A 57,671-nucleotide genomic window follows, 5' to 3' on the forward strand; every position below is an offset into this window, starting at 1 on the left:
CTTCCTCTCTTCGTTTAAAATATCAGTACTTTAGGCCGTAAGCTATAGTGACTGCTCAACGGTAATGATGACATCATCAGTGCCATCAGAAATGATAGTCACGTGACTTTTATTTTGGATGACGTCGATTTGATTGTCATCAAGCGGATATGGCATCACTACCTTCAAACACTCAATATTTTCTTGACGCGCTAGGCGAATAAGCCGAATTAAATTCAGCTCATCACTTTGACGTGTCGAAAGCGCTTTAAGAGCCTCATCCCATAACCGAGAATCCACGTCTGACGAATCTTTGGTGCTGGCTTTCCATGCTTCGCCAAACACCGGCGCTACCGAGCTCAATGCTTCTAGAAACGTCCATTTTTTATTACACGATGCTCCAAGAAAGCTCGTATAGTCAAATTCTACTTCGGTTATGACCTTATCAACCATAGCCACTCCAACTTACTGGATGTTATCTAGTTACTACTATTGTTCATCACTCTATATATAGCAATAGGATATATTAAAATCATCTTTTATTACTCAAATGACGTATAAAACGTGATATAAAAAGCGAATTAATAACAATTCAAGAACAAAATTTCACCACTTTGTATTCTCTTAATTAACGGATTTCTCATACCGTTTTCAGACCCGCTTATTGATAAATATGTTAGCTTATCGCAGGTCAATCACTCGACTCGCTTTCTTGTAACGGACCTTCCACCCCGACCAAGATGGTAATTCTTTCCGTAGCGGATCACCCTTGCGGCTGCCTGAATCAAAGCTGATCTGCACGAGTTTACTTCGCCCAGAATACGCAACGGTAAGCCTCAAACCACTCAGTTGAATCTTGAGCGGGTATTTTTGCGCGAAATCATCATATTCCCAATCTGGAATGCCATCAAAAACAAAGTCTTCCACATCTAATAGCTCAAGGTCATTTAACGATGTGACCCCTAATGCCATCAATTGCTCAGCTAACCATTCTTCTAACGTCTGTATTTCAGTGGGCTTTTTGCATTCAGACAACCCTAGATCGAGATAAAGTTTCCAATGCTGCATTTGAGCGGATATACGAGTAGCTAAACCAAATAACACTTGCTCCTTAACGATGGTCTGAACGATCACATCTAAAGTGGTATCCTCCTCCAAATCAAGCTCACGCGTCGCAATGGTCCGCCCCGCATAACGCAGCTCTTCTATACCTCTCAAGCCCTGTTTAGTATTGACCGTTTCTTTAGCTAACCACTGCCCAACACCAGCAGCTTCTACCATCGATAATCTAATAGGCATTACCACTGTCGCTAAACTCATTGTCTCTTTGAGACCTCTTCCCGGTAGGCTATGTATTGAGAGTACTAATGCAGCCTCAGAGGCTGGCTTCATTCGAGTCTGTCGGCCAAGTAACACCTCCATCTTGCCGTTTCCTAGCGCCTCTTTTCTGCGTTTACGTCGAACAAACAACAAATCTTTATTGGCGTTTATCATCTCAAGACACCATTGGGATCGGTCATATCGAGACGCCACCTCAAGAGAAGGTAATTCGAACACCTCTCTCATTTGTTGTGATAGACCTCGAGCTTCTTTCAGCCCTTCCTCATTAACAATCAGCCCTTTAAAGATCTTCCCTCTTACGAGTCCCACCAGTAAATTACCATCACACCCGTCAGGCTCCTGCTTATCCAATGAATCCAACCCTTCTTCATTGTTAGCAAGCTGGTATAGATTACCGGTTGCGCACAGTGCCGCCGTCAAATCAATCATGACTTCTTTGAGTGCTTTGGTCGGCATTTTAGTAATAAGGTCGGCATAAATTGTATCAACGGGTAATGGATAAAGCTGACGCCCATGTAAAGTGACACCGGAGTCATCAAGTGCGCCGAGTTCACGCAATTGCTGCTGAGCTTGCTCGAGAGCCTTGTTTGGAATCGCGTCGATAAAGCTTAAATTTTGTATCGAATATCCGCATGTCGCTGCCGCCAATGTCGGTTCAACAATCGACTCACGCTGTAACTCTGGCGGTGTCACTCTATCAAGCGCAGCATGCTCTCCATAAAGCCGAATACACTGCCCATTCATCACTCGACCAGCTCGACCACTTCGTTGCGTCGCACTGGCCTTTGAAATATGCCCAAGCATCAGTGTAGTGTGACCATTTCTTTGCACATTACGACGCTCCAAACCAGAATCTATGACCAATTCAATGTTTGGAATCGTTAAAGAAGTTTCAGCAATATTGGTCGCTAACACAATTTTTCGCTTGTTCTGCGCCGTCATCGCCAGCACCCTTTCACTGTCGGTTACCGCAGCATAAAGTGGGGCGAGAACTACATCATACTGATCAGAGAATGTGCGCAATGTAGACACTGCTTGCTGAATTTCTTTTCTCCCTGGAAGAAAAACCAGCACGTCGCCGGTTAATTCATCCCAGCAAGATGCGATTGCTTGTCTGATACGAACGTCTAGTTCGCGGCTATCGGGTAACTGTCTGCTGTCTGACCTTATGTGTTGGATCTGCACATCATAATTACGCCCCTTCGCGACAAGACGTTTTGCGCCAAAATAGTCAGCAAGTTTTTCACCCTCAATCGTCGCGGAAGTAATCACGGTTTTATGGCTCTGAGTTTGCTTCAATAGAGCCACCAGCAGGTCTGTGTCCCAGCGGCGTTCATGAAACTCATCGATAATAACAATATCAAAGGCCGATAGTTGGTTATCGGCAAACCACCGCAACGCCACGCCTGGAGTAACAAATATAACTTGAGATGATTCTTGGTATCGACTTTCTAACTTAATCGCATAGCCAATACGTTGCCCGACTTTTTCTAGTAAAGACTCCGCCATGAACCCAGCCAGCGAAGTGCAAGCAATCCTGCGTGGTTCCACCACCAACACTCGCCCCTGCTCCATCGCCCAAATTGGCAAACGTGTCGATTTTCCAGACCCAGTTTCAGCTTCCACCACTAAGTGATGTTGAGTAAGGCGTTGTTTAAATTCAGCTTCAATATAATCGATGGGCAAAGAGGTCATATGAATACTATTTTGTTAGAGGATTATTATGTAATTAAGTACCTATTATTCATTTAGGTGAATAGTAAGCACTTAACGCAAAACTTGATTATAACTGGGGTTAATGCCGGATTCGAGGTGCATTATTTACCGTTGATGAAGTCCACACAAATCGTTAACAAAACGTCATCGCGATATGCCCTAAACTATGGTAAATTACGCGCCTAAAACGTGCTCAACTTTATCTCCACTGTTCCCAAACAGGTAACTCATGAACAACAATAAACGACCGCTCTATATCCCATATGCAGGGCCAGCCCTACTCAGTACTCCTCTTCTTAACAAAGGCAGCGCTTTTAATAATGAAGAACGCATGTCTTTCAATTTAGAAGGACTGCTACCGGAAACCACTGAGACCATTCAAGAGCAAGTTGACCGAGCGTATAAGCAATACACCAGCTTTGAAAGCGATATGGATAAGCACATTTATCTGCGTAACATCCAAGATACCAACGAGACACTGTTTTATCGCTTAGTTCAGAACCACATCTCGGAAATGATGCCAATCATCTATACACCGACTGTGGGGGCTGCATGTGAAAACTTTTCCAATATTTACCGCCGTGGCCGTGGGTTGTTCATCTCTTACCCGAACCGTGATCGTATCGACGACTTGCTAAACAACGCTCGTAACCACAATGTCAAAGTCATTGTAGTCACCGATGGCGAACGTATTTTAGGGTTGGGAGATCAAGGCATTGGCGGTATGGGGATTCCTATTGGGAAACTGGCGCTATATACCGCGTGTGGGGGTATCAGCCCGGCTTATACACTTCCTATCGTATTAGATGTAGGGACGAATAACCCTCAACGACTCGCGGACCCTATGTATATGGGCTGGCGACATCCGCGAATCACGGGCGACGATTACCGTGCTTTTGTTGAAGATTTTATCCAAGCCGTGCAACGCCGTTGGCCTGATGCCCTAGTTCAGTTCGAAGATTTTGCACAAAAAAATGCGATGCCATTGCTTGAGCGCTATAAAGATCGCATCTGTTGCTTCAACGACGATATTCAAGGTACGGCAGCCGTGACGGTTGGCTCATTACTTGCTGCTTGTCAAGCGGCTGGCAGCAAGTTGTCTGAGCAGCGTATTACGTTCCTAGGAGCCGGATCTGCGGGTTGCGGCATTGCTGAAGCCATCGTCGCTCAAATGGTATCTGAAGGAATTAGCGATGCACACGCACGCTCACAAGTCTTCATGGTAGACCGTTGGGGCTTACTACAAGACGGCATGCAAAACCTTCTTGATTTCCAACAACGTTTGGTTCAAAAACACGCCCAAACAGCGGATTGGGAAAGTGACAACACTGGCTTCTCATTACAGGACGTGATCAAAAACGGTAAGCCAACGATACTCATTGGTGTGTCTGGCGCCCCTGGTCTATTCAGTAAAGAGATCATTCAAGAGATGCACAAGCACTGCGAACGCCCAATTGTGTTCCCTCTGTCAAACCCAACCAGCCGCGTTGAAGCAACGCCAAATGACATTCTTCGCTGGACGAATGGGCAAGCATTGGTTGCAACAGGCAGTCCATTTGATCCAGTTGTTGTCGAAGGCAAAACCTACCCAATCGCACAGTGTAACAACAGCTACATTTTCCCTGGTATTGGGTTAGGTGTACTTGCTGCGCAAGCATCACGCGTCACTGATGAGATGCTCATGGAATCAAGCCGTACGCTTGCAGAATGTTCACCTCTCGCTCAAAAAGGATTTGGACAGCTATTACCACCCCTTGAAGAAATTCATTTGGTATCGAAGCGTATTGCTTTTGCTGTTGCTAAAAAGGCGATTGAGCAAGGCGTAGCAAAAGAAACCTCAGATGACACGCTACGAGACGCCATTGAAGACAACTTCTGGCAACCGGTCTACCGTAAATACAAACGCTCAGCGTTTTAATCGGAATCCGAATCACACTTAAGTGATATTTCATCGATAGGCCCTTGTTTAAAAGGGCCTTTTTTGTATTTAATAGCCCGTTATTCCTTTTGAGAAATCACTATGTTCGATATCTTCGCCCCCGGCGGCCAAAGCCTTCATCCTTACCTTCAACAAATATCCACGGCACTTGTTGCCTGTTTACTTGTCGTATTAGGAGGTGATATCAATCGCCTATTGAGGAATTTACTTCGCAATACTAATTTCATAATTCGCACAGTCTGCTTTATAATCGTCAATGCTTTTGGGTACGGGCTTGTCATCATTAAGGTAACCCCCCTGTTAGAGCAGCTTTTAGCCGGCCTAGCACCAGGGCTTATGTTTAGCATCGTTGTTATTAGTTTTGTGAGTATCGGGATTTGGGCTCAAAGGAATCGTCAGATTTAGTGACCTTTAGAAACAACAAAGGAACATTACTCTCTTCACCATTACTCTCTTTTTTAAAGAGAGCGCTTCGTATTGGCTGTTATACCGTCATATTGTTCATTATATTCGTTGCTTCCATCGATCGCTGGGTAAGCTGGCAAGCCCAAGACCGCATTTTCACCTCAATTGATGAGATTGATAACGTCCAAGTTGGCGTTGTTTTAGGCACAAGTAAGTACTTAGGGCGGACACTCAACGAGTATTATGCGCACCGAATTGACGCGGCAATTGATCTATATAATGAAGGGAAAGTCTCGCATTTTTTATTAAGCGGCGACAACGCCCATCGCTCGTATAACGAACCTTGGACAATGAAACGTGACCTTCTTCGGGCCGAGATCCCAGAGCAAGCGATCCACTTAGACTACGCCGGCTTTAGGACTCTTGACTCCATTGTTAGAGCTAAGAAGATTTTTGATACCGATGATTTTTTGATTATCACGCAAAAATTCCATTGCGAACGCGCATTGTTTATTGCTCGCTCTTACAATATCAATGCCACGTGCCTGGCCGTGTCTGGCCCGACATCGAAATCCGGTTATTCCATTCGTTTACGAGAAGTCTTCGCAAGAACAAAGGCCTTTTTAGACTTATATATTATGGACACACAGCCAAAGTTTTTAGGTCCTAAAGAGCCGATTATCTCCGAGGAAGCCCTGCTATCCGTTGAGCCTTTAACTTCTAGTGAGTCTATAAGTTCTATGGAGTCTATAAGTTCTATGGAGTCTATAGCCAACGAGCCTATAATTTCTATTGAGCCTTCTGAACCGGTCTCGCCCACCGTCCCTCTCATGCCCACTTCGCAAGTCGTGTCTGAAAAATCTATTGATTCAAAAGAACAAGCAGAAAAAAATCACGCCTTTGATGATCGCTAATCTCGACACACGACTCGATTACGACCTTTCACTTTGGCTTGATACAGCGCATCGTCCGCCGCCACAATAGCCGCTGATATATCGCCATTTTTCACGTCAGCAACACCGATGCTGCACGTTATAGGGTCACCATGGATCCATAAATGCTTCGTCACGGAACTGCGCATTTTTTCAGCACGGCTCACCGCTTCTTTTATGGTCGTGTCTGGGCAAAATATCACAAACTCCTCTCCCCCCCATCTGACGAGTTTATCCTGTGGCTGGATCAGGCTCGATAGTACTAAAGAGAACTCTCGTAAAATGTCATCACCAGTGGCATGCCCATACTGATCATTCACCGATTTAAAGAAATCAATATCAGCGAACAGCACGCAAAAAACGTCATTACTGTCTTTTAACTGCTGACTTTGACTCACTAACCATTCCCGTACAGCGTGACGATTACGAATTCCGGTAAGTGGATCTTTATGCGCGAGCTGTGAAAACTTAATGTTTTCATTACGCAATTTTTCATTAAGTCTGGCTAGGTAGGCTTCTCTTGCGAGTGCTTTATCCGCTTGGCGTTTATTATTTCGAAATTCAATCAGTACGATAATAGTGGTGCATACCATCCAAAATGCTAATAATGACAAAAATAAGGTTTCGCCCTCTATGTAGCGCCCTTTCAGTCGAATCGACTTCACTGTTATTTGGTGCTTGCCGAGCTCAGCATCAGAGCCAGTAGCGACCTCAAATTTGTTGACGTTCGTTAGCTCTAGAGCACTATATTCGATCGGAATGTGATTATCGGTCAGCCACCATGACATAACTTGAAAATTATCGAGAGGGATCTCTAGCGTCTCGTTCTCACCGCTGAGTGTGACCGTAATTCCGTTATATTTATGCGTGTACTCATCAGAGATGCTCGAATACGCAGGATTAAAGTTACGTAGATAAATTCGAACGGTTGGGGCCTCACTCGGTTTAGGAGCAGCATAAGCAATCTCAAACTCCAACGTATGATAGCTCGACAAGTCCCAACCTTTCGTTGAGTCCGAACTGAAGTGCACGGATAACCCGCAATAAGGCCATTCATAGCTTCCCTGGATCAACTCACACGTCAGCACCGCGGATTGGGAGTTGATGTCGATGGAGGAGGTACTGCTGCCTCCATCTTGCTTATCGTTGGTCGCCACGTAATCGAAAGTGTATGGGGACAAAATAAGCTGCTTTTCCGCGCCCCACAACCGATAAGACTCAATAATAATTAGCGTGAACACCACCATGGTAAGAAGAAACTTATACGACCACTTCATGACTATCCGGATCTACTTTAATATTGATATTACTTCCATAACACTAGCATTAGTCTGAGAAATTTATCAATAGGTATTCATATAACTTTATGAACTCCATCGCGTACTCAGCCATCTTTCTAAGATTAGCTGGTCCTTGCTTCACTAACTATTAAAGATCACAACAAACAGATTTGCTACACTAACGAAAACAACAATATATAGAGTAATGTCATGTCACTTCTTGCATCTGGTACGCTGTCTAAAATGCGTGCCTCTCTCGACTCAACCGTTCACTACCGCCTTCCTGTTGGCGAGGAAGAAATTGAGTTATCTTCCTTCATCGGTCGCACTCTCACTCTCACTCACACTGGTAATATTTTTTGCAGTGCATGTGGTAAGAAAACCAAAAAAAGCTACGCTCAAGGCCATTGTTTTGTTTGTATGCGTAAATTGGCAAGCTGCGACATGTGCATCATGAAGCCTGAAACCTGTCACTACGACGCCGGTACGTGTCGCGAGCCAGAATGGGGCGAAGCGAACTGCATGGTGGATCACTTTGTCTACCTGTCGAACACATCCAGTTTGAAAGTAGGCATCACTCGCCACACACAAATTCCGACGCGCTGGATTGATCAAGGGGCGACACAAGGCTTGCCTATTTTAAAAGTGTCGACTCGCCATATTTCAGGGCTAATTGAAGTTGAACTTGCAAAGCACATTGCCGATAAAACCAATTGGCGCACATTGCTAAAAGAAGATGGCTCACCACTTCCATTACAAGAAAAAGCCCAGCAGCTTTTACCGCTCGTTGCCGATAAAATTGAAGAAGTTCGAGCAAAATACGGGGCTGATTCGGTTGAAATTCTCAGCGAAAATATCACATCATTAAGCTACCCAGTACAAGAGCACCCGGTTAAGATCAAATCTCATAATTTTGATAAAGAACCGGTCGTGACTGGGATTTTGAATGGCATTAAGGGCCAGTATTTAATTTTTGATACCGGCGTGATTAACATTAGAAAATTTAGCTCATATGAAGTTGAAGTTTCTGAGTAAAGCCCTTCACTGCGTTAGTATACGGCCGTATGACAAAAGCCGCACTCTCACCGTTCATGATCGGTGAGAGTGTTGAGTCATGGTAATCGCAGCTTTCTTATCTTCAATCCCCGCGGTGTAGCAACTCAATAGCATCAAAAAACATATCGACATCAGCAAGCGTGTTGTAATGCATAAAACCCACACGCAACACACCGCCGCTTTCTTCTATGCCGAGCTGCCTCACCAAGCCTAATGCGTAGAAATGACCGTTCCACACGCAGATGTTTTGCTCACCTAGCGCCTTCGCCATATAGTCGGGAGAATAGACATCCGATCGAAGTGCGAAAGTCGGCGTCCTTTGCGTATGATCCGCATTCGAGCACCCAAATAAACTCAAATAATCGAGTCTACATAATCGCTCTAAAAAATAACGACTGAGTTGCTCTTCATGTTCCGCAATCAGACTGGAAGCCGACACCAAGCGCTCCCGTAGTTCGTGCCCCTGTCCCCAGTGAGCCAAATACTCAATCGCTGCGATTAGACCCGCTAACGCCTCAAAACTTTGAGTCCCCGTTTCAAACCGTCCCGGTCCTAAATCAGTCGCAGGTTCAACTTTATAAGGGACGAGTGACTGAATACGTGCAGGAGAAACATACGCGATACCAAGGTGTGGACCAAAGAACTTGTAGGCAGAACAAACTAGATAATCACACCCTATACGTTGCACGTCGATCAAAGCATGAGGTGCAAAATGAACGGCATCGACGTAAACCTGAGCCTCCACTTTCTTCGCTGCCGCCACGATACGAGCAAGATCCGTCACAGACCCAGTGGTATTGGAAGCGTAAGTCACGGCAACCAGTTTAGTATTTGCAGTGAGTAATGATTCAAAGTGCTCATAATCAAGCGTGCAGTCTCGCTCATCAACTCTCACTTGCTTAACTATGGCACCTTTATCATCAGCAGCTTGTTGCCAAGATGACACATTAGAGTAGTGATCGAGCGCCGTCACAATAACCTCATCACCTGGCAACCAATCTCGCGAAATAGTCCGGCTGAACTGAAACGTCAAAGACGTCATGTTTGCGCCAAACACTATGTTGTCACTACCTTCAGCATTTAGAAATTGCGCCGCCATCGCTCGCGCTTTCGTCATCAAATCAACCGTGTATACACTCGAAAAATAGTGCCCTCCTAAATTAGAGTTATAGCGCCCTAAATATTGGGTTATGGCCTCTAAAACGCTGCTAGGCACTTGAGATCCACCAGGACCATCTAAAAAGACAACCGGCTTATCGTTAAAGGTTTGTCCTAGAGCAGGAAAGCATTGCCGGGCAGAGTTAGGAGTGAAGTGCATTGTTACCCTCCTTAGCGGTTAGTACAAATACATCCATATGGCCTTCACTTTTGTTGTCAACACAGCGAATAGGTTGTGCGTTATGCCACAAACGATGGTCATCTAAAATTGCGACTTCACCATCTTCAAGCACTTTTCTAAAGAACGGAGCTTCGTGATTATCGTTGTACAACATCACTTCGCCACCTACGATGTTTTTGCGCTCAACCCCAACGATGGCGATATGATCAAATCCATCTTGATGTATCCCTTCTGGTGCCACTTGAGTTTCATCGTAGACGGCGGCTATACGCATTTGATGAATCTCTATTTCTTGCCCATCTGGTAATTGATTGGTTGCCATAAATAAAGACACGAGCTCGTTCATTCCTGCACTTTGTAGTGTTGCCGATGCGATTGGCTCAAAATTTCGGATTACATTCCCTTGAAAGTGATTAAAGTGTTCGGTCTGAACAAAATCATGCTTGTCTTCTTCAACCACTTTTCCCGCTACAGCTCGAATCACAGAGTATCGACGAAGGCGATATTGGCCGTCTGCATGGGCCGTGTTCGGGAGTTTAGAAAAAGAGGGAGACAGCTGCCGAATGGCTTCAGCACTAAGTTGGGTAAGATGTAAGGTATTTTCATTTGAATGTAACATAGTCTTTGCCTTAGTTATTTGCATCCAAAACCACAGGAGCAACATTTTTATTACATTAATCAAACATCAATAACACCAAGCGTTCAACTTTTTATAGCATTAACATCTAACAAGGGCATAAATACAGCACAAGACTTCAATTAACACCAAAGAAAGCAGTCAAACATGCCAAATTTCGTTCAAGCGTCGTTAAAAAAGCAGCACAGGTGACTAGCGCAATAAAATAAGTGCAATAATTTCAAATAGATACCAGAAGAACATGATGAGATAGAGCACTATTTTTTCATTCGACGTAGTTATTCGTTGTTGATGGAAATCAGGATCGATTAGGCCCGATACAGCATCGATAACGTAATTCGACGTTTCCACCACGGCAACTTTTTACACATATACAATGCTTTTTGTAAATATCCGCATAAGTTAGTGGTTAGGTGTTGATTCTTCTCCTCAAACCCCAATATATTAGGCATAGATATAACGAGTAGCTCAACATCGCTGCCTAAAAACAAAATGAAGTGAGATTAAAATGGCTGATACGAAACACTGTAAATTGCTGATACTTGGCTCAGGTCCTGCTGGTTATACCGCAGCGGTATATGCTGCACGAGCAAACCTAGATCCCGTGCTGGTCACAGGAATGCAGCAAGGTGGGCAGCTTACAACCACTACTGATGTTGAGAATTGGCCAGGTGACGCAGACGATCTTAGTGGCCCATTGCTTATGGATAGAATGAAGCAACACGCTGAAAAATTCGACACAGAAATCATCTTTGACCATATTAATCACGTTGATTTCAGTGAACGTCCATTTAAGCTCAGTGGTGATAGTCAACAATATACTGCCGACGCTGTGATCATCTCGACGGGCGCTTCAGCAAAATACTTAGGATTAGAATCCGAAGAAGCATTCAAAGGTCGTGGCGTGTCAGCTTGTGCTACTTGCGATGGCTTTTTCTATCGCAACCAAAAGGTAGCCGTCGTAGGTGGCGGAAATACAGCCGTTGAAGAAGCGCTTTATTTGGCGAATATTGCATCAGAGGTGCACTTAGTTCACCGACGTGAGACATTTCGTGCAGAAAAAATCCTTATAAAACGCCTTATGGATAAAGTCGCGAGCGGCAACATCGTTCTTCACACTGACCGAACACTTGATGAAGTGGTGGGCGATGAGATGGGCGTCACCGGCATCAATGTAAAAGATACACAGACTGGTGAGGTCGAACATATTGAAGTGATGGGCGCATTCATCGCGATCGGCCATCAGCCAAACACTGACCTTTTTAAAGATCAGTTAGAAATGAATAACGGCTATATAGTGGTTCAATCCGGTCTAGAGGGGAACGCAACACAAACCTCTATCCCTGGCGTTTACGCCGCAGGCGATGTCATGGACCATAATTATCGCCAAGCGATTACGTCAGCAGGCACAGGTTGTATGGCCGCACTAGACGCCGAACGCTTTTTAGATTCTGCCGAGTCCTAGGCCAATTGTAAAACCTTAGAACCCAGTGGTGTATACACTGGGTTCTTTTTTGTATACTCCCCGCTTCTTCTAAGAATAATACTCATTAAGTTAAGCCGTCTTCATGGATAAAAAGAAACAGCAGAGCCTAAATAAGTGGCTCAAAACACAAAGTCGCTTGGCCAAACGCTGGCTGCTCATTGCGATAGGTCTCGGTGTATTGTCTAGCTTGTTCTTGCTCGCACAAGCTGCACTAATCGCGACTATACTCCACCAACTTATAATCGAACATACTGATAAATATGAGCTTGTGCCGTACTTTATTGGGCTCATTGTTGCCGTAGCAGGACGAGCAAGCTGTGCCTGGGGACGGGAGATTGCTGGGTTCAAATGTGGTGAAAAAATACGCTGTTACATTCGAGAACTGGTCCTGAACAAGCTTCACGAACTTGGGCCAAGTTACATCAAAGGAAAACCTGCAGGTTCATGGGCAACCCTGGTCTTGGAACAAGTCGAAGACATGCACGATTTCTTTGCTAAATATCTCCCTCAGATGTCACTTGCTGTTTTAGTGCCTTTTATCATTCTTCTTGTTGTCTTCCCTGTTAACTGGGCAGCGGGTTTGATTTTCTTAATCACGGCTCCGCTTGTCCCCCTTTTCATGGCACTCGTGGGCATGAAAGCGGCTGATGCGAACAGAAAGAACTTCAAAGCATTACAGCGACTATCCGGGCATTTTTATGATCGTCTCCAGTCAATGACCACTATTCGCCTTTTCAATCGCACCAATGCGGAAAAGGTCGTACTTGAGGGGGCTTCAGAGGTATTTCGAAAGCGCACGATGGACGTACTTCGTCTTGCTTTCCTTTCTTCTGCTGTCCTTGAGTTCTTTACTTCCATCTCTATTGCTATGACGGCCGTTTATTTTGGTTTCAGCTTCATTGGTGAACTCAATTTCGGCCACTATGGCGTGGGGGTAACCCTATTTGCTGGTCTATTCATTCTCATTCTGGCCCCAGAATTTTATCAGCCACTAAGAGACCTCGGTACGTTTTACCATGCTAAAGCACAAGCCGTCGGCGCGGCTGAAAGTATCGTTGAATTCCTAGAGACCGAAGTCCCTGACCTGCCACAAGGTAAATCTCCTTTAAAACCAAGCGAACATATAGAGCTTGAGGCCACCGATTTAGAGGTCTTTAGCCCAGAAGGACGATGTCTCGTCGGTCCGATTACCTTCCAAATCAAACACGGTGAATCGGTTGCACTGGTGGGACCAAGTGGCGCGGGCAAAACCAGCTTAGTGAACACTATTTTGGGCTTCATGCCATACTCTGGTTCGTTAAAAATCAACGGACAAGAACTCCGAGACATCGTATGCGATGAATGGCGTGAGCGAGTGAGTTGGGTTGGGCAAAACCCATTACTATTGCATGGCAGTATTCGTGACAATATCACGCTCGGCAAGCAAAATGTCTCTGACCAAACCATCTCCTCGGCGCTGTTTTCGTCATTCTCTGCCGAGTTTGTCGACGAGCATGGACTCGATTATCAAGTCACGGATCGCTCTGCGAGCCTTTCGGTTGGTCAGGCGCAACGCTTAGCGCTTGCCCGTGCAATGATACAAGATGGTCAATTTTGGTTGCTCGACGAACCCACTGCCAGCCTAGATGCTAAAAGTGAAAGACTCGTCAACGAAGGTATTGTACAAACGACGCAAGGGAAAACCACCCTAACGGTCACTCACCAATTGTCTCAACTAAAAAATATGGACACAATTTGGGTCATGAACAATGGCAAGCTTGAACAGGTAGGAAGCTTTGCCTCATTGACCGAATCTGATGGGATGTTTAGCACGATGTTGGCATCACATAACGCGATGGTTGATAGTAATAAGGGGAACTTAGATGCGTGATTTACTCCCTTACCTTAAATTATATAAGAAGCATTGGTTTGGCTTATCGCTTGGTATGGTCCTCGCGTTTGCAACGTTGTTTGCCTCGATTGGCCTACTCACACTGTCTGGTTGGTTTATTTCTGCCTCTGCGGTAGCAGGGCTCACCATCGCTAGGGAAACCTTCAATTATATGCTCCCCGGAGCAGGTGTTCGCGGCGCTGCAATGGGTAGGACTGCGGGACGTTGGGGGGAGCGCGTTGTCAGCCACAATGCAACGTTCAAACTACTGACCGACTTGCGTGTCTTCTTCTTTACTAAACTTGCACCTCTCATCCCGAGTAAGGCCATTAATATCCGTGATGCGGATATGCTAAATCGTTTAGTCGCTGACGTTGATGCGATGGACCACGTTTACTTAAGGCTTGTGAGCCCTATTGTAGTGGGTTTCTTTGGGATCGTCGGTTTAACTGCTCTACTGTATTGGTTCGATGCTTCTTTAGCTCTGACACTGGGCGGTATCTTACTTGCGCTGTTAATTGTTTGGCCAGTGTTGTTCTACTACCTTGGTAAAAACAACGGTCACGAACTGACCATGAACAAAGCGGACCTTAGGGTACGAACGTTAGATTGGTTGCAAGGCTACAGTGAGCTAACACTGTTTGGCGCAGAGTCACGTTATCGTCATGCCATTTTGGATGCACAGCACAAGCTGCTCAGCAATCAATATGTTCACGCGAAGGTGTCTGGCCTTGCACAAGGATTATTAATCCTCGCGAACGGCTGGTTATTAATTCTCATCTTGTGGCTATCCGCCGATGGCGTAGCGGGAAACCAACCCGATCCTCTGATCGCTTTGATGGTCTTCGCCACCATGGCCAGTTTTGAATTATTAATGCCTATTGCCGGAGCTTTCCAATTTCTTGGCCAAACATTGACGTCTGCAAGGCGTTTAAACGAAGTGATTTTGGCGGAGCCTGAGGTTCAATTTAGCACAGAACCTGTTACGCACAGCGGGGCGTACTCAATCGAATTCAGTGACGTTGAGTTCGGTTATCCTGATGCTCACCACAACGCGTTAGATGGTGTATCCATTTCTGTTGGCGCAGGTGAAAAGCTTGCTATCGTGGGGCAAACTGGCTCAGGTAAATCCACGTTGTTACAGCTCATTTCTCGCTATTGGGATGTACAATCGGGGTCGCTTACCATCGCCGGACAAGATATTAAGGCATGGAGTGAACCGCAGCTTAGAGAATCAATGAGTATTGTCAGTCAACGAGTTGATATCCTAAATGGTACCTTACGAGATAATCTTCTGATGGCTCAGCCTGATGCCGGAGACAATGTTCTTGCCAATGCCTTACTGCAAGTTAACTTAGCATCATTACTCGAAGACGCTGGCTTAGACACTTGGCTTGGCGAAGGCGGGCGCCAACTTTCTGGTGGTGAAAAAAGACGAATAGGCATTGCCCGCGCCGTATTACACGACGCACCGATTCTTCTTTTAGACGAACCCACTGAAGGCCTAGATAAACAAACAGAACAACAAATCATGTCTCTGTTTGAAGAGCATTTTAAAAGCAAAACCGTGATTTTCATAACACATAGATTGGTTAATCTGAGCTCATTCAATGCAATATGCCTATTGGAACAAGGGCAAATCATTGAACACGGTAGTCATGCTCAATTGATGGCAAACCAAGCTCGCTACTTTGAGCTAAACCAAACTCTTTAAATCGTTTTTGCGTCGTGGTGGCTTGCAACGATGAAGAGTTCGCCACTATACATTTCGATGTGAACCAATAAAAAAACGCCTTAACGGCGTTTTTTTATTGGTTCAGTGTTTACCGCTTAAGCTTGTTTAGCTTAGGCATATTGAGCTTCGAATTCTTTCATTAAATCTACAAGCGCTTGTACACCTTCGATCGGCATTGCGTTATAGATAGAGGCTCTCATTCCACCAACCGCACGATGTCCCTTTAATGCACGTAAGCCGCGTTCTTCGGCAAGCGCTAAGAAAGTGTCATCCAATTCTGGCTTAGCCAACTGGAATGGAACATTCATTAGTGAACGATTGTTTGAATGTACATCGTTTTTATAGAATGCTGACTCATCAATGTAGTCATAAAGCAGCGCAGCTTTTAGCTTATTGCGAGTCTCGATTTCAGCAACACCGCCCTGCTCTTTCAGCCACTTAAAGACAAGCCCAGACAGATACCACGCAAATGTTGGTGGGGTGTTATACATGGAATCTTTTTCCGCTAACACCTTGTAGTTGAGGAACGACGGCAGAACGCTACTTGCTAAATCCAGTAAATCATTACGAACGATCACAATACAAATTCCCGCAGGCCCAATATTCTTTTGTGCCCCTGCGTAAATCACACCATATTTGGATACATCAATTTCTCTAGACAGAATGGTCGACGACATATCTGCAACAATTGGTAAGTCTGTCTGTGGGAGATCGTTAATCTCAATACCATCGATCGTTTCATTTGGACAAAAATGAACAAATGCAGAATCAGAGGCAATTTCCCAATCGCAGGCGGGTACCACCGATACCTTCCCATCAATCGTTGTTTTCGCTTGATAGACATTCGGTGAGCAATATTTACGAGCTTCTTCAATCGCACTTTCAGCCCAATAACCAGCATCGATGTAAGTCGCCGTTTTTTTATCCCCTAGCAAATTCAGAGGAACCGCAGAAAATTGCGCCCTTGCTCCGCCATGGCAAAATAAGACTTTATAATTGTCAGGAATATTCATCAGATCTCGAAGATCTTGTTCGGCTTCATCTGCTACCTTGATAAAAGGTTTGCCGCGATGACTCACTTCCATGACCGATGTACCCAGATTGTTCCAGTCAACAAACTCAGCTTGTGCTTTTTCCATGACGGCTTTTGGCAATGCTGCTGGGCCTGCACTGAAATTGAATACGCTATGGTGAATCGGCTCCATGAACTTACTACTCCTAACTATTTATCGGTTTAAGATTCAGTAATATCATGTTTTTATAAAGATAAGAAGCAAGAAAAGAGGTCCTAAGACCTCTTTTCTTGCTTCGATAAACAACGTACATCGCGAGCAGCGCTATTGCCCTGCTGGCTGCGTCATCATTAGGGGTAGGAATAATGCTAGCAGTGGGATTTTTTGTCCATTTTCAAAGACCAATTGCCCATTGTCGACATTAGCATTGAGCTGATAGCCTGACTCTTGCTGTTTAACCATATCCATAACAACTAACTCATCAATACCTTGCGACAGCATTGGGTGTGAGCCGATCATACTATTTGACATATAGGCATCAATGTTACCGGTCAGCGACGGTAATATAATGCTTGGATCTTTCGATACATTTTCCGTCCCTTCAGGAATTTCCAATAACCATTTCGACTTAAACTCACCATCTTGTAATGTAAAATGCATGTCATTCATCGAAATTTTAAAACCACGAGCAAATAAAGTTTCTACCAGTGGTGCCAGCGTGTTGATATCAGCGTGTTCCAAAGACGGATTCGCTTGATAAATACCAACAAGGCCCTCAAAAGCTTGACGATCTAACGACTCAAGTGCGAAGTCCACATTGAGGTCGCTGAGTTTGCCGCCTTCCGGATAATCCAATTGCTTCAAATCAAATAGATGCTGTGTGTCTATTTTGTCTTGCTCCGTGTCTAGAGCAGATTTAAAGGTGTAAGATGCGGAATTGATATCGAATAAACTGTTGTGATGCTCATCTAGAATTTGGAAACTTTTTAATGAGGCTTTCTGCTCACCGAGCCAGAAATCTTGTTCCTTTTTACCATCACCGCTTACCGAAAGGTCGGTCAAAATCAATTGTTCGCCATTTTCAAAATCGAGCTGGATTGAAGGAACGCTCGCCTCGAGAGAAACCTGTCCCAATACTGTCGCCGTGCCACGAGCAAAAGCCGGTGAAATTGAAAAGCTGACTTTTTGATTATCATTACCTTGATAATTCCAGCTATCGAGCGATAGTTCATAGTCCGTGTTGCCATTTAACTGGGTGTCTGTCGTGAGTAAAAGCGGAAAGTCTGGAAAGTTAGTGATAACGGATTCAGCACTCAAACTGAACAAACCATGTGTCACCTCACTCGCCACAGTAAACTCAGTAGGTAACCCGTCCATCTCCAACTGCTCTTTAAGCACTGCGTCTTTAACTTCGTAGCGTGTTTCAACATGAGATGACAAGTAACCACGATCATAGCTTATAAGCTCTGAAGCAACACTATCGCTATTCAGATGTTCAATACCATCTTCGATAACTTTTTGACCAATATGCCCCACAGCAAGGGGCCAACATAAGACCAGTGCAACGGCGCCGCCGATGGCGCCCATTTTTCTCAATTCATTCATAGCGATATTAAACATTCGATTGGTGTGTATTGTATTCAGTCTAACCTAACTTAGTAGGATCTCCAATCTCATACCTACTTCTCATAACCCTATGCTTTTTATTGTTATATTGAACTTGAAACTCAGGGACAAGGTTTAGAAAATAATGCCGATTAAAAATCGATATGCTGTCTTATGTTTAGATAACGACTTGATTAACCTCGACCAGCTCGACACTGAGTTGACGCGGTATCAATCACATTTTGACATCCACCTCGCAACGTCAATCTTAGAGGCTGATGACCTATTAAAACATATAGGTTCGCAAGGTCAGCAACTTGCTCTTGTTGTTGCTCGGCATTCAGCGTTATTCGATGGTGGGGCCTTTCTTATCCAGCTGGAACAATCGCACCACACCCAAACAGCCCGAAAGGTACTGGTCACTAAAACCGACTCTGAAGACATTCAAGCTATTGTCAATGCCGTCAATGAAGGACAGTTAGATCACTGTATCAGTCTGCCTATCGACGACGTCATTCTACACAAAACCCTTAAAAAAGAGCTTACTACGTTCATTGTCAATCATGAGAAAAATGACCTGCTACGTTTCAGTGCCCTTCTCGATCAGCAAAAAATAATGAGAGCACACATTGAACAAAAAATGCATTCTTATCGGGCAAGCTTTATTCATGATTTTCATGACCTTTCAGATGACGCGCTCGCCGCACAAGTAATACAAGCTTTGCTGGCATTTTTTACAAAAAACGACGAAACCAAAGCGGTTAGGCACTATTCTCCTGAACATTTACTCACAGCTGAAGGGCAAGCCAATCAATTTCTATGGTTCATCGTTGAAGGTCAGGTCGCCCTCTATAAGAAAGATGAGCAGGGTCAACAGCGCGAGGTAGTACGCCACAGTAAAGGGGGCATTGTGGGAGGTATGTCATTCGTTACAGGTGAATGCTCATTCTCAACGGCAATGACACTCACAAGAACGCAGGTCATCAAACTGGACCGCCAAGTCTTTACGCAAGTCATGCACTCCAACACCGATCTATTGCCCTTATTTACCAACCTTCTGCTTCGTCATTTTAATCGACGACTCCAGCGCAGCATCAATACAAAACTTCAACTACAAAAGACGCTTGAATCACTAGAATCAGCACACTTACAACTCATCGACCAAGAAAAAATGGCGATGCTTGGACAACTTGTCGCCGGCGTTGCGCATGAACTAAATAACCCCGTATCAGCGATACTACGCGGCGCTGACACGGTAACAGAAAGTATTGGACGAATCCTTCGACAAGACGGTCACACAAATAACCGCGCTTCCGGCATTGACGTGTTTGAAGAAGCTCGCTTGTCCAAGCCACTATCAACATCGGAACTGCGTACGAGAACGAAAACCTTACAAGGCACGATTACTGACCGCCGCTTAGCCAAACGTATCGTCCAACTTAATCTCCACAATGATCATGATTTATTGGCATTAGCCCGCACCTCACCAGAACAACTCACACAAAAAATAATCCAACTTGAACAATACCAATTGTCGGGTTCAACTCTCCGCTCCATTCAGGTTTGTGCCCAGCGAATTGCTGACATGGTGAAAAGCCTAAAAGGGTATGCGCGGCCTGACAACGAGTCTTATGAGCTTGTCGATTTACATGAAGGGATTGAAGACACTCTTGTGATATTTGAAAACCGTCTTAAGCATCACGATGTCATTAAAGAGTATGGATCCATCCCTAAGATTCATTGCATGCCCATTGCGTTGCAACAGGTCTGGACGAATTTAGTATCGAATGCATTAGATGCAATGCCCAATAATGGTCAACTTCAAATTCATACCAACACCGAGTACCGCCAAGGCCTTCATTACGCGGTGTACCAGTTTATTGATAATGGCGCAGGTATCCCACTCGAACAACAAAGCGCCATTTTTGAACTGAATTACACAACGAAAAAAGAAGGCAACTTTGGGTTGGGAATTGGACTTTCAGTCTGCCAACAGATCTTGGCGCAACACAAAGGTTGGATTGAGGTCGAGTCTGAGATCGGACTCTACACAAATATGTCCGTTTATATTCCGTTAGAAGCGACCTACGCCTAAAAGGAGAACAACAATGAAAGAGTATTTGATTGTCTGTGTTGATGACGAGCGAGAAGTTCTCGACAGCGTACTACAAGACCTATCCGAATTTGAGGAACACTTCATAATAGAGGGGGCTGAATCGGTTTCAGAGGCTAAGGAAATCATCGACGAGCAACGAAACGAACAGATTCCACTCGCCCTCATTTTATGTGATCACATTATGCCTGGGGAGACGGGTGTCAGCTTTCTCATCGAACTCAGTCAAGATAAACCCACGCGAAATAGCCGAAAAATCTTACTCACAGGCCAAGCCGGTCATGAAGACACGATAGAAGCGGTCAATCACTCCTGTCTTGATTTTTTTATCAGCAAGCCTTGGCGTGGTGACGAGCTTAGAGAAGTCATAAAACAGCAACTGACGACCTATATGATAGAAAACGAACCTGAACTCGCCCCTTGGGCACGTATCCTAGATACCGAGCGAATATTTAATGCTTTATCAGACAATCGTCTCAATTATGGCGACTGATCGATGATAGCGTTAGTGATGAATTCCTCGATTTATTTGTGAGGTTGAACCTTGAGCTCACCATTCATGATCACAATGGAATACGTTTTCCCTCATTAGTCAGTACAACATTGGTCGAAATTTGTATGGCTATGTCATTTTTTGGGAATTTACACACGTTGCGACACATTTTTATTGGTGATTGGTGGACACTTTCGATTATTATGTCCGCATATCATTCGCTGTCAAAAAGTAATACGCAGCGCGCACTTAGGTGCAAGGAACTAAAATCAAACAAAAAGGTTTACATAGATTATGCGCAAGACTCTTTTAGCTGCATTAATGGTGGTAACATCGCAGCACGCTTTTGCAGAACAAGGGCAAAACCAAGCGACGATGAGTAACTTTAGCTACGATTATGCAGAAGCTCGAATTGGTGCTGGCCCAATGACTTTTGGTGCAGGCATGAGCAAATCAATTCATCCAAATGCTCACATTGTGGGTAGCATCGACTCTAAATTCGAGGGCGACTATGACTTTACTGGTGGTGTTGGTTTTCACGCCCCTGTAAACAACTGGGCGGACTTCACGGGTGAAATGCTTGCGCATATCCACGATGATGGCGATAACCACAAAACGGATACGGGCATGGAAGTCAATCTAGGTGTTCGCCAATGGTTAGGTCCACAACTTGAAATTGGTGGTAAAGCGGGTTACCTCAACGTTGGCGATAAAGATCAATGGATGGGAAGTATTTATGGCCGCTTTCACTCTACTGAGCTATTTTCTCTTGGCTTAGAAGGTCGCATCAATCATATCTATGGCGACCAATTATTGTTCACTGCTCGTTTCGCATTTTAGATATGGACTAGATGAATATATAAAGGTCGCGTTTAAACGCGACCTTTTTCGTTTTATAAGCTTCGGTTATGATTCAATCTTCGTACAGTTGTCGAGGAGCTGCTGTTTCATCGGGTCTTGGATCAACTTCCAATGCACACCATCAACGGCGCCAGCAAATTTCCATAATAATTTCACATCAACATCATTACCATAAGTACGCTTGACGCGATTGAAGACTTTTGGTGCACCTAACTCCAAAAATGTTTTTACGTCATCGATCCCAGACTTTTTCACCATTCGTTCCAAGGTCAATTGCATATTAGGTAGATCGCGCAATCGTCTATTTTCGATAGCCTTTTTTGTGCTTCGTTGGTTTACCGAGTTATCAATAGATGTTTTGACGACGTCGTGTAAACAGGCTGCATTAGACACAAATATCTCTGTAATGTCGTAATAGTTAACCGTCGCTATTGATTGCTTTTTCACGTGCTTAAATTTGTCACATCCCAGTTCATTTAGCACATTATCAAGATCAGAGCCTCCACGAATAAAAACGCGGTCATTGCTCACTAGTGCATACATGGCTCCTTGTTGAAATAAGCCAGTACCACCAAACATAGAGCGTTTTTGAGATTCACCAAACTTGGTTGTATAGTTGTAAAAATTTTGTTCAATCATTTCCATTGATCCTTTAATCCATTACCCCGATTAATGTGATCACCAGAAAAGCAGCATTGCATAAAGCAAAAAAATTGTTGTTAATATCTAGGTAAGGCGTGTTACGCGCTCACCTCTTTTCTTTTTATATAATTTGCATTAATCATAGTTCAGTATGCAAATTAAGTCTGGTGCAGCATCACAGTTATAAAACGACAGCGACCTATAAATGCGAGTCACTTCACGTTGATCGCATCCATAGTCTTAGTGCCATGATTATCAATACTTGAACGCTGTTTTAAACGTCAAACAATTGACTTGTCATACATTTACACACGAAGAATATTGTCAATTGCAAGCAAGGAAAGGTAAACTGGAGGTTGATATTTTGCTGTCGAAGTCCTATGAATCACTTATCGTTTTACTGGCTCCCTGATAACCAACAACTGCTGATTGAAAGCTTAGAAACAGAATTTGCTGAACTTGTCGAACAGTCCATCAATACGGGTAAAATCTCGTTACCTCCGATTTCCGAAGTTGTGTTAAGAATACAAAAACTTTGCACGCTTGAGTCAACAGGCATTTCTGACATCGCCGAATGCCTACTCGACGATCCAGGCCTAGCGGCTATTGTGTTGCGAGTATCAAACTCTGTCGTCTTTAATAGAAGAAACATCACTTGTAATGACTTGCATACTGCGGTTTCACGCTTAGGCATACTTCGAGTAAGAGACATTGTTACTGCGCAATCGATTGAAATGCTAAAACACTCCGTCAACCTTACGGACAACTGTAAAAGCGTATTGATACAAAGCGCGGCAGTCTCTCGAGAGCTGGCTGCAACGATGGTTCTTGTCACTCGAGCCTTTCAGGAACAATCTAAAGAAACCTATGGTTACTTGGAACAAGAAAAAGCGTTGTTGGTCGGATTCCTTGCTGATATTGGGCTTTTTTGCTTAGTGAATGAATATCACTTGTACTTAGAAAAAGGCAACTACTTAGATCCTGATCTTGCCATGCAAATCTTTCATTCGCGTTGCCCGGTGGTGAGTGAGCAGGTACTGAAAACTTGGTCCTTTGATCAAGATTTCATCGAAGTTGCATCCAACAAAGTCAAAGCTACCGACCGCCCTGAGGTGTCCTACCTCGATATTGCTAGGATTGCGAATCACATCCTTTTGTATCGTAAGCAAGACAACGAAGCCCTCGAGGAGCATGAGGTAGAGATTAACCTTGATGGTGCCGAGGTCCTGTATCAGTTGACTAATATGGTTGAATCTGAATTTGCCACTCAAACAGCAGACGTGATGCGAAGCTCTGGCATGTAGAAACACTTCCGCTACCTGCTTGTTTTTAAAGCGCAAACACTACACAATATGCGTCATATTATGTACGTAGGGTTTGTGAGTTTATGTTTTCCGGCATGCTGTTTATCTTTGCGCCGCTCGTCATCGGCTATCTTTTTTCTATTTCTCGCGACGAGCTGCTCAACAAAATCAATCAAGCGACGTCATGGCTTATCTACGTGATCTTGTTTTTGATGGGCTTAAGCTTGGCTGCGCTAGAAGATTTTGGCAGTAACCTGAAAACGATTGTTACGATGACGGTCACCTTTTTTGGCATCATTAGCATCTGTAACTTATTATGTTTACCCATCATCGACCGCGTTTTACCATTAAAGACCGAAACAAAAACATCGACACTGCCGCTTTCTAAAATGGCTCTTGAGTCATTAAAACTCATCTTCGTGGTGGGAAGTGGGCTCGCGATTGGCCTGCTGTTACCGCTGGGCCTCGACTGGGTTGAAGCCGCAAGTGAGTGGATCCTATTTGCATTGTTATTCTTCATTGGTATTCAACTAAGGAACAGCGGCTTAACACTTAAACAGATCCTCGTGAACAAACAAGGCATGGCGATTGCGGTTGTTATCGTACTCAGCTCTTTGTTTGGCGGGTTCATCGCCGCATTAGTATTGGGTATTCCAACCTACCAAGGCCTTGCAATGGCATCGGGGTTTGGTTGGTACTCATTGGCTGGCATTTTAATGGGTGATGCGTTCGGCCCTGTTTTTGGTGGTGCATCCTTCATGATTGAGCTTTTGCGAGAACTTGTCGCACTGGTATTCATCCCTCTTCTAATTCAAAAAAAACCAAGCACAGCCATTGGTTATGCTGGCGCAACGGCAATGGACTTTACCCTCCCTATTATTCAGAATACCGGTGGCGTAAAGTGTGTGCCTGTGGCGATTGTCAGTGGTTTTATTCTTAGCTTACTGGTGCCTGTTTTAATGCTGTTCTTTGTATCTCTTGGAAGTTAGATCTCAGGTTTTTTAGCGCAAAGCCGTTATACTGCCCGCTTTCGCATAATTATAATTAAATAAATTCAGCCCATTAAAGGAATAAATAATGAAAAAATGGCTTGTTGCTATGATGTTCGCATCGACCTCGTTCTCTTCGCTTGCTGCAGATACCCAATGCCTATCGAATAAGTACGATGCCTATATTGACGCCTCGATTCATTGGTACCAAGACCTGATAGGTTTAACGACTGAACAATACCCTGAATTACAAGACGTGAGTGAATGGTTCCTCGAGGGACGCAAGAATCACTTCGAGCTCAATCGAGCGGCGGTTCATTACTACCTAGATAATGATACGAATAAAGTGTCCACTGAACGCCCAGTAGAAAGCTGGCTTCAGCTAGAACAAAAAGACGTCAAAGCGCTCGCTCAACGAAACGACGAATTGGGTAAAATAGCCGCAACCAGTTTTGCCGATCGCCAAGCGACACCACATGAGCAAAATTATGAACTACGCAGTGCTTTTGCTGAGCTGCTCAGTCATCCAAAGAAAATTGAGAAAGCACTCAATTCATACAACGAATCCATTGAAAAAGTTGAAACGATGAAGTGTCTATAGCCTTTATTGTTTTACAAAAAAGCTGACGCCTGCGTCAGCTTTTGTCTTTAAATTAACCAAAACCCACTCATATTATTTGTAGCACACTGAAACTTTAGTTCTCACTCCAATTTTTGGAAGACATTTATATTAATTTGGTTTAGATTGTGCCGCTTGCAACAATAGAATATTAGTAGATTACGATATGGTATCTGAGCAAAAAATCGCAAACGTCAGCTTTGAGAGCCTTCTTCGCATATTCACTATCCCTGAAGGACCAGATTCTACTCTGACACAAATCGAAGAGAGCTTATCGCGCAACCTAAATGAGTTTTTGCGTGAGCACATCGTTGCGGAAGAAAAACCACTGCATGAAATTGAAAAAGATTTCTCAAGTGCAGTCATCCCTGAGCAACCGGAGTTTGTATCCGAGCACACGAAACACCTGCTAGATACGCTAGTGTCTCACTCTGTGCATACCTCATCGCCGAGCTTCATTGGCCACATGACATCTGCATTGCCGTACTTTTTGATGCCGCTATCGAAGATTATGATCGCGCTCAATCAAAACCTCGTTAAGATAGAAACCTCTAAAGCATTTACGCCGCTAGAGCGTCAAGTCATTGGCATGCTTCATAAGCTCATTTATTCTCAAGATGAATCTTTCTATCAACGTTGGATGCACAGTGCCAATCATTCCCTTGGGGCTTTTTGCTCAGGTGGCACCATCGCTAACATTACTGCGCTGTGGGTAGCAAGAAATAACGCATTAAAGGCCGATGGCCCATTTAAGGGTGTTGAAAAAGAAGGACTCTTCAAAGCCATGAAACATTATGGTTATGAAGGCCTCGCTATCCTCGTCTCCGAGCGTGGGCACTACTCTCTCAAAAAAGCAGCCGATTTACTTGGCATCGGTCAAGAAGGCTTAGTCGCCGTTAAAACCGACAATAACAACCGCATTTGCCCACAAGATTTACAACGTAAATTTGCAGAACTTGGACGCCAACGTATTAAACCATTTGCCGTTATTGGCGTGGCAGGAACGACAGAAACAGGCAATATCGATCCGTTACATGAAATAGCGAAAATATGCGCCCAAGAGACCTGTCATTTTCATGTAGACGCAGCTTGGGGTGGCGCGACCTTAATGTCTGATAAATATCGTCATTTACTTGATGGTATTGAGTTAGCCGACTCCGTAACTATTGATGCACACAAACAACTCTATATCCCTATGGGTGCTGGGATGGTGCTTTTCAAAAATCCTGAGGCGATGAAGAGTATTGAACATCATGCGCAATATATTTTGCGTAAGGGTTCGAAAGATCTTGGCAGCCACACGTTGGAAGGATCACGTTCCGGGATGGCGATGCTCGTTTACGCGGCAATGCACATTATTAGTCGACCAGGCTACGAATTACTCATTAACCAAAGTATCGAAAAAGCCGCGTATTTTGCAGATCTCATCGGCCAGCAAAACGATTTTGAATTAGTGTCAAAGCCCGAGTTATGTCTACTCACCTATCGTTATGTACCGGCATCAATAAAACAAGCACTCAACAATGCAGATGCACCGACACAAACTCAGATTCATGAGCTTTTAAACGAATTAACGAAACTCATTCAAAAGAAACAGCGTGAAACCGGTCGTTCTTTTGTTTCACGGACTCAGTTAAATCCGATTCAATGGAATAAGCTGAATACGATTGTTTTTCGAGTCGTGTTGGCAAACCCATTAACCACAAAGGATGTACTGAGTGCCATCTTACGAGAGCAACGAGAGATCGCTCAAGAAGACGGTATCCATATAATCCAAGAAATAGAACAGATAGTGAGTACTATCGATGTGACAAGTCAGCCTTAGACAAGCGACACCACCATATATTGATGGTGTCATTGAAGGAAAGACAACTTACATGGCCCAAATTATGAAATTTTATTTCTTTTTTGTGGGACTCATACGGCATGAACGGGCTAGAAAACCCTCTTTCCTGTTCGCTTTTTGTCCATTTGTTTTTTTCTTCCAAAATTTTGTTTGATGCCTGTCATATTCTAAAGACTTCATGTGAGCTTTTATTACAGCTGACTGTCTTGTTCGTTTATACTGAAACAATGGAGTTAGCGTATATCGAATGTCATTATAAAACACGATATGAGTATATTTTACGACTTATCAACACTTAGATAAATGTATGACATCAGTACACTGTATGCTAACAAGAGATTCTCTTTACCCTGTGAACACTATGAATACTCTAGAGAAAATCCAAAAAAACTTAGAAAACTTTAGTAAATCTGAAAGAAAGGTTGCTGAAGTAATAATGGCCTCCCCCCAGACAGCCATTCATTCTAGTATCGCGACACTTGCCAAAATGGCCGACGTTAGTGAACCTACCGTTAACCGTTTCTGTCGTCGACTCGATACAAAAGGCTTCCCTGATTTTAAACTGCATTTAGCGCAGAGCCTTGCTAATGGGACCCCTTACGTTAACAGAAATGTTGAAGAAGATGATGGTCCAGACGCTTACACCCATAAGATTTTCGAATCAACAATGGCGTGTTTAGACGTTGCAAAGAATAGCTTAGATGCGATGCAAATAAACCGGGCCGTTGACTTGTTAACTCAAGCCAAACGTATTTCATTCTTTGGTCTAGGAGCGTCGTCGTCTGTCGCACGAGACGCACAGAATAAATTCATTCGCTTCAACATCCCAATTTCTTGCTATGAAGACGTTGTCATGCAGCGAATGAGCTGCATCAACTGTTCAGACAATGATGTGATCGTGCTGATCTCTCATACAGGCCGAACAAAGAGTCAGGTTGAGATCGCTCACCTTGCCCGTGAAAATGGTGCAACGGTCATTGCTGTTACAGCAAAAGATTCGCCACTGGATAAAGCAAGCTCACTTTCAATTACCGTCGACGTACCAGAAGACACGGATGTTTATATGCCAATGGCAAGCCGCGTTGTACAAATGACCATCATTGATGTGTTAGCAACAGGCTTTACGTTAAGGCGCGGTAGCCGTTTTAGAGATAATCTGAAGCGAGTGAAAGAAGTGTTAAAAGATTCACGTTACGACAAATTGTCCAACATCTAACGTCATCTACAACGTTGCGATTTCAGTGAACCAGCAGTAATAAAAAGAGAGGAATATCCTCTCTTTTTTGATCGTGCAATATTCTTGTGTCTAGTCAGTTTCTATTGTGTTATTACGATATTCGACTTGCGTCGTCTCGTCTGGTGCTACGGAATGTGAGCTGCAATGACACTGACATACTTGATCAAGAATGTGAATAAGCCTGTCTTGGGTCAGTGGAAGCGGGTTGCCTTTTATCGCCACTGACTTTAGCGCATCGGCGGCAACAACATCAAACGGTGTATTGCAAACGCCAAACTTCGACAACTGTGGCAGCGCTAAGCGCTCCAATATCGTCGTTACCCATGAGATCCCTTCTTCTATAGTCGCTTCTGAATTTGACGTTAGAATTTGCGCAATATTACGGTAACGATTGAGCACATCATTTCGACCTGCTCGCTTGGCAGCCTTTACGTTTTCATTCATCACATGAGGAGCAAGTCTTGCGGTAATGACACTGTGAGGCGCATTGATTTTTCCCCCGAGTGCCGACGCTAATCCGTGAGCAGCGCCTAATTTCGCGTTAGTAATAGCCATACCACCAAGCATCGCAGCAAACGATAAGTCGGCACGAGCTTTAGGGTTGTCTTGTTTACAGCCAGATATAATGGAACGACTTAATCGCCTCAAGCCTTCTTCGCACACCATATCAGTTAATGGATTGGGCTCACCGCATACATACGCTTCCATTAAGTGAGTAAATGCATCCATAGCCCCGCGGCCTGACGTATAAGGATCCGTACCATAGGTAAGGGTGGGATCAACAATAGCAACATCTGGCAGCATCTCCGGGCTTCTTAAGCTCACTTTCACTTTGTCTTGCCCAGATTTTAGTACTGCGTTCTTTGTCACTTCAGCGCCTGTACTGGCGGTAGTGGGTATAGCGATCATAGGGATGGGTTTGGTTTTCAATGGCACATTTCGCCCCACCACCTCAACATAGTCGTAAACGTCTCCTTGGTTAGGCACGATAGCGGCCAATGCTTTTCCCATGTCCAGCACACTGCCACCGCCGATAGCAATCACCATATCAGGCTTAAACCTTCGCCCCATAATCGCGGTTTCTTCGACCATAGTGATATTAGGCTCACCACTGATAGCCACATGTTGGTAACGCATGTTTTGGCTATGAAGATAACGGATAACAGCTTCTGCACGTTGCCGATCTTGTCCTGTTACAAGTAATACGCTATAGCCAAACTGATTAATAATAGAGAGTGACGATTGCAATGCACCTTCGCCAAATATAATACGACTCGAAGTCATAAACTGAAACATACCCACTTCCTTTCGGTATATCGTCAAGCTCACGTGTCACACCATCATCCGCTGCTCTTCTTTATGAGAAGTTTCACTTAGACGTTAGAAGAAATTGTGCCCCGATCTGTAAGCCCTACCGATAATAAAAACACATAAAAATCATAAGCCACTGATAGCATGCAGCGACCAGAACGTTGAGGAATTGATGTAAGCCAAGCTAGCGGCCCTTTACCTGTATTTGTCGTCACATTTTTGCTGTCTGTCACATGAAAATACAGCAGATACTCGACCACCCTGCGCAACATCTGTACTGATAGGTTTTCCCTATCACAACGAGTGGTATTTCTGGCTTTATTTCCTTTTCATCTTAAGGCATAGTTGTTGCCATCGAATATAAGAGCTGAGTTAATCCAAACTCACACTGCTCAGTAAGAATTTAATCTTCAAGGAGAAAGTCAATGTTTGTAGTAATTTTTGGTCGCCCAGGTTGCCCATTCTGTGTCCGCGCTAAAGAGCATGCAGAAACGCTAAAAGCAAAACGTGACGATTTCAACTTCCGCTATGTTGACATTCACGCGGAAGGCATCTCTAAAGCAGACTTAGAAAAGACTGTTGGTAAGCCTGTTGAAACCGTTCCTCAGATCTTCATCGACCAAGATCATATCGGTGGATGTACAGAATTTGAAGCATACGCTAAAGAGAACTTGGGTCTTTTTGACGAGTAACTCATTGTCTAATATATAGTATAGTTGAAAGTTCAACATCGAAAGCCAACTCATTGAAGTTGGCTTTTTTATTGGGATCTACATCAATATTGGTACAAACTCATACGAAAATATTATTGACCTATCGCTTATGCTCATGAAAAGCAAAGAATATGTAATCTAATGGTAAAACTTAAAAAAAATCACTTATCTTTTTGATTATTTCCGCTACAATCGCCACACTTTATTACCTATCCAACTTCGTTGCTTCGAGTCGCTACAGTGAACATTGACGTAGTACAATTGCTAGACCAAAACCCTATCCTCCTTATCTTTGTCGCTTTGGCGATTGGCCTTGCGTTCGGGAAAATCCGCTTTGGAAGCCTACAACTCGGTAATTCTATTGGAGTCTTAATCACCTCGCTGATAATGGGGCACTTAGGATTCTCATTTAATGCCGAGGCACTTACTATTGGCTTCATGCTCTTTATCTATTGTGTAGGTATTGAGGCCGGGCCAAACTTTTTCGGTATTTTCTTCAGAGATGGCAAGCATTACCTCATTTTGAGTCTAGTGGTTCTCGTCACTGCTTTAATGATCACCTATTTTGCTAGCCACTATTTAGGGCTTGATTATGGTTTATCAGCTGGTGTCATGGCCGGTGCGCTTACCGCAACGCCCGTTCTTGTGGGGGCACAAGATGCGTTAAACTCCGGCTTGGCCACCATTCCGAGAGGCATGGACTTCGGGTTGGTGCTAGAAAACCTTTCCGTTGGTTATGCGATGGCCTATCTAATTGGCTTGGTCAGTATGATTATGCTGGCGAAGTTATTGCCTAAATTACAAAAACAAAATCTGCACGACTCGGCGCAACAAATCGCACAAGAGCGAGGGTTAGGTGGTTCAGGGCAACGCAAAGTCTACTTACCTATTATCCGCGCATATCGTGTTGGCCAAGAACTGATTGACTGGACTGACGGTAAAAACCTTCGTGAACTAGGCATTTATCGACAAACAGGCTGTTATATTGAACGTATTCGCCGCAACGGTATTTTGGCTCACCCTGATGGCGACGCAATATTGCAAGAAGGCGATGAAATAGCACTAGTCGGTTTCCCAGACAGCCATGCACGTCTCGATCCTAGTTTTAGGAATGGCAAAGAAGTTTTTGACCGCAATCTACTCGACCTACGTATCGTCGAGGAAGAAATTGTTGTTAAAAGTGACAACATTGCGGGGAAAAGCCTATCTAACCTGAACCTTTCTGAATTTGGCTGCTTTCTAAACCGAGTGGTAAGGGCTCAGATAGAGATGCCGATGGATGCTAATATTGTTCTCGCTAAGGGTGATATCCTGCAAGTGAGTGGCGAGAAAAGCCGAGTGCTGGGGCTGGCTGAAAAAGTTGGTTTTATTTCAATACACAGCCAAATGGCGGATCTTCTCGCCTTCTGCAGCTTTTTTATTTTAGGCATTATGTTCGGTTTGATTACGATGACCTTCGGCCAAGTTTCATTCGGCTTAGGCAATGCGGTTGGACTATTGCTATCCGGTATCACTCTTGGTTTTTTAAGAGCAAACCACCCAACGTTCGGCTATGTCCCTCAAGGGGCGTTGAACATGGTGAAAGATCTAGGACTGATGTTTTTCATGGTTGGGATTGGGCTCAGCGCCGGTGGAAAAATGTTTGAGCACCTGACACAAGTGGGTCCTCAAGTCATCCTCATCGCTTTTTTAGTCAGCGTTGTGCCGGTTGTACTGGCTTATCTCGTCGGGGCCTATATTCTCAAGATGAATCGCGCCTTGTTGATTGGCGCGATTGTGGGTGCGCGAACATGTGCACCGGCTATGGATGTCGTCAATGAGCATGCTCGCTCTACGATCCCTGCGCTCGGATATGCCGGGACTTACGCCATCGCCAATATTCTTATGACGCTTGCAGGCACGGTACTGATTATCTTGTCTTAGCAAACACCAGCACTTAAAAATTGCTACTAATATGAAAAAGGATGTCTTCTCGACATCCTTTTTTTCCATCAATCTACCTTCATATCCTAATCTTGGATTACATAAAGGTCTTTGGAATATACCCTTCCCTCGACATTGTTAACCGGAAAACCGCCTATCGTTGGGCGAACTAATCTCGCCTGCATATAATAATAAATAGGGGCAATTGGCATGTCTTTCACTAACGTTGCTTCGGCTTGGTCATAGAATTGATTACGTGTTTTTTGATCGGTAGCCATCAGCGCCTTTGCGATCTGTTGATCATATTGGTCACTTTCATAAAATGCTCGGTTACCTGCGCTATCAGATGTCATCAACGACAAAAATGTTGAAGCCTCATTGTAATCCCCGCACCAAGAGGTTCGAAGAATATCAAAATCGCCCTCACGCCTAGCAACCAGATACGATTTCCACTCTTGGTTTTCAAGTTCAACTTCTGCATTCAAATTTTTGTTAAGCATTGATGAAATAGCGACCGCAATTGATTTGTTACTTTCACTGGTATTATAGAGTAGCTTAACCTTTAGCGGATTATCCTCTCCATAGCCAGCTTGCGCCAACCATTGTTGAGCTTGTTGGTCTCTTTGGCTTTGTGTCCAACGACTGTAATCCGGCTGTGTTGCTTTAAAACCAGCCACGTACTGGTGAGCAAACGTATAGGCAGGGATGTTGCCAACCTTAGTAACGCCATTGGTAATGACGTCTCTCATAATGGTATAGGATACAGCCTTACGAACTCTAACGTCGTCAAACGGGGCTCTTGTCGTGTTAAACGCATAGTAATACGTGCAAAGCAAAGGCACGACGGTATACGCATCCTTTTGGTCTTTCTTTAGCTTCTCTGCCATTTGCGCAGGTACATCGGAGGTGATATCAACCTCGCCTGCCATGTAACGATTAAGGGCTGCCGTCTGACTTTCAAATGGAATGAACGTCACCTCACTAAGCACTGTTTGAGCGTTGTTCCAATAGCGTGAGTTTTTTACTAATTCGATTCTCTCGTTCACAACCCATTGAGTTAACGTAAACGCGCCATTAGACACTAAATTACCTGGCCTAGCCCATTTGTCGCCTAAGGCTTCAACGGAAGCTCGGTGAACAGGCATCATTGACGTATGCCCCGTCATTGCAACAAAATATGGAACAGGACTATCGAGTTTGAACTCTAAGGTAAGATCATCGATGGCTTTAATTCCTAGTTCAGACGTCGGCTTTTCTCCTTTTAATATATCGCCTATATTGTTAATTCTCGTCATCTTCAAGTACCAACCATTTGGCGATGCAGTTGCAGGGTCAACGGCTCTTTTTAAGCTGTAAACAAAAGCAGATGCAACAACTGCGTCGCCGTTAGACCATTTTGCATCAGGGCGTAAGTGAAACGTAAACGTCTGGTTATCAGAAGTTTCCCACGATTGTGCAACGCCGGGAATAACATTGCCGTCGCTATCTTGAATCACCAATCCTTCAAATAGGTCTCGAATCACGTGCATCTCGGGCAAGCCTTCAGCCTTTGCTGGGTCTAATGTCGCGACTTCTGCATCATTGCCACGAACTACATGTTGACTCTCAGCAAGTACGACCTCTTCCGGTACCACCGCACCGTAAACTAAAGACGAAGTTAGGCAACTCACTGACGTAAGGAGTGCTAGCGGAGTGATAGAGAATAGAGATTTACTGTTCATAGGCATTAATCCAACGTTCCATGTTTTATATACTGTCTAAATATCTGCATGATGTGCGAAAAGGTGCTGCATGACAAAATGCAACGCATGTGCATTATAATATTAAGATTGTTGCTAACATTATTAATGATTATTGTTCATTTTTATCATGGATGGGTCTACAAAGCCGTGAGGTTAGCCTAAGTAATGAATGTCAAGGTAACCACCAATGCATAAACCATTTACGCCACATAAATTGACTAAAACCGATGACTCAATAGAGGGACATGTTCCTCGACAAGAGCGCGCGCAGTTTTTAATTCAACCTGACATTTTTGGTCGTAGCGTTTTTAACGCACCGTTACTTTTCTTTCCAGCCCAGGTCGACTCAAACGACAGGGGATTAATTCTTGCTGGTACGCACGGCGATGAAGCGGGAGCCATCGCTTTACTATCTGCGGCGCTGCGAAGTTTACAACCCAATCAGCTGCGTCACGATATAGTCTTGTCAATCAACCCTGATGGTAACCAACTCGGCACTCGCGCCAACGCCCATCAAGTGGACCTGAATCGTGCCTTTCCTAGTGCGAATTGGACACCCAATGGAACAACTTATCGATGGACCACGAACAACAAAGATAGAGATGTCGATGTCGCGACGGGCAATGCTACGACGCTAGAACCCGAAATAGACGCGTTGATTAAGCTTATCCGAACGAGAAAATCTAGTTTTATCGTCTCAATACATGAACCGCTTGCGTGTGTAGATGATCCAGAAGAGTCTACGTTAGGATACTGGATTGCTTCTCACTTTTCGCTTCCTCTCGTAACCGATATTGGGTATGACACGCCAGGATCATTTGGAAGCTGGTGTAAAGAACAAGCGATACCTTGCGTCACATTGGAGCTTCCCAATACTTCAGCCGATCAGTTAACAATCGACTATCTCGAACCCACAATGGCCTTAATGCGGTATATTTCGGCTGGTTGAATAACAAAAGGGCGATCTATTATAGCGTCACCCTTTTGTACATAAGCTTTAATCAACTGAGTTACGATATCGCGGCAGGTCTTGCGATTTTTGCCTGTTGAATCCAAGTTCGCATCTGTTGAGGTGACATGATGTTAGGATCGCCAAGGTTGGCATCCGTTGCAGTCTCTAGCTCAGGAGGAAGAATGTTAATAAGCAGTTCCAGATCTTTATGCGACCGAATTTCCTCATCAAATACGGTCGCCATTTCTCGGCTATAACTCGCCTGACGAGCACGAGCGGCTTTAACAAGCCCTTCTAATAACGTGAACCAGGTCGTCATTGGCCCTTGAACAATGGAAGCAGATTCGGCCGCCGAATCTATAAACGCAAACGGTACGGTTGTAATTGGTTTGTTATACTCCATTGCAGCCAATATCCAATCAGTATCAAATGAAAAATCAAACACCGTCGGTTTTTCTAAAATCTTTGACAACGCATCTCGTGAGTACAATTTAAATGCCGCTTGCGTATCTTTGATACCTTGAGAAAATATTTGTTTGCCAATCATACGCTGCATGTGCCTGAGTGTCTTAATCCCCACCCCCCAGCGCTCTTCTTGCTTGACTAGGATTGAATCAGGATGTTTGCGATTCCCTAAAACGACTTGTTTACCCTCGTTCAAATAAGGCCGTAACAATAAGCCAAGCTGTCCAAGATGAACGGAGTTATCAGCATCGGTGTACACGACTACATCGGCGTTGTTTTCTAGCGCGTTCATGCATCCCAATATAATCGCGCCTCCTTTTCGTGAATCATCAGCACTATGTAGGTGAGTGAGTGGCCCTGAGGTATTGCCCACATAATCATCTAGGTGAGACACCAATACTTGTTTGTTTGATTCACTAGAAATACTAATTCCCTTCGCGATGTCCGCACTATTATGCGGACATCCGTCATCAATAGGGTAAAGTAACCACGACACGGGAGTATCTTGTGTAATCCAGTTCAATTGATCTATTTTTGCGCGAAGAGAATCTTCACCATTAGGATTATATGACGACTTAGGGTTTAAACGATTGTGCTCACCCCACATTGCAAACACGACCCCCACATTCAGAGGTTGGTTAACCTGTTTCATAAATCGTTTTGAGTCGACCAACTTAACTGCCAAACGAAATTCCAGCGGCGCTTTGTCTTGTATCGCGACTTGCTTCAACTGTTCAACGGATAGTAAATTCAGCGCGTCAAGTTGTTCAGCAAGGGTTAGCAATTGCTTTTGATGAGCGTTATCCGTCAAATCAAAATGTTGGCTGGAGTGTCTAAGAAGTGTTAATGCACGCTGTAATTGCTGGTCTTGAGTCATATCCTTTGCCTCGTATGGTCGTATCGGAATAAACGTAACGAAAGCAAACTAGGATTTATTAGCGTATTATCAAGAAATTGTATCCCTCTATTTTTTTAATAAGTAGTCGTAATAAACAGACTCTTGTTTAACATATTATTTGGCCTTTGCACCGCTCTCTACTCTGGCGTTGGCGCAAAGCTTCGTCTCTGGATAGCTTCAACACCCTGTTTTGTCTCCGCTCCAATATTAGCTTTATGAAGTTGAGTTGGCATATTGGATGTTTCGGCATGCGCCATCCCAGCTTTAGTGTCCACTTTGTCTAAATTAGGGCCTGCCACATTCGACGATGTCGATCCTAATTGCGACGCCTCAGCCTGTTCATAATCAAACTCACTAATCGGCGTTGCGATAATAACCGCCCCACTGAGTTCCGATTCAGTATTGGCCTCGCTTTCTTGTATTAGATGCCGGTTAGTGTGAGGCACACTAGACGTAGGGGGATTCACGTTTGCACTTTGTGTTTTAGCCCCCCCATTAGCAGAAGGTTTTGATGGTGTTTGCGCGGGTTGTTGCGAGGGTACAAAAGATGACGACTGCGAAAAGTTAGATTCTAAACCATTCAGCTTTTTTTGTCCTGGAACGGCAGGTGCCGGTATAGCAATGACAGGTGCCTGACCCAAAGCGTTGCTTTGAATCGATGAGGAAGATACCGTCATTCCTGTTCTTGGACCAGAAAAAACAAACAAATTAAGTTTTTCTTGCCAAACTTGCAGCACTGCCGCATCTTGTTCCCATGTTTGGTCATATCCCCCAGCGATATCAATGGTCTGCATTTGAGTCAACAATTGAGTATTCGCTTGTTCATTTCGCTGATGTAGTGACTGCTGCATCCCTTGCCAATCGGTGCCTCCTGTCAACAAATATCGCACACTGTTAGCCCAATACTCATAAGCTTTAGCGTCATTATCAATGTTGGCACACACCGTAGCTAATACCTCAGCAAGCCCCGCATATTGCCACATCTTCTCAGTGCCTAACTTAGCTTCCGAGGCCAAAATCTGTATGCTGAGTCTGTGATACTGCTCTGCGGCTTGTTTATAACGACCGTTACCTGCTAGTAATGTTGGCTGGCGAAAAATACTTAGGTCGACCGCTTGCGGTGCACCTATAGAAAGCGAACTAAACATAAGAGCGATGATCACTAACCCCACCTTAATCGTAGTCATCAAACGTCTCCACTAAGCATTTTCCTGGATGATAGAAACGTGAGTCAAATTGAACGTCACGATACTCTCGGTCACCTTTAGGTTGATAAAGCTTCCCTTTGGTCTTGTAAAGCAGTGCTTCTAAGACCCCTGCATTGGTTTTCAGCGTAATACTTTTTTCATACTGACTGTTTCGCTCGTATCGCCCTTCATACCAACCTCGTTGAGGGTCATAGAGCTCTTTCACTAGAATCATCAATCTATCGGTATAGTCTGTTTTCCATAAGGCCCACATCTGAAAAGCCACTCGCGTTGATACCAATGCAAGGTGATCATGTGAACTGCCATCTTCGGCCACTGTAATCCAAGGGGTTCCTAACGCATACACGGCGTCATAAACAAAGTAAGGTTCACCTGCTACAACATGGTCACCACGTGCGGTATAGATTCGGTCTACATCCCAACGCGCTTCTTGCACTCGGTATAACGAGTCAGCCATTGCCGACATCACTTCATCACTGTGAGTCGCATCTGAAGATGAGTTATCCGTGATTTTATCCCAGTTAAACTCTAACCCCATCCATAAGTAAGGTGTGCTATAGACGGGTCTTAATACATCAAAATTACGAGGATCTCGCCCGTCAAACAAAAGATCAATATCGTAGATTGTCGCAACATCATAAGGGTCAATTCGCATGGCTTTATAAGGCACTACGTGCCAATCTAGGTAACCATACGATGTGTATTCCTCTACCCCTAAACGCCCTTCTTTGTAGCGAGTAACATTGCCATCATAAATCGCACCGCCAAACAACTCTCCATCTTCATTGATTAACTCACAAAAATTCCAACGAAGTACCGCTTTATCAACATACTCAGAAAACTCCGGAGAATACTGTTTCACCATCGCGAGGGTAATCAATAAACGTCCGACATCTAACGATGACCAACCAATATCTTTAGGCTGCAAGCCATAATCAGTCATTTGCCCTGTTTGTGTATGGTAGACCTTGTTCGGTATCTGCCCGATGCTTAGATTCATATCATTTAAAAACGTCAGCACAAGCGACAAACGTTCGTCATATTGTTTGTTTGAGATAAACTCAAATTGTTTCGCAGCCAAGAGTGCAATAAGGTAATCAGAAATGCCTGACATGTTGGTCGAAGGGTAGTTATCAATACCATTGACGAGCCCCGTCTGGAGCTGAGTATTATTCTCTACGTACTTCCATGCCGTGCTTGCCCAAGCCAGTTCTTGCTCAGTTAACGCACCGTGACGCCCCTGCCTAAAACTTTGCGAGGTACTGATAGAATCAACACCGTTGCTAACGCCTCGGACAATAGATCCGCATGCGACTAGTAAAGGAACTACCATCAGCCATACCACGTACTTATACATCGGCTACATCTCTACTCTTTGTTTTGCTTTTTTTTGAAGTTTTCTCGCGGCAAGCACTGTCCTTCATACCCAAATGGCGTTTCCAATGCTTTTTCCCATAAACTTGGCACTGGTTTATCTTTATACGTCAGAAGCTTACCTTGTTGTTTGTAAAGTAAAATCTCCAGCGTTATCCCGTTATTATTTGAAGTAAACGTGTTAATTAAGCCCGTTCCATTTTCATAAATACCTTCATAGAAGCCCTTGTCTCTATCATAGGAATGCGAGACGTGGTCAAACAACAGGTCGGTGTACTCTGTATCCCATAATACCCACATGCCCATCGCACCTTTAATCGCAACCGCTGAGTATTGAGGTAAATACTCTCCGACTTCAGATATCGTATTCCATGCAAAGCCATCGGTATAAATCGTATCGTATACAAAGTAAGGTGCGCCTGCTAACTGATGCTCGGTTCTTGCGGTGATGATACCCGTCTGCTTGTACCGCTCTTCTTGTACTCGATAAATCTGCAACGCAAATTCTGCCATCCATTCATGGGAATAATCCGCATCATGTGGCGTTCTATCTTCAGTGACATCCCAACCTAACTCGATACCATCCAAGACATAACTTTCAGTTACAACGTAACTATGCGCTTTGAGTTTTCTTGGATCTCGTGTGTCGTAAGGCACGTCGTAACCAAACAAATTAATCGTTGCATAAGGTTGCGGGTCGGACGCTTGGCTTGTGTCAAATCCCCATAATTGGAAACCCTTAGCTGCGTACTCTTCATAACCCAAGCGTCCCTCTTGTAAATATTGAACGGGCTTATCTTTTTCGAGCAATGCTCCAAACATCGTGCCGGTTTCATCAACGACATTACAGAAGTTCCAGCGCAAGATAGCCGAATCAATACTTGGGGCGAATTCAGGATACCGCTGTTTTACAATATACAACCAGACCAACAGCCGACCGAGATCAAGTGCGGAATAACCTATTTCACCAGGTTGGTTTGCATAATCTACTTTTGCAGCCGTTTGCGTGTTGTAGGCTTTATTGGGCAACTCGCCTCGAAAAAGATCGAGTTTGTTTAACGTCCCAATGAACGCGATCAGACGCTTATCCAACTCTTCCTTTTCAATAATGCCTAATTGATGTGCACTCACCGCCCCAGCTAAGTAAGACGCCGCATCCCACCAGGTTACCGATGGGTAATTGTTAACCGCATTGACGAGACCCGTCGATTCTTGGTAATTATTCTCAAAATATTTCCAAGCGATACGAGCCATATCCATTTCTTTTTCAGTCAATTCACCATGGCGCGGCTGAGGAATACTCCAGTGAGATTTGCGTTCAACAATATCTTCTGAAAATTGGTTGTATTTATTACCACAGCCCGCAACGGCAAGTGCTATACATAATGTTGACAAATAACGCATCGAATTCTCCCTAATTCTTCAAGACCTAATTTACTGTGCGCCAACCCTTAACAAGGGCCCATTTTCTATGTAGGCCAAAGATTCCAAAACGATCCCGTTCGTATTTGCAGTGATGGCTCGATTCGGGCGTCCGTCGATTTCATAGCGCCCTGAGTACCAACCTTTACCATCGGAAAACAAAGGGGCGACTTCGCTAATTAAGAGATCGGTATACGCATTTTCATACAATGCATACCAACCAAACGCGGCTTTCGTCGACAAGGTTTTCAGGTGCGACTGATCAGTGCCGTCATCAGAAATAGCGTTCCATTTCTTTCCATCCGAAAACACGGTGTTATAGACAAAATAAGGGGCTTCATCGACGTTATCTTCACTCACTGCCGTCACTACGCCAGTATCATCGTAACGGCGTTCCTGCGCGCTAAATACGCGATGAGCAAAGATTTTGGATACGCTGTCAGAGCCGAATTCAATACCATCTAAAATATAAGATTCGCTCACCACATAGTTGTGGGCATGGAACTTGGCTGGGTCACGTTTGTCTGTTGGTATCTCAATGCCATATACATCGACCATATCCAAGTAGTCGATGTACTTCATTGAATTGAATACATCGCGTCCCATCAAAAACATTGACTTAGAAGCGTATTCTTCATAACCAATCCGGCCTTCTTGTACAAGCTCAAACCCATTACCTTGTTCGTTAGGTCTCGAGCCATACAAATAGCCTTCGACTAACATTTCATCCATTTTCCAGTGATTCAAAATATTGGTAACTTCGGCGTTAAACTGTGGGTATTGCCAGATAATTATATTAAGCGGAACTAAGATACGGCCGATATCAATAGCAGACCATCCGATCCCTTCAGGTTTTGGATTATTCTCATAATCCACCATTGCTAACGTCTGAGTGTTATACGCTTTGTTCGGTAGTTTCCCTTCAACCAATGGCAGGCGAGCCAAAGAACGGAGCGCTTTCTCCATTCTCATTTTAAATACATCAGTCGTAATGATGTTGATTTTTTCAGCGGCAATAAGGCCCATCAAATAAGAGGCGGTGTCCCACATCGTAGTGGATGGATAACCATCAACCGAATTAACGAGCCCGGTATTCTCTTGGTAGTTATTTTCAAAATACACCCATGCTGTTGTTGCCCACGTAAATTCCTCTTGGGTCAGCACTCGCTGTGCTTTCAGGGGGATCTCTTCATGAGCTTCAAAGGTGATATTGCCCAAGGTCTTGCCGTAGTCCCGCGTTTCAATCGAAAATGCGATAACAAGTGCGGTGGCAAGGCCTAGGATAAACACAAAATGGTGCCTTGCTGCTAACATTGCTTTACTAAACTTCATACTTAAGATCCTCAGTCCCTGAAACCACTTTTTTACTCGCTGTATTTTCTTTTGGTGGCTCCCAGAATGCGGCGGCAATCATGCCCCACATCGCCATCATATTATTGATTATCCAAAACGTATTGAGTACTAAGCCCCCTTCTGAATAACTCCCCCAACCACCAAAGTAATGTCCATACCAAGCGAAAACTAAGCTGAATAAACTCAAAGCAAACACCGCTATTTGAGGGGCAACTAACTTCGCAAAGTTACCCGTCTGTCGCTCTTTTGGTGTGGTTGGAAAGCTAATCTTACGGCCTCTAAGAACCGTCCAAAGCGCTCGCATATTGACAGGGAAAAAGGACAAGAAATTCGTTTTTCCTTTGTACCCCGCAACACCCCAAGTGCCTATCATCATGGCAATCTCAGCCGTCAACACATAAGGTAAGAAATGCAAATAAAAGGTCACATCGTAAGCGCTCACCGGCGCGATTGATGTAAGAAAGTAGATAATCGGGCATGCTAAAAAGATCACATTCCAAACCGCCGACAAATTTGACCAAAAACTTCCGCCATACATGAGCTTTTGTTTAAGATTCAAACCTTTTCTAAATATTGGGTTGTCGTTCATGAAAATATCGATCGAACCGCCAGCATACTTAAAGCGCTGTACCGTCCATGTCTGCAAATCTTGCGGCGAGAGCATCTTACTCTCGACATTAGGGTGCATAATCGAACGCCAATTTCGCTGTGAATCTGAGTGAAGTACGATAGATGTATACAGGTCCTCAGATACATGGAATTTATAAGGGGTAAACTCCGTATCAAATAAAATCTCGTTTCTAAGGTTGTCTGATACCGATTGATCGACATTTTTTTCTTTGGTCAGTTTTCGAATTTGTTTTTCTACGTCTTGTTGCTCTTGCGTAATTTGCTCGGCATAAGCGCGCAATGCGGCTTCCATTACGGCTTCACGTCGGTGTATTGAACCCGCTCCACAACAAAATGCCGCATTGACCCAATTTCTTCGACGCTGAATCACGTCATAGAACATTTGTGGGTCATTAACAAACGGATCCTCACCAAACGTCACTGGCCCATACACCTTTTCAACGCCACGGCCTAGCTTTCCAGCCCAAGGTCCAAATTTATTAGATAGCCATTTAGGTAAGCGGACCCCCTCTGGCAAGTCAAAAAACCACTGAGGCGTTTGTACCCATGCGACATCAGGATCTTTAAAGTAACCTAAGGTGTGCTCTAAAATAGTAGAAAAAGGACGCGTATCAGCATCACAAATGACGACGAAATCACCATAGGTTTGCTCCATCGCATTTCTAAGGTTACCTGCCTTAAAGCCTACATTTCCCTCTCGCGTTATGTAGCCAACGCCCATTTCCTCAGCCAATGCTTTCATTGAATCGCGCTTACCGTCATCAAGAATAAAGATTTTCATCTCTATTTCGCAAGGATAGGTAATCTTTTGTGCATCTTCGATACTCAGCCTAACCAGGTCGGGCTCTTCATCATAACTAGGAAAGAAAACATCAACCGATACAGGTCTATCTTCGTCGCAGTTCTGAACACATTGGTTGATGTTTGATGGCGGTGATTGCTTTGGTTCATCTTTTGTCTTCCACATGTTGATAGTAAACAAAATAGACCCAATGAACGCACAGGATTCAGCAAATGCCAATGGTAAGGAAAACCATAACGCATCCATATTCAATGCATAAGTCCAACGCCACCACAAATACCATAATCCTAACGTCAGATTACACGTAGCAAGATACTGATAGAGTAGCTCCCTCGGCATACTATGCGGCACGGGTTCTGGTGGTGTTCGATGCTCGAACTTTTTAAAATACATATCCATTTACTTAACTTCCCTTGTTCAGCATTGCCATGCTTAGTTTCGTAAATGACTAGTTAAACGCTAAGCCTGTTCGTTCTAGCCAATTAGTAATCCCCTGGTTGATAGTGATTACTTGAAATAAGTTCCCCTTGCGAACCAATGATATTAATCATAAATTCATCAGTTATTTTCCCACGTTCAATATTGGCGATTGTTGTAATATCATTGCTTTTAATATCGATATGATCCTTTTGCCAACATTTAGACGGTTCTTTATTCAGAGCCACACAATCAATCACAACATTAGTGTTAGAGATTGGAACCCTTGAGTCATTGATAATACTTATTTTTATAAGTTTAGACGAAGGCTCTTTGTTTACACTAGCAATCGGTAAAATAGGTTGAAAAGATTGCTTCAACGCTAAAAAACCTGGCTTTTTTTGTCGATCTACATCCAATACAGACCAAGTAACTGAGGGCCAACTGTCGACAAACATAAATTGATAAATGGCAGCAATACCTTTATTTTTTTTCAACCTTAGGTTTTCTGCCGCATATTTATTTACTGTCCTCTGATAGTCCTGACTATTAACAATAAAGTCATTTAAGTTTTGTCCCATTTCTATTTTGGCTAGCTCGAGCGTTTCATGTCGTTGGAAATTATGATAATCAAGTTGGTCGAGTTGTTGGGTATTTAAAGGCCAAGAATCCGTATCAGACAAAATGCTAGCCAATAACTCAAATCTTGGGAATGCTTGCGCACCAAACTCGCTAATGATTGGAGGGCCTGTTAGCTTTTTATAATCGGTATAATGACCGGAATACCAGCCATACCATGGATGTTCATAGGTGTAAGACGCCTTCCTTACCACCCTTCCATCTTGAGATTCGACAAGTGCCGAGTAGACGCTGTCTGTTAGTTGTTTATTATGCGAACGTTCATAAGATGGATACTTGTATTTCATCCAAGTCGCATCCCACGGCGGTTCGTTATGACCACTCCAAAACGCTATTGATGGATGATTGAACAGCATTGACGTCATGTCCTTTGCTTGCCGTGACGCTTCTGCCGACGTTGCTAACGATTCTTCATATCCCCATTGCAACGGAAAATCTTGCCAAACAACAAAGCCAAGTTCATCAGCAAGATCGTAAAACGCTTTGCCTGCAACGTGCCCATGGACTCGAATGCTATTCACGTTCGCTTCCCGCATCAGATCAAGATCATCCGCATAGTCTTGCCGTGACACTTCACCTAGCCATTGGCTCGCTATATAATTGGTCCCTCGAATAAAGTAAGGCAGATCGTTAATATAGAAATGTTTTTTAGATTCAGAATACTCAACTTTCCTAAACCCAATGCGTTGTTGTACGTAATCAGACACGGGTTGATCCGCCAAGTACACGGTCACTTTTAAATCATAAAGATTTGGCTTTCCCCAGTCATAAGGCCACCAGAGCGCTCTTTTGGTACTAGGAACCGTCCACTGCATTAAATTGTCGCCTTCATTAAGCCTCGTACGGACGACATAACTCTCGCGACGGGTTCTCATATCAACCTCCTGAGGAGGCACAAGTGATATTTCGACAAAACTTTCACCCGACAACGAACTATTCAGGAGTATATTCAGTTGCCCTGACGATTCTCCATTATCCTGGAGAATGGGCGTAAATTTAACCTCTCGAATAGCAACGGGTCCGGTACGCTTTATGTCTACCGAGCCCCAGATCCCCCCTGAGTTCGCATCTTGCCCCCGCTCCGACCATGCTCCTCCAGGTCTCGTATCATGATGATTTAGGACGCCTTTTAGTTCTTTCTTGTTTAAAGACCAATCCTGAACCTTGTCATCGTTTTCGCTCTTAACCATGACACTAAGCTCATTTGTTTTTTCTTTGATAAAAGAAGTCACGTCAAACGAGAATGGAGCAAAATAACCGACATGAGATCCTATCGGTATATTATTCAATGATACGTCTGCGACATAGTCAACGGCTTGAAATGACAACCAGTAACGACTCTGAATGTATTTTTTTTCTAACTCAAAAGACGTCCCATACAATGCCTGACCGGCAAAATCGACCCCTTCAGAATACCAATTAGCAGGAACGTGCAGCGATTGATTATAGGTTTCAAATGATGGCTGATTCGATCTAGGTGAGGCGGCAATTGAAGTGAACTGCCATTGCCCATCCAATGACAGCGTAGAAACGTTGCTGTCCAAGCGCTGACTCGTGCACCCTTGCAATAAGATATAAATAACCACCCATCCAATACGCCGCACTTTCCACTCCCTAATCAATTAGCTACTAAACCGTTTTGACAAGTGTAAAGGTGTTCTTGTCGCCTTCTTGTGTCAGTTCAACATGATCAAGTAACGCCGCTAATATGATGAATCCTCTACCAGACGTCGTCCATGTCTCAGGGTCTTCAGGATCGGGCTCGATAAAATCAGCTTCCAAAGCCGACTGAAATTCGGCTTGGGACATGCCATCACCAAAATGGATAATATCAACAATTACTTTATTTTCGTTGTAGCGACTCGCTACCTGTATCGGTTCGCCATCTTGACTCTCGTAAGCATGTTCATACGCATTATTGATCAGTTCAACCACACAGAGTTCAAGCTCTCCAATAGCGTCATCACTAAGGTTGCGAGACAACCAATACTCTTTAAGGTCGTTAGCAGCAACCCTTGATATGTCGATGGCGCTCTTGTATGAATTTGAAAATGCATGTCCTTCACTGGTCATCATGATCATCCTGTCTTTATCGAAATGTGCGCTTGTGCGTTATTCACTTACCAATGTTAACGGCATAGCGAGTTTGCGAGTCATACGTATCGTTCACTTGCTCAAATCTAAGACACACTTAGATTGATGCTTTATTTGTACACATAAATCACATCGTGTTGATAGCATCAGTCAAACGATTCATTGCTGGATAAGGTCGCAAATTTGTCCACATTGCCAAGCTTTCTGTTTGTCCATCGTGGCCAATACTAAAATCACCAAAAATAGTTTGCTCTTTTATATCAACACCTTGATGTATTTGGGTGTAATCAAAAATCAAAGAATGCTTAACCGTAGAATCACGCTTAACGTGACAGTTTGCACCAATCAACGCAGGTCCGATGATCGTTGCACCTTCTTCTATAAGGCAACCGCTCCCGATGACAACTGGAGGAACAATATTACATTTTGAAAGGTCAATATTAGTGTTAATACCTAACCAGATGCCCGCTTTAACTTGTGTACCAGGAATGCGATAACCGGGTACTTTGCCACTTAACACATCCTCCGTTACTCCCCAGATATCCTTAATGTTACCGACATCAAGCCATTGGAAATTCATTTCTACGGCATGAAACGGCACGTGCTGCTCGACCAGTTTAGGAAACAATTCACTACCAATATCAAACTCTGTCTCTTTGGGGATATAATCGAAAATAGCAGGTTCAAAGATATAGATACCCGTGTTTACTTGGTCGGATAAGGCGTCTTCTTTGGCTGGTTTTTCTTGAAAGCTCTGCACGAGCCCTTTGGGGCCAGTCACCACTACCCCATATTTTTCGACGTCATCGGCATGGACTCGCTTTGTAATGATGGTCGCTATCCCTCCATTTTTACGATGCTTCTTTACGGCCTCTTTAAGGTCTAAATCAATCCAAGCATCGCCACAAACGACAACAAACGTCTCATCAAAAAAACCAGAAAACTCTTGAATGCGCTTCATGCCACCCGCCGAGCCTAATGCTTTACTTTGAAAGACGCCATCTTCCAGTGCGCCCTCACATGAATAGGACAACTGAACATCAAAATGATGTCCATCACCAAAATAGCCCTCAATCACTTCAGCTAAATGGCTGGTATTGATGACAATTTTGCTAATGTTATGTTGAGCAAACAATTCAATCATCGACTCCATTACCGGCTTCCCTAATATCGGGATCATCGGTTTGGGAATTTGTTGGGTAATAGGACGAACACGCGTCCCCTTCCCTGCTGCAAGAATCATTCCTTTCATATTCGCTTCCTAGCCATAGGCAATCATGTAATCTTAAGCTGACGTCGCAACCGCATCTTCGACGGTGTCATACGTTTTTATTAACCGATCCATTCTCGTGAGTTTAAACAACTCCCTAACCGGCTTTTTCGCACCGACAACGGCAATTTGTTTATCTCTGAGCATTTTATATACCGCCATAATTGCACCTAGCCCACTACTATCCATGAACGTTACTTCAGAAATATCGAGTAAAAGGTTTGGTTTGATGTCGGCCTGTATCTCTTCAAGAGTCGAACGAAACGACGTCGCTAACTTTGCATCAAAACGGCTTTCTTGCACTTGAATAACGGTAAACAAGTCGTTGTCAGAAATATCGTACTTCATAAGATTCCCTACCTATTGTGGTGTCCATTTACACACTAGAATGCTGACATCATCGTCGAACATTTCATTTTGTTGCCAATCCCGTACTGAAGACACAATACGAGCAGGCTTATCTTCAAAGCGCTCCCTTTCCTGAAGAGCGATAAGGTCTTTTAACCTCTCCTCGGTATAAAACTCTTCGCCAACACGGGCTTCCGTAATACCGTCGGTATAAAGCCAAACTTCATCTTTTGGCCCCAAAGAAATCGTTTCTTGTTTGTAGTCAGCAAAATCAAACATCCCAACCACGAAATTATCATCACCTAGAAATTGTGGAGTTCCTGCTTCGTCTTGAAGCCATACAATGGGTGGGTGCCCCGCAGCACAATAGTTAAGCTCACCCGTAGCTTGATTCAGTACGGCATACACCATGGTAAAATAGAGGTGGCTCGAAGAATCTTGGCTATAAATATCATTGAGCTTGGCTACCACTTCGTCTGCTGGCCGAATTACCCGCCCCTTACTGGTATCTTTAAAAACAACGGAGCTGGGACCATTGACTACTGAAAGCGTTTGGTGAACTGAGAAAGACAACAAAGCCGACGCAACCCCATGACCAGATACATCGAGTAGATAGAAGCCGACGTGATCATCATCTAGTTGGAAGTACCCCAGAATGTCGCCCCCAACCTGCGCACTGGGTATCGAAGTATATGCCATCGATACATGCTCAAATGTCGTTCGAGTTGGAAGAAGCTGGCGAATAAAATCACCCGCGGAGTCCAAATCTTGCCGTATCGTGGCATAAGCGGTATCCAGTTGATGATTTTTTTGAAGCAGTTCGTTGTGTAGCCCTAAGTTTCTGAATCCAGCTCGAATTCGAGCATCCAGTTCGTCGATTGCGGTGTTTTTTGCTACAAAATCATCCGCACCCGCATCGATGCCATTGATAATTGAATCCTGATCATCTTGTGAAGACAGCAACACAAAAAATATATAGCGATTATAATTAGTGGACTTGAGTTCTTTACACAACTGGACGCCGTCCATTTTAGGCATCACCCAATCACTCAGTACAAATTGAATATGTTCACTTTTGTTAAGGGCTTCTAGTGCTTCATAGCCGTGATTTGCTACTGTAACGTCGTAACCGCGTTTTTTTAACAAAGAGCTCATTAATATCTGTGTTGTCTTATTGTCTTCAACTAACAGAATGGCTCTTTTTATTTGATTACCACTGATTTCAACGTTTTCCATTCATCAGTATTCCACGACGCCCTAACCATACTAATGAGGATAGGAACAGAAATTAAAATTACCAAAATATTTTTTGTTTTCTTCACGTTAGCGTGAGATTGTGCTTGAATTAACCTTATGTTCTACCTCTAAACTATGGCGAGTTAATATGAATATTAAAGCGAGTATTTATGTTGTTATCGCTCTTACTCCGCTCTTAGTAAAGGCAGACGACTATTTATCTAATTCGCGCCAACACGCACCAGCCCCAATATCACCTAACATCACCAAAGGTGATAATTCTATTAATAATGACAATGAAGAGACCGAGCTCGATTTAATTTGGCGTGGTGTTGAAAGCTCTTTTGAACTGCCATTTGGAGAACTTGAAAATAGAGAAGGCCTTTCAGGTCTTAGCGGCAATTTCTCTTTAAACCTTCCACTGATTCAAACTGAAGAGGCAAATTTGCCCTCTGGCGCAACCAACGGCCCTTCCAATGTAAACTATACCGCGAATCTCTCGCTTAAATATGTGCTGCTAGGTAATTGGTTCGTATCTGGTACCTTGTATTACTATTTTGATAAAGAGCAACAACAGACTTGGAATCCAGATTTCACTTATGTCTTCGGATACAGTGATTGGCGTCCTTATACATTTAGCCTGCTCTACTCCAACTATGGCGGTAATCGCTTTAGCCCCGAACCAGGAGGGTCTCGTACCAACTTCAACGAAGGAACCTGGTCACTAGGGTGGAAATTTCCAATTACTGGTAAACTGCTAGAGTGGACAAGGGTCAGCGATGATGGAAGTATTGGTTGTCAGACCGACTACAATTACACCCCCAGTTATTTCGATTTAGCCTCGTCGGACTATAAAGCGAACCATCAAACCCTGTCGTTAGGGTGCAAATACGCAATCACAGGAAATTGGTATATCAACGCCACGGCCTTTTATTATTTTGACCGTTCACAGCAACAACCATGGAACCCTGATTACACTTACGGCTTTGGGTACTTTGATTGGCGTCCAGGTACCATTACGCTGCAATATAATAACTACTCAGGTAACCGTTGGAATTCTAGTGATGCTGGTGAAAATACAGGGCGATTCTTAGATGGCTCTATCATGCTCGCTTATTCATTCGCTTTTTGAGAATCAGTCTACCTCCGCACTTATTGCGTTTCTCTCCTCTCTTTTCGCAAGTCAAAATGAGATCCCTTTCTAATAACCACAGCTGCATACCGAGTAATTTCAACATAAATAACGGCAATTCAATCGGTTACGTATTTTCACTCGATTTGGCATGCTACATGCTTTATTAAAAATCAAAAGCAGATTTAGTTGATTTCGTTATTAGATCTCCTAATTCATTCTTATTGAACATCCGACATCTAAAAAGAGAGGCACTCCATGGACGGAACCAAACACGACGACTTGATTTCAGGTACAGAGAACGCAGACAACGTTAACGCTCAATCAGGTAACGATGAAGTGCATACTCAGCAAGGCGACGACTTTGTTGCTGGTGGCGAAGGGGCGGACCTTATTCGCTCGGGTGACGGTGCCGATACCGTTTTGGGCGATGTCGAATACAGCGCTTCCGATTCCAGCACATCAACTGACTCAACGAGCAGTGACGATAGTTGGGGTAATAGTCAGTCTGTCTATTCCTATTCTAGCCAAGGGCAAGGCACGAGCTCAGAAGCCGAATCCCACGGCGTTCGCCTTGGCAACTACGTCATCGACCAAACCGGTAATCTAACCGCCAACTTCAATGTATCCAACGCCCCTGATACAGTCACCGTGCTCATCAAGGACGAAAACGGGACCATCATCCATTCTCAAGAAGCAAACGTCGATGAGAACGGTGATATTAGCGTCGACTTTGAGTTTACTGAAGCTCAAGTAGAAGGTAACAGCCCTCTTTTCTTTTCGTTAGAAGATAACCAAGGTCAACCAATCAATGACCTCAATACCGTAGATATCGACGTTCATAACATCTTTGATGACCAAATTCATGGCGGTGCAGGCGACGATATTCTTAAAGGACAACAAGGTGAAGACACCATCTACGGTGGAACTGGTAATGACTTTCTTGATGGTGATATCAACGACGATACCCTGTATGGCGACGAAGGTGATGACGTTCTTATCGGAGGAAATGGCGACGACACCCTTTTCGGTGGCACTGGCAACGATACGCTCATGGGCAGCGATGGTGATGACACGCTGCACGGTGATGACGGTGATGACTTGTTACTTGGCGAAATGGGTAACGATACCATCTATGGCGGCAAAGGCGCTGACGTAGTCATTGGCGACGACGGTGATGACACGTTATATGGCGACGCTGGCGATGATAAAGTCTTCGGTGGCAAAGGCACCGATCACCTAGAAGGTGGCGACGGGGCTGACGAACTGCATGGTGAGGAAGGCAACGATACCATTTTAGCGGGAAGCGGCGCTGACTTTGCTATGGGTGGATCAGGCGATGATACGATCTCTGGCGGCGATGATAACGATCTACTCCTTGGCGGTGACGGAAATGACAACCTTCAGGGCGATGCAGGCGATGATGTGCTAGTCGGCGAGTACGGTGATGATCTACTTATGGGTGGTGTTGGTAATGATGTCCTTATCGGGGATGACGGAGCCGACCACCTCATTGGTGGAGAAGGTAATGATGAATTGTATGGTGGTGCAGGCATTGACACACTCGACGGTGGTGACGGTGACGACATAGTGCACGCAAACGAAGGCGCAGACATTATTTCAACCGGGCTTGGTAATGACCAAGTCTATGCTGGCGAAGGCGATGACCAAATCAATACGGGTGCAGGCGACGACCTCGTCTTTGGACAAAGTGGTCACAATGTTATCGATACAGCAGACGGTCATGACACCATTTATACCGAGGCCGGTGACGATATTATTAATGCCGGTAGTGGTGATGACACGATTTACGCCGGTGGCGGTGATAACCAGATTGACACTGGTGACGGCCAAAATACGGTTTACGCCGATGGGGGCAGCGACACCATCACATCGGGCTCAGGAAATGACACGTTATACGCTGGTGATGGCGACAATATTATCGATGGTGGTTCAGGCGATGATCGACTGTATGCAGGTTCAGGCTCAGACCAAATTACAGCGGGTGATGGTAATGATGAAGTGTTTGCAGGCGCTGGAAACGATGTCATCACAGCAGGATTAGGCAACGATACCATCTTTGCTGGCAGTGGCGACGACACAATATCGGGAGAGGCTGGCGCAAACAAACTGTTTGGTGAAGGCGGTAACGACACCATTACGGCTGGTCAAAATGGAAGCGAGCTTTTTGGTGGCTCTGGCCACGATACCCTGATGGGCTCTGACGAAGCGGATGTATTGGCAGGTGGTGCAGATAATGACACCTTAATCTCAGGCAAAGGTAATGACACGGTATTTGCGGGTTCGGGAATCGATACTGTGGTCACAGGTGAAGGCGATGATACCGTCTTTGGCGAAGCCGGCACGAATACGATAGATACCGGCGCTGGTAATGATTCTGTGTTTGGTGGCATTGGTAGCGATACTGTCACAACAGGTGCAGGTAATGACGCTATCTTCGCCGATAAAGGCGCAGATACTATCAATGCAGGTAGCGGCGACGACCATTTAGATGGTGGTGACGGGGATGACAAACTGTTTGGTGAAGACGGTAATGATGCCCTCTTTGGTGGTGCAGGTAATGATGAATTGGTCGGTGGTGCGGGTTATGACTTCTTAGCGGGTGGTGCCGGTGATGACACCATGACCGATGATGGCCAAGATACCCTGCTCGGCGAAGCAGGTAACGACACTCTCACAGCAGCATCCACCGGCTCGCACAACATATTTGGCGGCAGCGGCAACGATACATTAATCGGCAGTGACGAAAGCGATACCCTGTACGGTGGTGAAGATGACGACACGATTACTGGCGGCGCGGGTAACGATACGCTCTTCGCTGGCGATGGCGAGGATAACATTCAAGCCGGTTTGGGCGACGACACTGTCTACGGCGAAGCCGGCAATAACACCATTGCTCTAGAGCAAGGTAACGACACGCTCTTTGGTGGAGCCGGAAACGACACGGCCAGCGGTGGTGAAGGTAATGACGCCTTATCCGGTGCGGGCGGTGCCGATGTACTGTCGGGTGGCTTGGGTACGGATACATTGGATGGCGGAGATGGCAATGACGTGCTATCGGGTAACGAAGACGCGGACATTTTACTTGGCGGCGCAGGCAACGACACACTAACAGGCGGTACTGGAGACGACTTCTTGTATGCGGGTTCAGGTGCAGACAACCTGTCTGGCGGAGAAGGTGTCGATCAACTTTACGGCGAATCAGGTAATAACACACTTGATGGCGGTATGGGCGATGACATCATTTTGGGCGGTACCGGCAATGAAACTATCATCGGTGGCGAAGGCAGTGATTATATTGAAACTGGCGTCGGCAATGATACCGTATTCGGAGGCATAGGTGATGACCAAATCCTGGCGCAAGGTGGCAGCAACACGTTATCAGGAGGCGAAGGCGATGACGAGATGACCTCAGGAAGCGGCGATGACATCCTTGACGGTGGTGACGGTGATGACACCCTGACCTCAGGCTCAGGACACGATACGGTTCGAGGCGGATTAGGTAACGACACCATTATTGCGTCGGCGGGTAATAATCAGCTATCAGGTAATGAAGGTAATGATGCTCTCTCATCTGGCGCTGGAAACGACCAGCTATGGGGTGATGAAGGCAACGACACCTTAAGCGCCGGCGATGGCGATGACAAACTTTATGGTGGTCAAGGTAACGATACCCTGAACGCAGGCAGCGGGCATGACACTCTAGAGGGTAATGAGGGTGACGATAAACTTTATGGGTATGGCGACAACGACTCGCTAGACGGTGGCGACGGCGCTGACCAACTGTTTGGCGGTGATGGCGACGATACCCTCGCTGGTGGACTCGGAAACGATAGACTTAAAGGTGATAGTGGCACGGATTTACTTCATGGTGGTGAGGGTAATGACCGACTTGAAGGTGGTTCCGGTAACGACACCCTATTCGGTCAAGATGGCAACGATACGCTTTACGGGCAATCCGGCGACGATCAGCTCTTTGGTGAGTTAGGTAACGACAAGCTCTATGGTGGTTCAGGCTCTGATAACCTATCTGGTAAAGAAGGCGACGATACGTTGGACGGTGGTTCTAACAATGACTTTGTTGATGGTGGCGTGGGCAACGATACATTACGTGGCGGATCAGGTGATGACCTTGTCTTCGGTCAAGAGGGGAACGACTCCCTAGACGGCGGCAGTGGCCTTGACCAATTATTTGCTGGTTCGGGCGATGACACCTTAGTTTTCGATAACGAAGAAATCACGTCTGGTGACGCTAACTCTGTCTACTTTAGTGGTGGCGAGGGATTTGACGTCTTAGTCGTAGGCAATGGGAACGACAATCAAACCATCGACATGTCCAAAACCGCATTCCAAGAGATTGAAGGCGTGAAGGTCAGTTCAACTGACACCGACATAGCCATCGCACTCGACAAAATTGCTGTTAATGATACCGCTGGAGAAGCAAATGGTCAGTTTGTGTGTACCGGAGCCAAATCTATCGACTTGTCAGGCTGGGGGTGGGAACTTAAGAGTACAACGGTTGATATGGACCAAGGACTCAAAGATGCCTACGAAGCACAAAACCTTGATACCTCAAGCTTGTATGGTTACAAACTTGAAAGTACGGATGGAAAAGAAGTCACTATTTGGAGCGACTTGGAACAAGATGATATCAATTTCCCATCCGATATCGCTTAGCCAATGAGCACCAGCAACCAATATTGTCCATTTCCTTAGCAACATTTGACTGTTTGCCCTCTTCAAAAGAGGGCCTTTTTTTGAACAATCACATGCATATTACCAACCCGTAAGGAATAGACATTAGACAAAAACCCCAGCGTTTAGCTGGGGTTTTTCATTTTAAGTGTGCGTCATAAACTTCGACACAGAATAACATGCGACCAATTTATCATCACATCATCCTTTTGGTTTCACGTACCCAACCTATTGTTGCGCTGCCAACTTATTGCTGCCCTTGTTCGCAGCGGCAACCAATGCCACACCAACGACAAGAACAATGGAACCACATAAAAGGAATAGCATACGGCCTGACGTTTCATTTGGAATCAATGCCATCGCTAAGATACCAAAACCGGCCACGCAAATGAGGTTGCCGAGCATACTACGCTGCTTCGTGTCTAAGTTTTGTTGATCTTCAGAGTCAGCATAAACAGGCGTATTCCAGTTTTTAAACAGCTCTGTCACTTCAGCTTCACGTGCAGGCGTTCTGCATGTACGGTCTTTGTATGCTAGTGCGATTGCTACGAAAAAACCTCCAGTAAAGATAACGTGTGCGGCTAGACTCAGCGTTACTTTCAAGTCAGCCCATTCACGCAACGTCAACGTCTGCTCTAAGCCGAATAAACTTTCAATATGATGTGCTTCCAATGAAACACCAAAAATAAATGAAACAGCACCACCAACGAGTAACGTAGCCCACGCAGACCAATCTGGTGTATTACGCATTAACATACCGAGCAATACTGGAATCAACATTGGGAAACCAATCAATGCTCCAACATTAAGAACGACATCAAATAAGCTGAGGTCACGAAGTGAGTTAATAAACAAACCAATACCGATAATGATGAAGCTCATCAAAACCGTCGTCAGTTTACTCACAAGCATCAGTTCTTTTTCTGTCGCTTTTGGACGAAGTACTGGGTTGTAGAAATTGATAACAAAAATACCGGCGTTACGGTTAAGGCCTGAATCCATTGATGACATGGTGGCAGCAAACATTGCTGACATTAATAAGCCGACCATTCCAGCTGGCATCAACTTTTCAACAAACGCTAGATAGGCTGCATCAGCGCCAACATCATAACCTTCGATAAGCTCAGGCATAAATGAAGCAACATACCATGGCGGGAGGAACCAAATAACTGGGCCAATAATCATAAGCGCACAAGCAAGTCCCGCAGCTTTGCGAGCATTTTGACTGTCTTTTGCACATAAGTAACGATACGCGTTAATGCTGTTGTTCATGACACCGAATTGCTTGATAAAGATGAAAACCACCCAAAGTACAAAGATGCTCATGTAATTTAGGTTGTTGCCAATAAAGAAGTCGCCTTCAAAGTTAGATACGATGTTACTTATCCCACCACCGTGATAATACGCTGCAATAGCACAAGTAATGGTTACCGCCATAATGACCAGCATCTGCATAAAATCAGACGCAACAACAGCCCAAGAACCACCTGTTACCGCCATTAACATCAAAACAATGCCGGTGACAACAATCGTCGCCTCCATTGGAATATCGAACACAGCAGCCACAAAAATAGCTAGGCCATTCAACCAAATCCCTGACGAAATCATGCTGTCTGGCAAACCAGCCCACGTAAAGAACTGCTCCGATACTTTACCAAAACGCATTCGAATGGCATCAATCGCAGTTACAACGCGGAGCTGTCTGAACTTTGGTGCAAAGTAGAGATAGTTACATAGGTAACCAAATGCATTGGCCAAAAATAAGATGACAACAACAAAACCATCACTAAATGCACGTCCCGCGGCACCCGTAAACGTCCATGCAGAAAATTGGGTCATGAATGCCGTTGCACCAACCATCCACCAAAGCATTTTACCCCCACCTCGGAAGTAATCACTTGTAGACGTTGAAAATTTACGGAACATCCAACCGATTGCTATTAAGAAAAAGAAGTAGGCGAGAACCACGAGTGTATCAATAGTCATTATTTCAACCTTTATAGTTTTGGGGTTAATTTACGTCACCAAGGTTACGTATTTGACTACCTTATTTGTAGTACAAAACTACATTGGTGAGACATAGATCGCCTGTTTTATATAATTAAATATAATGAAATTAAACCTTAAAAAACAATAGCTTAGAGCATAAATAAACATAAACAACGTGAATAAAAATACATATTTGTAATACAAATCAAAATGTGATTATTGGATAACTATCGCGTCAATACTGGATGATAATAGCGGTATAAATTAAGAAATAACAAACATTAACTTTGGGCTGTAAATATTTGCATTGAGCCGATAAAAATTAATTAAAAACAGAGTTATCAATATCGTTCAGCCGAATAAGCCGGCACTAATTACTCGCTAACAACATATTTAAAAATAGTGGGAACTAATTAGTATCGGGGGTTATTAACTAGAGTAATAAAACAGCAAAAAATAGCGTTTATGACGAGTGGAAGAAAGAGACAAAACTTGCGAATTCAACCTTAAAATAATCAACAGTCAAATAAATTAATGAATGTTATTTTAAAATATTAAATAAAGAGTATTGGATCAGTAATTTAACCTCATGGAATTTGG

The 57,671-nt window shown here is 44.3% G+C and carries 41 protein-coding genes and 1 pseudogene; 20 read left to right on the top strand and 22 right to left on the bottom strand.

Features of this window, described 5'->3' with window-relative positions:
• Positions 1–42: 42 nt before the first annotated feature.
• Positions 43–432, bottom strand: coding sequence for a transporter (locus tag AB4405_RS08125; RefSeq protein ID WP_372060365.1), 390 nt, complete (start codon positions 430–432; stop codon positions 43–45).
• Between the two features lie 228 nt (positions 433–660).
• Positions 661–3,015, bottom strand: coding sequence for a DEAD/DEAH box helicase (locus AB4405_RS08130; protein ID WP_372060366.1), 2,355 nt, complete (start codon positions 3,013–3,015; stop codon positions 661–663).
• A 250-nt stretch (positions 3,016–3,265) separates the two neighbouring features.
• Here AB4405_RS08130 and AB4405_RS08135 point away from each other — a divergent pair, with 250 nt between their 5' ends.
• The 3 genes and pseudogenes from AB4405_RS08135 to AB4405_RS08145 form a co-directional block, all read left to right on the top strand.
• A complete protein-coding gene (locus tag AB4405_RS08135; RefSeq protein WP_372060367.1) occupies positions 3,266–4,954 on the top strand; it encodes an NAD-dependent malic enzyme in 1,689 nt (562 codons plus the stop codon).
• A 102-nt stretch (positions 4,955–5,056) separates the two neighbouring features.
• A complete protein-coding gene (locus AB4405_RS08140; protein WP_372060368.1) occupies positions 5,057–5,380 on the top strand; it encodes a DUF3392 family protein in 324 nt (107 codons plus the stop codon).
• A gap of 71 nt (positions 5,381–5,451) precedes the next feature.
• Positions 5,452–6,096, top strand: a pseudogene (locus AB4405_RS08145) (vancomycin high temperature exclusion protein); the annotation flags it as partial.
• A 194-nt stretch (positions 6,097–6,290) separates the two neighbouring features.
• On the opposite strand, the gene AB4405_RS08150 reads toward AB4405_RS08145, so the two are convergent.
• A complete protein-coding gene (locus AB4405_RS08150; protein ID WP_372060369.1) occupies positions 6,291–7,589 on the bottom strand; it encodes a diguanylate cyclase in 1,299 nt (432 codons plus the stop codon).
• A 213-nt stretch (positions 7,590–7,802) separates the two neighbouring features.
• On the opposite strand from AB4405_RS08150, the gene AB4405_RS08155 reads away from it, so the two are divergent.
• Positions 7,803–8,627 (top strand): DUF2797 domain-containing protein, encoded by an 825-nt coding sequence (locus AB4405_RS08155; protein ID WP_102470620.1) that lies wholly within the window; start codon positions 7,803–7,805, stop codon positions 8,625–8,627.
• Between the two features lie 103 nt (positions 8,628–8,730).
• On the opposite strand, the gene AB4405_RS08160 is transcribed toward AB4405_RS08155, so the two are convergent.
• On the bottom strand, positions 8,731–9,966 hold the full coding sequence (locus tag AB4405_RS08160; protein ID WP_372060370.1) for a cysteine desulfurase-like protein: 1,236 nt from the start codon (positions 9,964–9,966) through the stop codon (positions 8,731–8,733).
• Entirely contained in the window at positions 9,950–10,606 is a 657-nt protein-coding gene (locus tag AB4405_RS08165) for a 2OG-Fe dioxygenase family protein (protein WP_372060371.1), read from the bottom strand. Before AB4405_RS08165 ends, AB4405_RS08160 begins: the two co-directional genes overlap by 17 nt.
• A gap of 526 nt (positions 10,607–11,132) precedes the next feature.
• Between AB4405_RS08165 and trxB the strand changes: the two genes are divergently transcribed.
• From trxB to cydC, 3 genes are all read left to right on the top strand, one after another.
• Entirely contained in the window at positions 11,133–12,089 is a 957-nt protein-coding gene (gene trxB, locus AB4405_RS08170; RefSeq protein WP_372060372.1) for a thioredoxin-disulfide reductase, read from the top strand.
• A gap of 103 nt (positions 12,090–12,192) precedes the next feature.
• Positions 12,193–13,980, top strand: coding sequence for a heme ABC transporter permease/ATP-binding protein CydD (gene cydD, locus AB4405_RS08175; protein ID WP_372060373.1), 1,788 nt, complete (start codon positions 12,193–12,195; stop codon positions 13,978–13,980).
• Complete coding sequence (gene cydC, locus AB4405_RS08180) at positions 13,973–15,694, top strand: heme ABC transporter ATP-binding protein/permease CydC (RefSeq protein ID WP_372060374.1); 1,722 nt, start codon at positions 13,973–13,975, stop codon at positions 15,692–15,694. The genes cydD and cydC overlap by 8 nt, the downstream gene beginning before the upstream one ends.
• A gap of 131 nt (positions 15,695–15,825) precedes the next feature.
• Here the strand turns inward: cydC and serC are convergent, their stop codons facing one another.
• A complete protein-coding gene (gene serC, locus AB4405_RS08185) occupies positions 15,826–16,920 on the bottom strand; it encodes a 3-phosphoserine/phosphohydroxythreonine transaminase (RefSeq protein WP_372060375.1) in 1,095 nt (364 codons plus the stop codon).
• A 132-nt stretch (positions 16,921–17,052) separates the two neighbouring features.
• Positions 17,053–18,333 (bottom strand): DUF945 family protein, encoded by a 1,281-nt coding sequence (locus AB4405_RS08190; RefSeq protein WP_372060376.1) that lies wholly within the window; start codon positions 18,331–18,333, stop codon positions 17,053–17,055.
• Positions 18,334–18,478: 145 nt separating this feature from the next.
• Between AB4405_RS08190 and AB4405_RS08195 the strand changes: the two genes are divergently transcribed.
• The 3 genes from AB4405_RS08195 (at position 18,479) to AB4405_RS08205 (ending at position 21,779) form a co-directional block, all read left to right on the top strand.
• Positions 18,479–20,428, top strand: coding sequence for an ATP-binding protein (locus AB4405_RS08195; RefSeq protein WP_102470613.1), 1,950 nt, complete (start codon positions 18,479–18,481; stop codon positions 20,426–20,428).
• 13 nt (positions 20,429–20,441) lie between these two features.
• Positions 20,442–20,939, top strand: a complete 498-nt coding sequence (locus tag AB4405_RS08200) for a response regulator (protein WP_372060377.1) — start codon at positions 20,442–20,444, stop codon at positions 20,937–20,939.
• A 294-nt stretch (positions 20,940–21,233) separates the two neighbouring features.
• The gene (locus AB4405_RS08205; protein WP_372060378.1) at positions 21,234–21,779 is read left to right on the top strand and encodes a hypothetical protein; all 546 of its coding nucleotides are present in this window, start codon (positions 21,234–21,236) and stop codon (positions 21,777–21,779) included.
• Positions 21,780–21,845: 66 nt separating this feature from the next.
• On the opposite strand, the gene AB4405_RS08210 is transcribed toward AB4405_RS08205, so the two are convergent.
• Positions 21,846–22,445: a TfoX/Sxy family DNA transformation protein gene (locus tag AB4405_RS08210; protein WP_372060379.1), complete on the bottom strand. Its 600-nt coding sequence runs from the start codon at positions 22,443–22,445 to the stop codon at positions 21,846–21,848.
• Positions 22,446–22,822: 377 nt separating this feature from the next.
• On the opposite strand from AB4405_RS08210, the gene AB4405_RS08215 reads away from it, so the two are divergent.
• From AB4405_RS08215 to AB4405_RS08235, 5 genes are all read left to right on the top strand, one after another.
• Positions 22,823–23,746, top strand: a complete 924-nt coding sequence (locus AB4405_RS08215; RefSeq protein WP_372060380.1) for an HDOD domain-containing protein — start codon at positions 22,823–22,825, stop codon at positions 23,744–23,746.
• 83 nt (positions 23,747–23,829) lie between these two features.
• A complete protein-coding gene (locus AB4405_RS08220; RefSeq protein WP_372060381.1) occupies positions 23,830–24,735 on the top strand; it encodes a lysine exporter LysO family protein in 906 nt (301 codons plus the stop codon).
• An 88-nt stretch (positions 24,736–24,823) separates the two neighbouring features.
• Positions 24,824–25,336, top strand: coding sequence for a hypothetical protein (locus tag AB4405_RS08225; RefSeq protein WP_102470607.1), 513 nt, complete (start codon positions 24,824–24,826; stop codon positions 25,334–25,336).
• Positions 25,337–25,520: 184 nt separating this feature from the next.
• The gene (gene panP, locus AB4405_RS08230) at positions 25,521–27,179 is read left to right on the top strand and encodes a pyridoxal-dependent aspartate 1-decarboxylase PanP (RefSeq protein WP_372060382.1); all 1,659 of its coding nucleotides are present in this window, start codon (positions 25,521–25,523) and stop codon (positions 27,177–27,179) included.
• 382 nt (positions 27,180–27,561) lie between these two features.
• Positions 27,562–28,416, top strand: a complete 855-nt coding sequence (locus AB4405_RS08235) for a MurR/RpiR family transcriptional regulator (protein WP_102470605.1) — start codon at positions 27,562–27,564, stop codon at positions 28,414–28,416.
• Positions 28,417–28,506: 90 nt separating this feature from the next.
• Here AB4405_RS08235 and AB4405_RS08240 read toward each other — a convergent pair whose 3' ends face one another.
• Positions 28,507–29,733, bottom strand: coding sequence for an iron-containing alcohol dehydrogenase (locus AB4405_RS08240; RefSeq protein WP_372060383.1), 1,227 nt, complete (start codon positions 29,731–29,733; stop codon positions 28,507–28,509).
• Positions 29,734–30,173: 440 nt separating this feature from the next.
• Between AB4405_RS08240 and AB4405_RS08245 the strand changes: the two genes are divergently transcribed.
• On the top strand, positions 30,174–30,440 hold the full coding sequence (locus AB4405_RS08245) for a GrxA family glutaredoxin (protein WP_102470603.1): 267 nt from the start codon (positions 30,174–30,176) through the stop codon (positions 30,438–30,440).
• A gap of 261 nt (positions 30,441–30,701) precedes the next feature.
• Positions 30,702–32,384, top strand: a complete 1,683-nt coding sequence (locus AB4405_RS08250; protein ID WP_102470602.1) for an aspartate:alanine antiporter — start codon at positions 30,702–30,704, stop codon at positions 32,382–32,384.
• An 86-nt stretch (positions 32,385–32,470) separates the two neighbouring features.
• Here the strand turns inward: AB4405_RS08250 and AB4405_RS08255 are convergent, their stop codons facing one another.
• On the bottom strand, positions 32,471–34,105 hold the full coding sequence (locus tag AB4405_RS08255) for an ABC transporter substrate-binding protein (protein ID WP_372060384.1): 1,635 nt from the start codon (positions 34,103–34,105) through the stop codon (positions 32,471–32,473).
• 208 nt (positions 34,106–34,313) lie between these two features.
• Here AB4405_RS08255 and mpaA point away from each other — a divergent pair, with 208 nt between their 5' ends.
• A complete protein-coding gene (mpaA, locus tag AB4405_RS08260; protein WP_372060385.1) occupies positions 34,314–35,075 on the top strand; it encodes a murein tripeptide amidase MpaA in 762 nt (253 codons plus the stop codon).
• Positions 35,076–35,136: 61 nt separating this feature from the next.
• Here the strand turns inward: mpaA and AB4405_RS08265 are convergent, their stop codons facing one another.
• From AB4405_RS08265 to AB4405_RS08315, 11 genes are all read right to left on the bottom strand, one after another.
• Positions 35,137–36,420, bottom strand: a complete 1,284-nt coding sequence (locus AB4405_RS08265) for a glycosyltransferase (protein WP_372060386.1) — start codon at positions 36,418–36,420, stop codon at positions 35,137–35,139.
• A gap of 158 nt (positions 36,421–36,578) precedes the next feature.
• Entirely contained in the window at positions 36,579–37,628 is a 1,050-nt protein-coding gene (locus tag AB4405_RS08270; RefSeq protein WP_372060387.1) for a hypothetical protein, read from the bottom strand.
• Positions 37,615–39,006: a DUF3131 domain-containing protein gene (locus AB4405_RS08275; protein WP_372060388.1), complete on the bottom strand. Its 1,392-nt coding sequence runs from the start codon at positions 39,004–39,006 to the stop codon at positions 37,615–37,617. The genes AB4405_RS08270 and AB4405_RS08275 overlap by 14 nt, the downstream gene beginning before the upstream one ends.
• Before the next feature lie 11 nt (positions 39,007–39,017).
• Entirely contained in the window at positions 39,018–40,427 is a 1,410-nt protein-coding gene (locus AB4405_RS08280) for a DUF3131 domain-containing protein (RefSeq protein ID WP_372060389.1), read from the bottom strand.
• 30 nt (positions 40,428–40,457) lie between these two features.
• Positions 40,458–41,777, bottom strand: a complete 1,320-nt coding sequence (locus AB4405_RS08285; RefSeq protein WP_372060390.1) for a DUF3131 domain-containing protein — start codon at positions 41,775–41,777, stop codon at positions 40,458–40,460.
• Complete coding sequence (locus AB4405_RS08290; RefSeq protein ID WP_372060391.1) at positions 41,767–43,629, bottom strand: glycosyltransferase; 1,863 nt, start codon at positions 43,627–43,629, stop codon at positions 41,767–41,769. The genes AB4405_RS08285 and AB4405_RS08290 overlap by 11 nt, the downstream gene beginning before the upstream one ends.
• Positions 43,630–43,712: 83 nt before the next feature.
• On the bottom strand, positions 43,713–45,890 hold the full coding sequence (locus AB4405_RS08295) for a glycoside hydrolase family 2 protein (RefSeq protein ID WP_372060392.1): 2,178 nt from the start codon (positions 45,888–45,890) through the stop codon (positions 43,713–43,715).
• A gap of 25 nt (positions 45,891–45,915) precedes the next feature.
• Entirely contained in the window at positions 45,916–46,362 is a 447-nt protein-coding gene (locus AB4405_RS08300) for an ATP-binding protein (RefSeq protein WP_372060393.1), read from the bottom strand.
• Between the two features lie 145 nt (positions 46,363–46,507).
• Positions 46,508–47,632: a sugar phosphate nucleotidyltransferase gene (locus tag AB4405_RS08305; RefSeq protein WP_372060394.1), complete on the bottom strand. Its 1,125-nt coding sequence runs from the start codon at positions 47,630–47,632 to the stop codon at positions 46,508–46,510.
• Between the two features lie 33 nt (positions 47,633–47,665).
• Positions 47,666–47,998, bottom strand: coding sequence for an STAS domain-containing protein (locus AB4405_RS08310; RefSeq protein WP_372060395.1), 333 nt, complete (start codon positions 47,996–47,998; stop codon positions 47,666–47,668).
• A gap of 12 nt (positions 47,999–48,010) precedes the next feature.
• Entirely contained in the window at positions 48,011–49,234 is a 1,224-nt protein-coding gene (locus AB4405_RS08315; RefSeq protein WP_372060396.1) for a SpoIIE family protein phosphatase, read from the bottom strand.
• A 148-nt stretch (positions 49,235–49,382) separates the two neighbouring features.
• On the opposite strand from AB4405_RS08315, the gene AB4405_RS08320 reads away from it, so the two are divergent.
• On the top strand, positions 49,383–50,366 hold the full coding sequence (locus tag AB4405_RS08320; protein ID WP_372060397.1) for a hypothetical protein: 984 nt from the start codon (positions 49,383–49,385) through the stop codon (positions 50,364–50,366).
• A gap of 258 nt (positions 50,367–50,624) precedes the next feature.
• Positions 50,625–55,064, top strand: a complete 4,440-nt coding sequence (locus AB4405_RS08325) for a beta strand repeat-containing protein (protein ID WP_372060398.1) — start codon at positions 50,625–50,627, stop codon at positions 55,062–55,064.
• 246 nt (positions 55,065–55,310) lie between these two features.
• Here AB4405_RS08325 and AB4405_RS08330 read toward each other — a convergent pair whose 3' ends face one another.
• Complete coding sequence (locus AB4405_RS08330; RefSeq protein ID WP_372060399.1) at positions 55,311–57,068, bottom strand: sodium:solute symporter family transporter; 1,758 nt, start codon at positions 57,066–57,068, stop codon at positions 55,311–55,313.
• Positions 57,069–57,671 lie beyond the last annotated feature (603 nt).

It is taken from the genome of Vibrio sp. 10N.261.51.F12, from assembly GCF_041471725.1.
In the GTDB taxonomy this organism is placed as follows: domain Bacteria; phylum Pseudomonadota; class Gammaproteobacteria; order Enterobacterales; family Vibrionaceae; genus Vibrio.

What these genes read in the sequence shown, in the direction of transcription:
- AB4405_RS08125 (WP_372060365.1), bottom strand. Translation starts at nt 432, where the DNA reads ATGGTTGATAAGGTCATAACCGAAGTAGAATTTGACTATACGAGCTTT.
- AB4405_RS08130 (WP_372060366.1), bottom strand. Translation starts at nt 3,015, where the DNA reads ATGACCTCTTTGCCCATCGATTATATTGAAGCTGAATTTAAACAACGC.
- AB4405_RS08135 (WP_372060367.1), top strand. Translation starts at nt 3,266, where the DNA reads ATGAACAACAATAAACGACCGCTCTATATCCCATATGCAGGGCCAGCC.
- AB4405_RS08140 (WP_372060368.1), top strand. Translation starts at nt 5,057, where the DNA reads ATGTTCGATATCTTCGCCCCCGGCGGCCAAAGCCTTCATCCTTACCTT.
- AB4405_RS08150 (WP_372060369.1), bottom strand. Translation starts at nt 7,589, where the DNA reads ATGAAGTGGTCGTATAAGTTTCTTCTTACCATGGTGGTGTTCACGCTA.
- AB4405_RS08155 (WP_102470620.1), top strand. Translation starts at nt 7,803, where the DNA reads ATGTCACTTCTTGCATCTGGTACGCTGTCTAAAATGCGTGCCTCTCTC.
- AB4405_RS08160 (WP_372060370.1), bottom strand. Translation starts at nt 9,966, where the DNA reads ATGCACTTCACTCCTAACTCTGCCCGGCAATGCTTTCCTGCTCTAGGA.
- AB4405_RS08165 (WP_372060371.1), bottom strand. Translation starts at nt 10,606, where the DNA reads ATGTTACATTCAAATGAAAATACCTTACATCTTACCCAACTTAGTGCT.
- trxB (WP_372060372.1), top strand. Translation starts at nt 11,133, where the DNA reads ATGGCTGATACGAAACACTGTAAATTGCTGATACTTGGCTCAGGTCCT.
- cydD (WP_372060373.1), top strand. Translation starts at nt 12,193, where the DNA reads ATGGATAAAAAGAAACAGCAGAGCCTAAATAAGTGGCTCAAAACACAA.
- cydC (WP_372060374.1), top strand. Translation starts at nt 13,973, where the DNA reads ATGCGTGATTTACTCCCTTACCTTAAATTATATAAGAAGCATTGGTTT.
- serC (WP_372060375.1), bottom strand. Translation starts at nt 16,920, where the DNA reads ATGGAGCCGATTCACCATAGCGTATTCAATTTCAGTGCAGGCCCAGCA.
- AB4405_RS08190 (WP_372060376.1), bottom strand. Translation starts at nt 18,333, where the DNA reads ATGAATGAATTGAGAAAAATGGGCGCCATCGGCGGCGCCGTTGCACTG.
- AB4405_RS08195 (WP_102470613.1), top strand. Translation starts at nt 18,479, where the DNA reads ATGCCGATTAAAAATCGATATGCTGTCTTATGTTTAGATAACGACTTG.
- AB4405_RS08200 (WP_372060377.1), top strand. Translation starts at nt 20,442, where the DNA reads ATGAAAGAGTATTTGATTGTCTGTGTTGATGACGAGCGAGAAGTTCTC.
- AB4405_RS08205 (WP_372060378.1), top strand. Translation starts at nt 21,234, where the DNA reads ATGCGCAAGACTCTTTTAGCTGCATTAATGGTGGTAACATCGCAGCAC.
- AB4405_RS08210 (WP_372060379.1), bottom strand. Translation starts at nt 22,445, where the DNA reads ATGGAAATGATTGAACAAAATTTTTACAACTATACAACCAAGTTTGGT.
- AB4405_RS08215 (WP_372060380.1), top strand. Translation starts at nt 22,823, where the DNA reads ATGAATCACTTATCGTTTTACTGGCTCCCTGATAACCAACAACTGCTG.
- AB4405_RS08220 (WP_372060381.1), top strand. Translation starts at nt 23,830, where the DNA reads ATGTTTTCCGGCATGCTGTTTATCTTTGCGCCGCTCGTCATCGGCTAT.
- AB4405_RS08225 (WP_102470607.1), top strand. Translation starts at nt 24,824, where the DNA reads ATGAAAAAATGGCTTGTTGCTATGATGTTCGCATCGACCTCGTTCTCT.
- panP (WP_372060382.1), top strand. Translation starts at nt 25,521, where the DNA reads ATGGTATCTGAGCAAAAAATCGCAAACGTCAGCTTTGAGAGCCTTCTT.
- AB4405_RS08235 (WP_102470605.1), top strand. Translation starts at nt 27,562, where the DNA reads ATGAATACTCTAGAGAAAATCCAAAAAAACTTAGAAAACTTTAGTAAA.
- AB4405_RS08240 (WP_372060383.1), bottom strand. Translation starts at nt 29,733, where the DNA reads ATGTTTCAGTTTATGACTTCGAGTCGTATTATATTTGGCGAAGGTGCA.
- AB4405_RS08245 (WP_102470603.1), top strand. Translation starts at nt 30,174, where the DNA reads ATGTTTGTAGTAATTTTTGGTCGCCCAGGTTGCCCATTCTGTGTCCGC.
- AB4405_RS08255 (WP_372060384.1), bottom strand. Translation starts at nt 34,105, where the DNA reads ATGAACAGTAAATCTCTATTCTCTATCACTCCGCTAGCACTCCTTACG.
- mpaA (WP_372060385.1), top strand. Translation starts at nt 34,314, where the DNA reads ATGCATAAACCATTTACGCCACATAAATTGACTAAAACCGATGACTCA.
- AB4405_RS08265 (WP_372060386.1), bottom strand. Translation starts at nt 36,420, where the DNA reads ATGACTCAAGACCAGCAATTACAGCGTGCATTAACACTTCTTAGACAC.
- AB4405_RS08270 (WP_372060387.1), bottom strand. Translation starts at nt 37,628, where the DNA reads ATGACTACGATTAAGGTGGGGTTAGTGATCATCGCTCTTATGTTTAGT.
- AB4405_RS08275 (WP_372060388.1), bottom strand. Translation starts at nt 39,006, where the DNA reads ATGTATAAGTACGTGGTATGGCTGATGGTAGTTCCTTTACTAGTCGCA.
- AB4405_RS08280 (WP_372060389.1), bottom strand. Translation starts at nt 40,427, where the DNA reads ATGCGTTATTTGTCAACATTATGTATAGCACTTGCCGTTGCGGGCTGT.
- AB4405_RS08285 (WP_372060390.1), bottom strand. Translation starts at nt 41,777, where the DNA reads ATGAAGTTTAGTAAAGCAATGTTAGCAGCAAGGCACCATTTTGTGTTT.
- AB4405_RS08290 (WP_372060391.1), bottom strand. Translation starts at nt 43,629, where the DNA reads ATGGATATGTATTTTAAAAAGTTCGAGCATCGAACACCACCAGAACCC.
- AB4405_RS08300 (WP_372060393.1), bottom strand. Translation starts at nt 46,362, where the DNA reads ATGATGACCAGTGAAGGACATGCATTTTCAAATTCATACAAGAGCGCC.
- AB4405_RS08305 (WP_372060394.1), bottom strand. Translation starts at nt 47,632, where the DNA reads ATGAAAGGAATGATTCTTGCAGCAGGGAAGGGGACGCGTGTTCGTCCT.
- AB4405_RS08310 (WP_372060395.1), bottom strand. Translation starts at nt 47,998, where the DNA reads ATGAAGTACGATATTTCTGACAACGACTTGTTTACCGTTATTCAAGTG.
- AB4405_RS08315 (WP_372060396.1), bottom strand. Translation starts at nt 49,234, where the DNA reads ATGGAAAACGTTGAAATCAGTGGTAATCAAATAAAAAGAGCCATTCTG.
- AB4405_RS08320 (WP_372060397.1), top strand. Translation starts at nt 49,383, where the DNA reads ATGAATATTAAAGCGAGTATTTATGTTGTTATCGCTCTTACTCCGCTC.
- AB4405_RS08325 (WP_372060398.1), top strand. Translation starts at nt 50,625, where the DNA reads ATGGACGGAACCAAACACGACGACTTGATTTCAGGTACAGAGAACGCA.
- AB4405_RS08330 (WP_372060399.1), bottom strand. Translation starts at nt 57,068, where the DNA reads ATGACTATTGATACACTCGTGGTTCTCGCCTACTTCTTTTTCTTAATA.